A 56,754-nucleotide genomic window follows, 5' to 3' on the forward strand; every position below is an offset into this window, starting at 1 on the left:
TATGCTTTTCCATACAAGCCTTGATGCTGCCACAGCAGGTGCATCCGGTGTACAATTGCCGGCTAATTAACACCTGCAATACTCAAGGAGAGTGCATGTCTATCACGGCGAAGTCTGTCTACCGTGACACGGGAAACTTTTTCCGCAATCAGTTCATAACCTTTTTACTGATCGCGTTGCTATGTGCCTTTATCACGGTGGTGCTGGGCCATGCCTTCTCACCGAGTGAAGAACAGATTGCCAGCCTCAGCCAGGGCGACCACCTTGCGGGTAGCGTGGGGTTGTTTGAACTGGTGCAAAACATGACGCCTGAGCAGCAGCAAATTCTGCTGCGCGCTTCTGCCGCGTCCACGTTCTCAGGCCTGATTGGTAATGCAATTCTGGCGGGCGGCGTTTTGCTGATGATTCAGCTGGTATCGGCGGGTCACCGGGTCAGCGCCTTGCGGGCGATTGGTGCCAGCGCGCCGGTCTTACCTAAGCTGTTTATCCTGATCTTTTTAACCACCCTGCTGGTGCAGATGGGGATTATGCTGGTCGTGGTGCCGGGTGTGTTACTGGCTATCGTGCTCTCATTTGCGCCGGTGATGGTCGTGCAGGATAAAATGGGGATTTTTACCGCGATGCGCAGCAGCATCCGACTGGCATGGGCTAATATGCGTCTGGTGGCGCCCGCCGTGATCGGCTGGCTGCTCGCCAAAACGCTGCTGTTACTGTTTGCGCCGAATTTTGCGGTATTAACGCCCAATGTTGGCGCGGTAGTGGCGAATACGCTGAGCAATCTGATTTCAGCGGTACTGCTGGTCTATCTGTTCCGCCTGTATATGTTAATTCGTCAGTAATCCCGAGGCGGGGGGCATCGCTGTCTCCCGCCCCGCTCAGAAGATGGAATCACAGAATGAAGCAGTTTCTTGATTTTTTACCGCTCGCGGTTTTTTTCGCTGTCTATAAGTTGTACGACATTTTTGCTGCAACAAAAGCATTAATCGTTGTGACCGCCGTTGTGCTGATCTATAGCTGGATTCGCTATCGCAAAGTCGAAAAAATGGCGCTTATTACGTTCATCTTGGTGGCGGTGTTCGGTGGATTGACCATTGCCTTGCATGATGTTGAATTTATTAAGTGGAAGGTGACTGTTATTTATGCGTTGTTTGCAGCAGCATTACTGTTCAGTCAATGGTTCATGAAAAAGCCCCTTATCCAGAGCATGTTAGGTAAAGAACTAACGCTGCCGCAGGTAGTCTGGTCGCGTCTGAATACTGCCTGGGCAATCTTCTTTATTCTCTGTGGTCTCGCTAATATCTATATCGCCTTCTGGCTGCCGCAGGATATCTGGGTCAACTTTAAGGTCTTTGGTCTGACTGCGCTGACGCTTATCTTCACGCTGTTAAGCGGTGTATACATCTATCGTCATATGCCGCAGGACGACAACCACTGATTACTGACTGACCAGAACGTCAACGACAGGTGTTCTGGTCTATTCTCTCCGCTGTGAAATCATAGTAGCATCCCGCCTGAAGTCTTCCGTTACGAGTTAAAACAATGACAACAACTAACGCCCCTCAGGGCGAACTGGTTTTACGCACACTGGCAATGCCCGCTGACACCAATGCCAATGGCGATATTTTTGGCGGCTGGCTGATGTCGCAGATGGATATGGGCGGCGCAATTCTGGCAAAAGAGATCGCCCACGGGCGCGTGGTGACGGTGCGGGTGGACGGCATGACCTTCCTGCGCCCGGTTGCGGTAGGGGATGTGGTTTGCTGCTACGCGCGCTGCGTGAAACGCGGCAATACCTCCATTTCCATCAACATCGAAGTCTGGGTGAAGAAAGTCTCTTCTGAGCCGATTGGGCAGCGTTATAAGGCCACTGAAGCGCTGTTTATTTATGTCGCAGTGGACAGCGAGGGTAAACCTCGTCAACTTCCACAGGCCTGATCGACAGGCAAAAAAAAGCCTCCTTTCGGAGGCTTTTTTTATTCCATCTGCGCCCCGCCGTTCAGGCGGAAAACAATATTGACGATCAATCCGCTACCCGGCTTGCCTGGCTCATAGCGCCATCTGCGCATGGCAGATTTCACTTCGCGCTCAAACATATTAGAAGGCTGAGCGGACAAGATTTCCACGTTATCCACGCGCCCATCCGCGGTCACGTCGAATTTCACCCGTACGCGACCTTCAATACGTAAGGCCTGAGCTCGCGCCGGGTACTGGGGCTGGTTGCGGCTTACGGCACGCGGGCCCGCCGGTGCGGTAACCGTTGGCTTTGAAGTCGTTGCCGTATTGTTCATCACCGGACGTGAAGGCGCTGCATTTTCGACCGGCTGGGTCGCGCGCGGTTCAACCGGACGTTCCTCGCGTTTTGGACGCTCCTCGACCTTCTTCACCGGTTTTGGCTTCGGCTTAGGTTTTGGCTTCGGTTCAGGCTTGTGGATCACCACCGGGGCTTCCTTCGGTGGCGCCGGAACAGGCTCGGGTTCTGGCTCCGGTTCAGCCACCGGCTGTGGCGGCGGAGGGGCAACCTGCGGCGGTTCAAGATCCGCTGGCGAGACCATCGTCACCGAAATCGGCTGCGCGGGCGCTGGCATTTCAATAACCTGATGAACCGAGGTATACAGCAGACCCGCCACAACGGCACCGTGAATCACGACAGAAAGCAGCGTCGGCCAGGGAAAGCGGCGAGGTAAATCAAGGGTCATCGAAGTCATAGTCATCAACGTTAAAAAACCGAACACTGATTTTAAATGCAAATAGCAATCATATTCAATAAGACACTTTGTTCTGACGCAACTTTAGCGCATGAGAGGCCAAAAAAGGCGCATTCAGATCAGGGTATTAACATTGTTTTTATTTTACATTGCAGTCGTTTGCCCTTTCACATAACGTAACTGACACTTTTACCGGTTAAGGAGCTTCGCCGTGTTTTACGTGATTTACTCTGAAGATGTTGCTGATTCGCTCGAAAAACGCCAGGCTGTGCGCCCTGCGCATCTGGCACGTTTGCAGTTGCTTCAGGATGAAGGTCGATTACTGACCGCCGGCCCTATGCCTGCAGTAGACAGTAACGATCCGGGCGCCGCCGGTTTTGCCGGCTCCACGGTTATTGCTGAGTTTGAATCTCAGGAAGCCGCTCAGGCCTGGGCTGACGCAGATCCGTATGTTGCAGCAGGTGTGTATGCGAAGGTGACGGTTCGACCTTATAAGAAAGTGTTCTGATACCAAAGCGGCTCCGCAAGGAGCCTTTTTTATAGCGCCGGTTATGCGTCTTTATACCGGGTAAACTGCTGCTCTGTAATCAGGCTTCCCCACTGGTCGCCTTCCCACTCTTTTACCAGCGTAAACCCAAACGACTCGTACAGACGCCGGGCGGCGGTAAGCTTATTGAATGTCCAGAGGTGCACGGCAGAAAAACCGACACTGTCGCAGAACCGTATCGCTTCATTCAGCAGTTTTTTCCCCACGCCTTGTCCCCGGCAGCCATCATCAAGAATAAACCAGCGAAGATGGGCTTCACCCGGTGCCAGATCCTCGCCATCTATCGCCACTGACCCCACTATCCTGCCGTTCATCATCGCCAGCCAGATCTGGTTGCACGGCTTATCCAACCGTTCACTAAATTCTGCGAGTCCTGTCGCCACTTTGGCCTCAAAAAAGCGTCCAAAATGATGTTCACGAGCGTAATAACTCCCGTGCATTTCCGCTATACGGCCAATCATGCCGGGGATATACCCCTGCACTATCGTAAGCTCGTCAGGGTGCGTCTCGTTGCCCGACTCACGGCATGCCTGCAGCGCATTGGCATAAAGGGTGAGCCCCTCCGAAATGGTCTGCTGCTGGGCAGGAGCAAGACATTTTATTGCTGAGACCACGCGCTCATTGCTGAAGGTATTAATTTTACTGACCGTCTCATGCCCTTTCGTGGTCAGCCTGAGGCTCTTTGCTCTCGCGTCCTCAGTAGATATAACTTCCTCGAGTTCGCCCGCGGCAATCAGGCGAGCAAGCATCCGGCTGACGCTGGACTTTTCCAGGCCCAGCAGTTGCACCAGCTGACTCGCCGTCATCTGTTTGCGTAAGGCGATTTCGACCAGGGTATGGACGGCCGAAGGTGAGTAGCTCGTTGAGGCCAGGGTTGAACTCATAAAACCTAACTCGCGCACCATGAGGCGCGAGGAACGTCGAATAACGCTGACTACCGGGGTTTCGCTGTGCATATTCTGTCCTCATCATTTAGTTGTACTATACAACTAAATGATGAGGGATTGTCAAACAGAATAAAAAAGGCTCCCGCAGGAGCCTTTCATCAATCAATGCAGCGACGCTAACCTCGCCGCAAACCCAACAAACAGCAGCCCTATGAGCCCGTTCCCCAGCTTTGCCAGTTTCTTTTTCGTTTTGAGATAACGCGTGACAAACGCGCCTGAGAAGATCAGGAAGCTCATGTACATGAAGCTTATCAACTCAAGCGTCGTCGCGAGGATAAGGAAAGAGGTGCCGGTGCTCTGTGCGTTCACGTCAATAAACTGAACGAAGAACGATACGTAGAACAGAATCGCTTTTGGATTGGTCAGGCTCAATACCAGCGAACGTTTCATGATCATACTGGCAGGTTCGGGGCCGCTCTCATGCGCGTTTTTCTGACGGTTCACCACCGACCAGAGCATTTTGCCCCCCAGCCACAGCAGATAGAAGGCTCCGAGATAGCGCACGATGTTAAACAGCACCGGCGTGGTCTGGATTAATGCTGCGACACCCGCCCAGGCCAGAAACATCAGAACCGCATCACCGATAAACACGCCTGTGGCGGCGAGATACCCTTTTTTAACGCCGTGACCAATCCCGGTTTTCAGCACAAACAGGGTATTCGGCCCCGGTACCAGCACGATAAAAAATGCGCCAACAACATACGTCCAGAAATTCAGTACGCCAAACTCCGCAAACACTTCTTCTCCCTCCTTTTGCTCAACACAATAGGAATAGCGCTGCAACCACGCTACTCCCAAAAATCAGATCCTATAAAATCAGCGGGCACCATTACGGTGCCCTCATGGTACTCAGATATCCTGGACTGCGAACAGCAACGCGTTGCGATGCCGGGTCATTCCACATTTTCTGATGGCGTGAATACGCATATTGCGGCGGGATTGTGCTTCCAGCCAACGAGCCTTGCGACGACTCACCTGTCGCAACATGCGCCAGCGCCCTACTTCTGTTCTACTGCGCTTCATGTCTACAACTCTTTCTCTAACACTTTTTCTCTAAAAGAAAGGCCATTATAAACCCAACCCTGCGGCAAACCAGCGCTTTTACCTGGCGTTTTTATTTGCCAGATGAATCCTGATGCGTACACTCATAACAATACGCTTTCAAAAGGATTTTTTTACCTATGACAACCTTCTACACCGTGGTGAGTTGGCTGGTCATTTTGGGATACTGGCTGTTAATCGCAGGTGTGACATTACGCATCCTGATGAAGCGCAGAGCCGTTCCCTCTGCCATGGCCTGGCTTCTGATAATCTACATCCTCCCGCTGGTGGGAATTATTGCCTATCTCTCTTTCGGTGAGCTTCATCTGGGTAAACGCCGCGCAGAGCGGGCCCGTGCCATGTGGCCCTCCACCGCAAAGTGGCTTAACGACCTTAAAGCCTGCAAACATATCTTTGCCGAGGAGAACAGCAGCGTCGCCTCGTCACTGTTTAAGCTGTGCGAACGCCGTCAGGGGATTGGTGGTGTTAAAGGCAATCAGCTCCAGCTGCTGACCTCGTCCGACGACGTCATGCAGGCATTAATCCGCGATATCCAGCTGGCACGTCATAATATCGAGATGGTTTTTTATATCTGGCAGCCCGGCGGGATGGCTGATCAGGTCGCTGAATCGCTGATGGCCGCGGCGCGACGCGGCATTCACTGCCGTCTGATGCTTGACTCCGCAGGCAGCGTGGCATTTTTCCGTAGCCCCTGGGCGGGCATGATGCGCAATGCCGGTATCGAGGTGGTTGAGGCGCTGAAGGTTAACCTGCTGCGCGTGTTTCTGCGCCGGATGGATCTCCGTCAGCATCGCAAAATGATCATGATCGATAACTATATTGCCTACACCGGCAGCATGAACATGGTTGATCCGCGCTTCTTCAAGCAGGACTCGGGCGTGGGCCAGTGGGTGGATTTGATGGCGCGAATGGAGGGGCCGATTGCCACCTCGATGGGCATCGTTTACTCCTGCGACTGGGAGATAGAAACCGGCAAACGCATTCTGCCGCCACCGCCGGACGGCAATATTATACCGTTTGAAGAGGCCAGCGGTCACACCATTCATACCATTGCTTCCGGGCCGGGCTTCCCGGAGGATTTGATCCATCAGGCGCTGCTGACGGCGACGTACTCGGCGCGTGAATACCTGATCATGACGACGCCCTACTTTGTTCCCAGCGATGATCTCCTGCACGCGATCTGTACCGCGGCGCAGCGCGGCGTCGATGTGAGCATTATTTTGCCGCGCAAAAATGACTCCCTTCTGGTGGGCTGGGCCAGCCGGGCCTTCTTTAGCGAACTGCTGGCCGCAGGGGTGAAGATCTACCAGTTCGAAGGCGGATTGCTCCACACCAAAAGCGTGCTTGTCGACGGCGAGTTAAGCCTGGTGGGGACAGTGAACCTGGATATGCGCAGCCTGTGGCTCAACTTTGAAATCACGCTGGTTATTGATGATGCCGGCTTTGGCGGCGATCTCGCGGCGGTGCAGGATGATTATATCTCCCGCTCGCGGCTGCTGGATGCCAGACTGTGGGTAAAACGTCCGCTGTGGCAGAGAATTGCCGAACGACTGTTTTACTTCTTTAGTCCGTTGCTGTAAAACGTGCCCAACGATGTTAAACAGGTAGTCATCATGGAAATGGATCTGAACAATCGCCTGACCGAAGACGAAACGCTCGAGCAGGCCTATGACATTTTTCTCGAACTGGCGGTTGATAACCTCGATCCCGCAGACGTGATCCTCTTTAATCTGCAGTTCGAAGAGCGCGGCGGTGCCGAACTGTTCGACCCTTCAGAAGACTGGGCTGAACATGTGGATTTCGATCTGAATCCTGACTTCTTTGCCGAAGTGGTCATCGGGCTGGCCGATGAAGACGGTGGCGAGATTAACGATATTTTCGCCCGCGTCCTGCTCTGTCGAGAGAAAGACCACAAGCTGTGCCATATTCTCTGGCGCGAATAATAAAAAAGGCTGCGATTGCAGCCTTTTTTATTTACTCCGGCAACGCACTTCCGCAGCGGTTACAAAACCGCGCGTTAAGGTCATGTTCACCCTGGTGACATGCCGGACATTTGCGCTGCTGCTTGCGGCTCTGAAATGCGCTGCTCATGTGCGTGGTAATAAGCCCGGTCGGAATAGCAATGACCGAATAGCCAATCAAAATCAGCACTGAGGCCACAATGCGGCCCAGCGGCGTATGGGGCGTGATATCACCGTACCCCACGGTCGTCACGGTCACTATCGCCCAATAAACGGACGCATTGAGCGTCGAGAAACCATATTTCGGCCCCTCTATCAGATACATCAGCGCGCCAAAAACGATCATGACGATGGCAATAAACGAGTAGAAGAGAACAAGCTGATGACGGGCACTGACAATTGCGCTCCAGAACACGCGCAGTGAGGGCATAAAGCGCAGTAATTTCAGAATACGTAATACGCGAATAACGCGCATCGCTCGCCAGGCAAAGACATAGCTCAGGCTGATTTCCGGCCACAGCCACATGACGTAGAGCGGCAGAATGGTGGCTAAATCAATAAATCCCCAGAAGCTGAAAACATATCGGGCCGGGTTGGGCAAGGCAATTACTCTGAGCAAATATTCAGCGGTAAACACCAGGGTAATCGCCAGCTCAAGCCAGACAAAGACATGCCATTCGTCAAACGTCAGGTGGTATTGCGTCCCGGCGCCTGACTCAATAAAGATGACCACCACGCTGAGGAGCGCAAATAAACCGCAAAGACCTTCGAAGCGTCGCCCGGATACCGTTTCAGGATCGAATAAAACATGATAAAGCCGCCGACGGGCTGACGTGAATAAACGCGACACAGTGACCTCGCAAAATATAAGGGCTGACATCATGTCAGCCCTTGCGATTATAACGGGTCTACTTTCAGGCAGGAAACCGCATGTCGGAAACTGCCTTCCAGAACCGGTCGCGTTTTCGCACATTCCGGTCCGGCCATTGGGCAGCGCGTGCGGAAGACGCAGCCCGACGGCGGGTTAATCGGTGAAGGCAATTCCCCTTCCAGCAGCTGGATGGTCTTATTCTTTTCCAGATCGGGATCGGGGATCGGCACTGCCGACATCAGCGCTTTGGTGTACGGGTGCAGCGGATTGTGGTACACCTCGTCATAGGTGCCCAGCTCCACGGCGTGCCCCAGATACATCACCAGCACGCGGTCAGAGATGTGTTTCACCACGGCCAGGTCATGCGCGATGAAGATCAGCGACAGCCCCATTTCGCGCTGCAGCTTCTGCAGCAGGTTAACCACCTGCGCCTGAATGGAGACGTCGAGCGCGGAAACCGGCTCATCGCAGATAATCAGCTTCGGTTCGAGGATCAGGGCGCGCGCAATACCAATACGCTGACACTGACCGCCTGAGAACTCGTGCGGATAGCGGTTGATGAGGTTAGGCAACAGCCCGACTTTCAGCATCATCGCCTTAACGCGATCGCGCACTTCCTGACGGGACATCTTCGGATGATAGGTCCGCAGCGGCTCGGCAATAATCTCACCGATGGTCATACGCGGGTTTAACGACGCCAGCGGATCCTGGAAGATCATCTGGATATCGCTGCGCACCTCGCGCCACTCGTCGGGTTTCATGCCCAGCAGATCTTTACCCAGCCAGGCCACTTTGCCGTCGGTGGCTTTCACCAGACCGATAATGGCGCGCGCAAAGGTCGATTTGCCGCAACCGGACTCGCCCACCACGCCCAGGGTTTCCCCTTCATACAGGCGCAGCGTGACGCCGTCCACCGCTTTCAGGGTCTTCGACGGCTGCCAGAACCACTGTTTGCCGTCTTTGATGTCGAAATGCACCTTAAGGTCAGCAATCTCGAGCAGCACATTGCGTTTTTCATCTAATGCGTTCATACCAGCTCCTCCTGCGGCTTAAAGCAGGCGCGCAGACGGCCTGGTGCAAACTCTTCCAGCGGCGGTGCGCTGTTGCAGATTTCCATCGCGTGCGGACAGCGCGGCTGGAACGGACAGCCTTTCGGCAGGCGCAGCAGGTTTGGCGGGTTGCCCGGAATGGTGAGCAGGGATTCCCCTTCCGCATCGAGGCGCGGTACCGCGTTCAGCAGGCCAATCGAGTAAGGATGAGCAGGCTGATAGAACACGTCACGCGCTTTGCCGTATTCCATGGTACGACCGGCATACATCACCAGCACTTTGTCACAGATGCCCGCCACCACGCCCAGGTCGTGGGTGATCATGATAATCGCCGTGTTGAACTCACGCTTCAGCTCGTTCAGCAGGGTCATGATTTGTGCCTGAACGGTAACGTCCAGCGCGGTGGTCGGTTCGTCGGCAATCAGCAGTTTTGGTCGGCACAGCAGCGCCATCGCAATCATCACGCGCTGGCGCATACCGCCAGAGAACTCGTGTGGGAACATACGCATGCGCTTGCGCGCTTCCGGCATTTTCACCGCATCGAGCATTTTGACCGACTCTTCGAAGGCTTCCGCTTTACCCAGGCCTTTGTGCAGCATCAGAACTTCCATCAGCTGCTCGCCGACGCGCATGTACGGGTTCAGCGAGGTCATCGGATCCTGGAAAATCATCGAGATCTGCTCGGCGCGCAGCTTGTTCAACTCGTGCTCCGGCAGGTTGAGGATTTCGCGACCGTTGAATTTCGCGGAACCGCCAATCACACCGTTAGCGGCCAGCAGGCCCATTAGCGCAAAGGCGGTCTGGGATTTCCCGGATCCGGATTCACCCACGATGCCGAGCGTTTCGCCCGCTCGCAGGTTGAAGTTGAGATCGTTCACGGCGGTCACATCACCGTCCGGGGTCTTAAAGGTGACGCGAAGATCTTTTACGTCCAGCAGAAGGTCGCTCCGCTGCTGCGCCTGTGGCGCGGTTGCCGTTTCAATGATTGTCATGACGGCGCTCCTTAACGGTCTTTCGGGTCGAGGGCATCACGCAGGCCATCGCCGATAAAGTTAAAACAAAACAGGGTAACGACCAGGAAACCCGCCGGGTATAACAGCAGCCACGGTGACACTTCCATTGAGTTTGCACCGTCACTCAGCAGCGCGCCCCAGCTGCTCAGCGGCTCTTGCGTACCCAGACCGAGGAAGCTCAGGAAAGATTCAAACAGGATCATGCTTGGCACCAGCAGTGAGGCATAGACCACCACCACGCCCAGCACGTTAGGAACGATATGGCGAACCACGATATTCCCGGTAGAGACACCGCCGACCTGCGCGGCTTCGATAAACTCTTTGCGTTTGAGGCTCAGGGTCTGGCCGCGGACAATACGCGCCATATCCAGCCAGGAAACCATCCCGATGGCCACGAAGATCAGCAAAATATTCTGACCGAAGAAGGTCACCAGCAGGATGACGAAGAACATAAACGGGAAGGAGTTCAGGATTTCCAGCAGACGCATCATTACCGAGTCTATTTTGCCGCCAAGGTAGCCGGACAGTGAGCCGTAGAGCGTACCCACGATCACCGCCACCAGCGCGGCAGCAATACCGACCATCAGCGAGATACGGCCACCGATAGCGACACGCACCAGCAGATCGCGTCCTGAGGAGTCCGTGCCAAAATAGTGGCCTGATTCCATATCCGGCGCGCTGGACATCATGCCCCAGTCGGTGTCGAAATAGGTAAATTGCGACAGCATCGGCGCCAGGGTCACAAACAGCGCGATGATCACCAGAACAACCAGACTGGCAACCGCCGCACGGTTGTGCATGAAGCGACGGCGCGCGTCCTGCCAGAGGCTACGACCTTCTACTTCCAGTTTTTCACTGAAGTTTTCCAGCGCCTCGCTGTTTTTCTTACTCAACATCATGGCGTGCTCCAGTTAGTAACGGATTTTCGGGTCGATGACGGCGTACAGCACATCGACGATTGCGTTAAAGAGAATGGTCAGCGCACCGACGAGAATGGTCAGGCTCAGTACCAGCGAATAGTCGCGGTTGAGCGCGCCGTTAACGAACAGCTGACCAATGCCCGGCAGGCCGTAGATTGTTTCGATAACCATCGAGCCGGTGATGATCCCGACGAATGCCGGTCCCATGTAGGAGAGCACGGGCAACAGCGCCGGTTTGAGCGCGTGGCGGAAGATAATCCGACGCATCGGCAGCCCTTTAGCGCGCGCGGTACGAATGAAGTTTGAGTGCAGCACTTCGATCATTGAACCACGGGTAATACGCGCGATACTGGCGATGTACGCCAGAGATAATGCCACCATTGGCAAAATCATGAACTTCAATGCCCCGCCGTTCCAGCCGCCACCCGGCAGCCACTTCAGCGTGATGGCAAATATCATCACCAGTAATGGCGCAACAACGAAGCTGGGTATCACTACCCCGGTCATTGCCACCCCCATTACGGCATAATCCCATTTGGTATTTTGTCTGAGCGCGGCGATAACGCCTGCGGTGACCCCGAAAACGATGGCCAGAATGAATGCCGCAGCCCCCAACTTAGCCGAAACCGGGAAGCTGGACGCCACAAGGTCGTTAACGGAATAGTCTTTATATTTAAATGACGGTCCAAAATCACCGTGAGCCAGCTGCTTCAGATAATTGAAGTACTGGGTGGAGATAGGATCGTTTAAGTGGTATTTCGCTTCGATATTCGCCATGACTTCTGGCGGCAGCGTACGCTCACCGGTAAATGGACTTCCCGGCGCAAGGCGCATCATGAAGAAGGAAATCGTGATGAGAATAAATAGCGTTGGAATCGCTTCAAGACAGCGACGTAGGATAAATTTCAACATTGCCCGTACCTTCTGGCGTGTGCCTATATTATGTGACGTTGGTTAGACACCGTGGGGCGAGCACGCCCGCCCCACTCATTGCCATTAATGCTTGATAATATACAAGTTTTTAACGTAGATATTATCCATCGGGTCTTTACCGGTATATCCACCTACCCACGGTTTCACCAGACGGGCGTTAACGTAGTAGTAAACCGGAACGATCGCGGAATCTTTATCCAGCTGCTGCTCGGCCTTAGAGTACAGTTCTGTACGCTGTGCTTCGTCAGTGGTTTTCAGCGTGTCGGCGATCAGCTTGTCGAACGCCGGGCTCTTATAGTGCGCGGTGTTGTTCGAGCTGTCGCTCAGCATGGTATTCAGGAAGGAGGTCGGTTCGTTATAGTCCGCACACCAGCCAGCACGCGCCACGTCAAAGGTGCCCTGATGACGGCTGTCGAGGAAGGTTTTCCACTCCTGGTTCTCCAGCTTCACGTTCGCGCCCAGGTTTTTCTTCCAGATCGAAGCGACAGCGATAGCCAGTTTTTTGTGCAGATCGGAGGTGTTGTACAACAGGCTGAAGGTCAGCGGCTTATCTGCGGTATAGCCCGCTTCGGCCAGCAGTTTCTTCGCTTCTGCGTTACGCTGTTCCTGCGTCTGTTTGAACCAGTCTGGCTCGGTCAGTTTTGCACCATCGGTGTATGGAGGGGTATAGCTGTATGCCGGCAGATCGCCCTGGTTTTTCACTTTGTTTACGATGATATCGCGATCCAGAGCCAGCTTCAGCGCGGTACGTACACGTACGTCGGTGAACGGTGCTTTCTGGTTGTTGATTTCATAGTAGTAGGTGCACAGGTACGGATCGACGTGAACTTCTTTAGGGATCTCTTTCTTCAGTTTCTGGAACAATTCAATCGGCATGTTGTTATAGGTCATGTCGATTTCACCGCTGCGGTAGCGGTTAACGTCAGTCACTTCGGACGAAATTGGCAGGTAGGTCACCTGATTAATGACGGTTTTCGCGTTGTCCCAGTATTGCGGGTTACGCTCAAGCACCATACGCTCGTTGACCACCCAGTCTTTCAGCTTATAGGCACCGTTGGTCACGATATTGGCAGGCTGCGTCCATTTTTCACCAAATTTTTCCACGGCGGATTTTGGTACCGGGGAGACGGACGGGTGAACCAGCAGCTTATAGAAGTACGGAACAGGTTCGCTCAACGTCACTTCAAAGGTATTCGCATCGATCGCTTTTACGCCCAGGTCGGTAACAGGTTTTTTGCCCGCGATGATGTCATCAATATTGGCGATGTGGCCATATTGCAGGTAGCTCGCATACGGAGAGGCGGTTGTTGGGTTCGCCAGACGCTGCCAGCTATAAACGAAATCTTCGGCCGTGACCGGCGTACCGTCGGACCATTTCGCATCTTTACGCAGATGGAAGGTCCAGACTTTGAAATCTTTGTTTTCCCATTTTTCGGCTACACCCGGCGCCGGGTGGCCGTCTACGTCTGTCACCAGCAGGCCTTCGAACAGGTCGCGGTTAACGTTAGACTCAGGAACACCTTCAATTTTGTGCGGGTCAAGAGACTGAACTTCCGCACCGTTGTTACGCACCAGCGTCTGTTTCTCAGCCAGTTGAACACCTGCAGGAACGTCCGCAGCCATTGCAGCGTTGCCCGCGATTAGCGCAGTTAAAATCCCCGCCGCTACCAGATTTTTTTTTGTGATGATGGACATTGTGTTGGTACTCCACTCATTATAATGACTGGCCTTCGCCAGCTGTGTAATCCCCTGTTGGGGCCTGTACAGCGCAGGAGTTTTTTTTGCTGCTGTCAGGTTCTTCTTTTACTGCTTGCTATCACCGACTTTGTTATTACTGACCGCTCGTATGGCCGTCTTGCGTCGATTCTTTACAGGCCACCCTGTTTGAGACCTGCGTTGGATATCTGAGAAGAGAATCATATGAAAATAATTCTCATCTGCTTGTTTTATGCTGCAAAATATTAGGCCGGAAAGTATCAAATGGCGTAAACGTGCGCCAATACATTTTGCAAATTTGTTAAGCAATTCTCTTTTACGGTGAGTACCGCATCGTTGAGGGCAGCCCTGCCGGACATCGAACATCAATTAAAAAACATGACATTCAACAAGATAGAGAAATTTTTCTCTACAAGCGCGTCGCTGCGCTATCATCGAGTGACTTTGTACAAAAATTTAACAACTGGTTATTATTTAGCACATTCATCTAGGGGAATGTTGAAATTACTAATATCATTTCGGTTATCTCTCAGCAAGCCCCAGAGTATCATGTGAGTAAAATAACAGAGCGATCGAAGATTTTCTGCGCAGGCGGGTTTGAGTAGAATTAATAACTTGTTGAAATATAAGCAATGAACATTATTAGTAGAATTTATTATGATATGTGAGCATTTCAACTTTAGTTATAGGATTTACTGATAATGACGTAAAAAAACGGAGCCGTGGCTCCGTTCTTTCATATGCAATATCAGTGCAGCAAACCGGGGAAAATGCTTTTAATACCCGTAACGATAAATTCAATCCCTAACGCCATCAGCAGCAGGCCCATGATACGCGTTATGACGTTAATGCCCGTCTGACCCAGCAAGCGCACCAGCCAGGGTGCCATGCGGAACACGCCCCAACAGCAGAGCGCGAAAATGGCAATAGCCACTGAAAAACCAATCAGGTGCATCAGGCTATGATAGCGCGTCCCCCAGACAATGGTTGAACTGATGGCACCAGGACCGGCCATCAGCGGTAAGGCCAGCGGCACTACGCCAATGCTTTCGCGGATAGCGGTTTCTGACTTCTCTTGTTTATTCTGCTTATCCTCGCCCAGCTTACCGCTGATCATGGACATGGCGATGGTCACCACCAGGATCCCACCCGCAATGCGGAAAGAGTCGATCGAAATCCCGAAGAGCTGGAGAATGGCGTCACCCAGAAAAAGAGAGGTGAGCAATATGATCGCCACTGACAGGTTAGCGGTCAGGTTGGTCTTGTTCCTGGCCGCCGCCGTCTGGTAACTCGTCATACTAATGAAGACAGGAATGATCCCCACCGGGTTGACCAGGGCAAACAAACCAATAAAAAATTTAAAGTACGTTGGAAAATCAAAGAGCGTTTGGATCACGTTTTGCTCCGCTTATACACATGCCCTGGACTGACAATTCGTCATGAGAAATCGCGCTGAAGATACCCTTTTTATTAGCATACTTCACTCGAAATCTGTGCCAAAACGTTATCATTTCAGGATGTTAAACATATGTATAATCAATGATAGCGCCGCTTCCAATACTTACGTAATTATTTAACACTGGAAAAATCAGCGCGAAATAACCCTGCTGAAAGGTATCAGCTTGGGGGAAAATTGACACAGATCATGATTTCCGTACTCAGAAGTGAGTAATCTTGGTTACACCCCCAGGGAGGTCACCTGACAAAAGGGATGATGCTAAGGTAAGGCTCTTTTAGTAAATTAGTGTGCTGATGCAGAAAGTAACTCTTTGTTTTACTTTGTGTTACGCAAGTCGTATCGGCTCTGTCTATACTGTGTGACGTATCGAGCGCTGGTTTACTAAAAGAGTTTAAACATTATCAGGAGAGCATTATGGCTGTTACTAATATCGCTGAACTGAACGCCCTCGTCGAGCGCGTTAAAAAAGCCCAGCGTGAATATGCCAATTTCACCCAAGAACAGGTTGATAAAATCTTCCGCGCGGCCGCACTGGCTGCTGCAGATGCTCGAATCCCTCTCGCTAAAATGGCCGTTGCCGAATCCGGCATGGGTATCGTGGAAGATAAAGTGATTAAAAACCACTTCGCTTCCGAGTATATCTATAACGCCTATAAAGATGAGAAAACCTGTGGCGTGCTGTCCGAAGACGACACCTTCGGTACTATCACCATCGCTGAACCTATCGGCATCATCTGCGGTATTGTTCCGACCACTAACCCAACGTCTACCGCTATCTTCAAATCGCTGATTAGCCTGAAGACCCGTAACGCAATCATCTTCTCTCCACACCCACGTGCGAAAGACGCGACCAACAAAGCTGCGGATATTGTCCTGCAGGCGGCGATCGCTGCTGGCGCACCAAAAGATCTGATCGGCTGGATCGACCAACCTTCCGTTGAGCTCTCCAACGCCCTGATGCATCACCCGGACATTAACCTGATCCTGGCGACCGGTGGTCCTGGCATGGTTAAAGCGGCATACAGCTCCGGTAAACCAGCCATCGGTGTGGGCGCCGGTAACACCCCTGTTGTTATCGACGAAACCGCTGACATCAAACGTGCCGTTGCGTCTGTACTGATGTCTAAAACCTTCGATAACGGCGTGATCTGTGCATCTGAACAGTCTGTTGTTGTTGTTGACTCCGTGTACGACGCCGTTCGCGAACGTTTCGCCAGCCACGGCGGCTACCTGCTGCAGGGCAAAGAGTTGAAAGCAGTTCAGGACATCATCCTGAAAAATGGCGCGCTGAACGCCGCTATCGTGGGTCAGCCAGCGTACAAAATTGCTGAACTCGCAGGCTTTACCGTTCCGGCAACAACTAAAATCCTGATCGGTGAAGTGAAAGTTGTCGACGAAAGCGAGCCGTTTGCACATGAAAAACTGTCTCCAACGCTTGCAATGTACCGTGCGAAAGATTTCGAAGACGCGGTTGAAAAAGCCGAGAAGCTGGTTGCCATGGGTGGTATCGGTCACACCTCTTGTCTGTACACTGACCAGGATAACCAGCCAGAGCGTGTTGCTCACTTCGGTCAGATGATGAAAACTGCCCGTATTCTGATTAACACCCCTGCTTCTCAGGGTGGTATCGGTGACCTGTACAACTTCAAACTCGCACCTTCCCTGACTCTGGGTTGTGGTTCCTGGGGTGGTAACTCCATCTCTGAAAACGTTGGTCCAAAACACCTGATCAACAAGAAAACCGTTGCTAAGCGAGCTGAAAACATGTTGTGGCACAAACTTCCGAAATCTATCTACTTCCGCCGTGGCTCACTGCCAATCGCGCTGGATGAAGTGATTACTGATGGCCACAAACGTGCGCTCATCGTGACTGACCGTTTCCTGTTTAACAACGGCTACGCTGACCAGATCACCTCTGTGCTGAAAGCGGCTGGCGTTGAAACTGAAGTGTTCTTTGAAGTTGAAGCTGACCCTACCCTGAGCGTTGTGCGTAAAGGTGCTGAGCTGGCTAACTCCTTCAAACCAGATGTGATTATCGCACTGGGTGGTGGTTCCCCAATGGACGCCGCGAAAATCATGTGGGTCATGTACGAACATCCTGAAACCCACTTCGAAGAACTGGCGCTGCGCTTTATGGACATCCGTAAACGTATCTACAAGTTCCCGAAAATGGGCGTAAAAGCGAAGATGATCGCGGTCACCACCACTTCCGGTACCGGTTCAGAAGTCACGCCATTCGCGGTAGTAACGGACGATGCGACAGGTCAGAAATACCCACTGGCTGACTATGCCCTGACCCCAGACATGGCTATCGTCGATGCGAACCTGGTCATGGATATGCCGAAGTCACTGTGTGCGTTCGGTGGTCTGGATGCGGTAACTCACGCCCTGGAAGCTTACGTTTCTGTACTGGCGTCTGAGTTCTCTGACGGTCAGGCTCTGCAGGCTCTGAAACTGCTGAAGGAAAACCTGCCAGCGTCCTATAACGAAGGGTCTAAAAACCCGGTAGCACGTGAACGCGTTCACAGTGCAGCAACCATCGCCGGTATCGCGTTTGCGAACGCCTTCCTGGGTGTTTGCCACTCTATGGCGCACAAGCTGGGTTCACAGTTCCACATTCCTCACGGTCTGGCGAACGCCCTGTTGATCAGCAACGTTATTCGTTATAACGCTAATGACAACCCAACCAAGCAGACTGCTTTCAGCCAGTACGACCGTCCGCAAGCACGTCGTCGTTATGCTGAAATCGCAGACCACCTTGGTCTGAGCGCACCGGGCGACCGTACTGCTGCGAAGATTGAAAAACTGCTGGCATGGCTGGAAAGTCTGAAAGCTGAGCTGGGTATTCCTAAATCTATCCGTGAAGCGGGCGTACATGAAGCTGACTTCCTCGCTCATGTAGATAAGCTGTCTGAAGATGCATTCGATGACCAGTGTACAGGTGCCAACCCGCGCTACCCACTGATCTCCGAGCTGAAACAGATTCTGCTGGATACTTTCTACGGTCGTGAGTTCAAAGAAGGTGACGTTGCCGCTGTGAAAACAGAAGTTCCGGTCATCAAAGCTGACAAGAAAGCGAAGAAAAGCGCTTAATTGACAGCAAATGAAAAACCCGCCTTTATGGCGGGTTTTTTTATGTCTGAATAACAAAGCTGACGTTATTTTCTGTTGTCGTGCTGAATCGCCGTCAGCGAGCCTACAGACAGCGCTTCTTTATAATGCTTACGACAGACCGATACATAGCGTTCATTACCGCCTATAACCACCTGCTCACCATCTGCATAAGGTTTTCCTGCCTGGTCGAGACGAAGCACCATACTGGCTTTGCGACCGCAGAAGCAGATCGTTTTTAATTCGACGAGTTTATCCGACCAGGCGAGCAAATACTGACTCCCGGCAAAGAGCTCACCGCGAAAATCCGTCCGCAGCCCATAGCACAGAACAGGGATATCAAGCTCATCAACCACCTCGGAAAGCGCGTGAACCTGTTCACGCGTCAGAAACTGGCTCTCATCGACCAGGACACAGTGAATAGGCCGCTCAGCATGTTCCGTGCGAATGTCCTCAAACAGATCGGTTTTCGGGTTAAACAGCCTGGCAGGTGACGAGAGTCCTATTCTGGAGCTCACCTTCCCTGCGCCAAAGCGATCGTCAATCTCAGCCGTATAAACAACGGTACGCATCCCGCGCTCCTGGTAATTGTACGAGGATTGTAGCAGCGCGGTGGATTTACCGGCATTCATCGCCGAATAGTAGAAATACAGTTGTGCCATTGGCCGTAAAACCCTAATCAATGTGTAATATTCCCGATGAGTCATTGTACCATATTTTGTCAGGTCATCAGCGATACAGCGCACAGAGGATGTAGTTCAGCGCGGCGTTCAGAACCTTCTGTTTTCGAAAATAATCCGTTAAAACATGAAGTAAACGCATGCAGCCAGGCCAATATGTTATATGTTAAGCCCAACATAACACTTGTTTTTATAGTGGAATCACCGTTCATTAAAATTCACCATTTATTAACTATTTCAGCCTTAACATCACGGGGGGGTACTAATACAAAAGGCTGATATTTATCCGCCGCAACTATAATTCCTGCGGTAAATGTCACAAAAAAAAGAGGCAATCAACCGGACAAAGCAGGTTGATGTGATAACAAGCGAGACTGTCGGGTGATGAAATTTAAGTTAGCGTAATTAATAATAGTGAGACGATTTAGTATTTTTTGAATTCCTTACATTCCTGGCTATTGCACATATGAATTTATGGCTCTATTATTAGGTCAACAAACCACCCCCCCATTATAAGTTTGAGATTACTACAATGAGCGAAGCACTTAAAATTCTGAACAACATCCGTACTCTTCGTGCGCAGGCAAGAGAATGCACCCTCGAAACGCTTGAAGAAATGCTGGAAAAATTAGAAGTTGTAGTTAATGAACGTCGCGAAGAAGAAAGCGCTGCTGCTGCTGAAATCGAAGAGCGTACTCGTAAACTGCAGCAATATCGTGAAATGCTGATTGCTGATGGTATCGATCCAAATGAATTGCTGAACAGCATGGCTGCGGCTAAAACCGGTACCAAAGCCAAGCGTGCTGCTCGTCCTGCTAAATATAGCTACGTTGACGAGAACGGCGAAACTAAAACCTGGACTGGCCAGGGTCGTACTCCTGCTGTTATCAAGAAAGCCATGGATGAGCAAGGTAAACAGCTGGATGACTTCCTGATCAAGGATTAATCACGGCACATTCAGAGAAATCCCGCATATTGCGGGATTTTTTTTAACCTAAATTTGTCCCAAACATCCTCTTACACTCTGTCATAAAGCATTATTTAACAACTTTATCGACTGTACTTTCAGACAGGTTTTCGGGAGTGGTACAGGCATAAAAAAACCGGTGGGCAGCGCCTCACCGGTTTCGAACATTTACAACCGTGGCTTATTTCTTAATACCTACGCTCTCTTTGAGCCAGGTTTTAAATTCTTCGCCAAGGGTATTGTGGCGGATACCATATTCAACAAACGCCTGCATATAACCGAGCTTATTACCGCAGTCATGGCTCTTACCTTTCATATGGTAGGCCTCAACGGTCTCTTTCTCGATCAGCATATCGATGGCATCCGTCAGCTGGATCTCATCACCCGCTCCTGGAGGCGTTTTAGCCAGCAGAGGCCAGATTTCAGCACTCAGGACATAGCGACCTACAACAGCAAGGTTTGAAGGGGCTACATCGGCTTTAGGCTTCTCTACGACGCCAACCATTGGCACACTTTCACCCGGCTCAAGGTTAACGCCTTTACAGTCAACCACACCGTATGCCGTTACGTCTTCAACAGGCTCAACCATAATCTGGCTGCTGCCGGTTTCGTCGAAACGTTTGATCATTTCAGCCAGGTTATCCTGAGAAAGATCGGATTCGTATTCGTCCAGAATAACGTCAGGCAGAATTACCGCTACAGGCTCATCACCCACAACAGGATGCGCGCACATAACAGCGTGACCCAGACCTTTAGCCAGCCCCTGACGAACCTGCATAATGGTGACGTGTGGAGGGCAAATAGACTGAACTTCTTCTAACAGCTGACGCTTAACACGCTTTTCCAGCATGGCTTCAAGTTCAAAGCTTGTATCGAAATGGTTTTCGATAGAGTTTTTAGATGAATGCGTAACCAGCACAATTTCAGTGATGCCGGCTGCAATGCATTCATTAACGACATACTGGATTAATGGCTTATCAACCAGAGGCAACATCTCTTTAGGAATCGCCTTAGTTGCTGGTAACATCCTGGTCCCCAATCCCGCTACCGGGATAACGGCCTTTCTGACTTTCGAATTTAGGGCAGCCATTCAAATTCTCCTGAGCTGTTCAAGTTTTGAACTTTTATGCAATAAATAACGCGTTGAGTATATCAGCCTCGCCCCGCAGTCCGGGTCTGAAAAGAACGCGTTGCCGATCAATTAGGATAAATACGCATGAAACCGGGCAGCGATAGTAGCACTCCCCGCAAAACACAGGTAAAGCAATCTTAAAATTACGATCCAATTGCTTATTCCGTGGACAACATTAAGCGTAGCCGTCCCCCGGCGCCCCAAATTTGGCACTGCCAGGAGGAACAGCGGTGGCTAATTTGATTAAGATACGCCGTTCCCAATGTCCCAAGCGGCACACCGTTACTCACCTGAATATGGTGTTCACCGGTATTCAGTGATGCATTGAGACCGGCTGAAACGAGGATCAGATTCTTTAAACCGCTGTGGTAATAGCCGACCAGCAGCGGGAACTGTCCTGGCAAATTGGCCTGACGAAAAAGCTGGTTTACCTGTTTGAGTAAACTGCCTAACTCCGGCAACCGTTGTCCCTGATGGGATAACTGTTCCTGCAACAAGCCATTAAATAGCGCACGAAGAAGTAACGCGGCTAATACACCGTTATCCCCCGCCCGGGTGACATCCAGAGAATAAAACGCAAGGTCGGAATCTGACAGTGGTGCAATATCCAGCACCAGTCCAGGCTGATCAGCGGCCACCAGCTGGCGATAATTTACACGGCAGTGTGAAATAGTTTGCTGGACGGGCGGCTGGAGTTCTTGCAACAGCTTCGCCGCAGCAGGCGGATTACTCACCAGAGCGTCCCAGTCCTGGAAAAGACGCTCCTCTTCCTCTACCCGGGAATTAAACATATTCGGATAAAGGCACGCTAAGACCGTTTCCCGCAATCTATGCAAATCCTTGACTGGTTTGAGCAGAATATCCTGTACCCCAAGACGTAATGCTTTGGCGATATCCGCCATGTTCTCGGTGGCAGAGATCACCAGAATCGGCGTCTGATTACCTTCGTTACGCAGATGTTCAACCAGCTTCAGTCCATTCATGCGCGGCATCGCAATGTCGCAAATCATCAAATCGGGCGTAATGCTAATCATTTTTTCCAGGGCGTCGATGCCATCTTCAGCCAGTGACGTCATTGCGCCCAGCGAGGATAACCACGAATCCAGTAGCGATCGGAAAACGGGCTCGTCTTCAACAATCAAAATGTGTTTTCCGGCCAATGGCTGCGTCATGGTTCCTCCCCTGGCTGACAGTAACTAAATAGTGGCATGCGATCGGCACTATCGCCTGTCAGATTTTGCTGAAGTAGTCAAAAAAAGGTGCTTAACGTGCGGTCTGCACAAAAGGCAACAATTCGTCCATTTTCTTTTCGACGGCTAACGAGCCCGCTGCGATGGCGGCCTCAGCCCGATGGAAATCAAGGGTAGAGATTTGCGGACAGTACGGCTGAATAAGAATATCCGGAGGATCGCCTGCCATACGGTTACGTTTAAGGCGGTTCTCAAGTACCTGAATTGACGTGGTCATGATTTCTATCGCCGTCGGTGCGGTAACCGAGCGACGTGCGGCCATACGCCCGATTCTTCCGCGCAGGCGTTCATGCCAGGCCAGTTTCTCGCCCTCAACATCTTCGCTCTGGAGATTGACCGGCATGAGATCCTGCTGCATCAGGTGGGCGTCGTGCTGCAGGTCGACGGCAATCACGATATCCGCCCCCATTGCGCGCGTCAGAGAGATGGGAACCGGGTTAACGACGCCACCGTCGACAAGCCAGTAACCGTTGTGTGGGACAGGCGCCATGAGCCCCGGCATACTGCAGGAGGCACGCACGGCAAGATGGATATCCCCTTCGGTGAGCCAGAGCTCGCGTCCTGTACTGAGGTTCGTCGCGACGGCGCCGAAAGGCATCTGACAATCGGTGAAGTCTTCGAGAGGCATAACCTGGCGGAACTGGTTAAACACGCGCTCGCCGCGCAGCAGCCCACCACGCTGCCAGGAGAGGTCCATCAGACGCAGCACGTCCCAGTAGCTGAAGGAGCGCACCCACGTCTCGAGTTCAGGAAGCTTCCCGCACGCGTAAGCGGAGCCGACAAGCGATCCTATTGAACACCCTGCGACAATATCAATGTCAATGCCCATCTTGTTTAAGGCATTAATTACGCCGATGTGTGACCACCCCCGGGCTGCACCTGAGCCCAGCGCCAGTCCAATTTTAACCTTTCTCATTAGCCCTGTTTTACTTCCCCTGGATTCCTGACATAGCGTCAACGCAACAGCTCAGTTAACATAGTGCTACCCGAAGCGTTTAACGCCTTTATTTTTTGTTCCAGGAAGAGAATCGTGTCTCAACTCTGCCCCTGTGGTAGCGCTCTGGAGTATAGCCTATGTTGCCAGCGATATCTGTCTGACGATCAGGTTGCACCAGACCCGTCACACCTCATGCGTTCACGGTACACTGCTTTTGTGATCAAGGACGCAGACTACCTGATTAAAACCTGGCATCCATCCTGCCGCGCAGCCGATTTCAAACAGGACATCGAAGCCGGGTTCGCGAACACGCAGTGGCTCGGCCTTACCGTCTATGAATCCGCAACAGGCAGTCATGTTGACGAAGGTTACGTCAGCTTTGTTGCCCGTTTTAGCGAGAATAATAAACCGGGTGCCATTATCGAGCGTTCCCGGTTCTTAAAGGAAAGCGGGCAATGGTATTATATTGACGGAACGCGCCCACAGTTTGGTCGTAACGATCCCTGCCCGTGTGGTTCAGGTAAAAAATTTAAAAAGTGTTGCGGGCAGTAATGCCTGACAACCCAGACTTCGCAAATACAAACAGGATTTCCCGGCGATGCAATCATTACAACGTAAAGTTCTGCGCACCATCTGTCCCGATCAAAAAGGACTGATCGCACGAATTACCAACATTTGCTACAAGCATGAACTGAATATCGTGCAGAACAACGAGTTCGTTGACCACCGTACCGGTCGCTTCTTTATGCGTACCGAGCTGGAAGGTATTTTCAACGACACCACCCTGCTTGCCGATCTGGACAGCGCGCTTCCGGAAGGTTCCGTGCGCGAACTGACCCCAGCGGGTCGACGCCGCATCGTGATCCTGGTGACCAAAGAAGCACATTGTCTGGGCGACCTGCTGATGAAAGCCAACTACGGCGGTCTGGACGTTGAAATTGCTGCCGTTATTGGTAACCATGAGACGCTGCGCACGCTGGTCGAGCGTTTTGATATTCCGTTCGAGCTGGTGAGCCACGAAGGCCATACCCGTGAAGAACACGACGATCTGATGGCACAGGCCATTGAAGCGCATAACCCGGACTACGTGGTGCTGGCAAAATACATGCGCGTGTTAACGCCATCCTTCGTAGCGCGTTTCCCGAACAAGATCATCAACATTCACCACTCGTTCCTGCCAGCCTTTATTGGTGCGCGTCCTTACCACCAGGCGTACGAGCGCGGCGTGAAGATCATCGGTGCGACCGCGCACTACGTGAATGACAACCTGGATGAAGGTCCAATCATCATGCAGGACGTCATTCATGTGGATCACACTTACACTGCTGAGGACATGATGCGTGCGGGTCGTGACGTTGAGAAGAATGTGTTGAGTCGTGCGCTGTATCAGGTGCTGGCGCAGCGGGTCTTCGTGTACGGCAACAGGACCATCATTCTTTAATCTTTCGGAAAATGAATTGATTAGCTTTGCGCCTTTACGGATAAAAAGCAGGCAAACGACTTCATTTCCCTAAAGGAATGCTTTACAGGGGCGTCTCATTTGATATGATGCGCCCCGCTTCCAGCAGGAAGCAGGCCAGTAAAAAAGCATTACCCCGTGGTGGGGTTCCCGAGCGGCCAAAGGGAGCAGACTGTAAATCTGCCGTCATCGACTTCGAAGGTTCGAATCCTTCCCCCACCACCATCTCTCAGCACGACCTCAAAATTTGAATTACCCCTGGTGGGGTTCCCGAGCGGCCAAAGGGAGCAGACTGTAAATCTGCCGTCATCGACTTCGAAGGTTCGAATCCTTCCCCCACCACCATCACTTCCAAACGACGCTAAACCTTCTATTCACACCAGGCATCATGTATTTCCGTAACGGGGAAGGATGAGAAGCTTCGACTAAGGTTCGATTCGAGCGCAGCGAGAAAGCGTTGCCGCAGGCAACGACCCGAAGGGCGAGGCGCAACGCGCCGAGTAATCCTTCCCCCACCACCATCACTTCCAAACGACGCTAAACCTTCTATTCACACCAGGCATCATGTATTTCCGTAACGGGGAAGGATGAGAAGCTTCGACTAAGGTTCGATTCGAGCGCAGCGAGAAAGCGTTGCCGCAGGCAACGACCCGAAGGGCGAGGCGCAACGCGCCGAGTAATCCTTCCCCCACCACCATCACTTTCCCAACATAAAAAACCGAGTCCGCCTTCGTAGGCCGGGTAAGGCGCAGCCGCCACCCGGCGACAGAAACCTACATCGGCGGCAAACGGCGCTTCACCGGCGAACTCTTCACAATCGACGTATTACACTGGGCATGTTCTGCCAGGCCGTCAAGCAGCGCATCAAGCTGTTCGATTGACCGCACCACCAGCCTAATCACAAAGCAATCTTCCCCGGTGACTTTGTCGCTCTCAATACACTCCGGCATCGCCTGAATGTACTTATCCACCTTATGCAACAGCCCCGGCAAAGGCCGCACGCGCACCAGCGCCTGCAGCGTATACCCCAGCGCCGCCAGATTCACCCGTGCACCATAACCCTGAATCACACCGCGTTCTTCCAGCCTCTTCAGGCGTTCTGCCGTGCTGGGGGACGTCAGACCGATGCGGCCGCTGAGCACCTTCAACGACATGCGCGCATCCTCAACCAGACAGGCTAAAATTTGTCGGTCGATATCATCGATAAGGCATTCCATTCTTTTCACCTAATTTTAAAAAGTCATTTACCTTTTCAACCTTATATCACCCCTGTAAAACCCGACAGCGATTTTCGACAATAGCGTCATTAATCAGGAGGTGGATGATGCGTGATTTACATAAAGGCGTCTGGCAAATGAGCCTGGCGATGTTAATTTCCGGCTCTATCGGCGCGTTTGTTTTGCTCTCCGGTTTGCCGGTGACGGAAGTGGTGTTCTGGCGCTGTCTTATCGGGGCTATGGCGCTTTTTATTTTTATCCGGGTAAGTCAAAAACCCTTCAGTCCCCTCACCCGCACCACGCTGCTGCTGGCTATTCTCGGCGGCGTGGCATTAGTGGTGAACTGGCTGCTGCTCTTCGCCGCCTATGAGCGGATCTCTATTGGTCTTTCTACCGTGGTGTATAACACCCAGCCGTTTATGCTGGTCTTGATGGGGATGTTTTTAGGTGAACGCGTCAGCCTGGTGAAATGGGGCTGGCTGTTCCTCGCCTTTGGCGGCGTGGTGATACTGCTCTCCAGCGAGCTGACCGGCGCGCATGGCGGTGAATGGCTCGCCGGAATCGGTCTGGCGATGGCCGCGGCGTTCTTCTATGCGGTCACGGCCATGATTGCCCGCAAACTCAGATCCGTTGCGCCGCAGCATATTGCCTTTATCCAGGTACTGACGGGCGTCGTGATGCTTTTGCCGTTTGCCCATATGCCGTCATTTTCCGGTGATTTCCCCTGGCCGATCCTGCTCACGCTGGGCATTGTCCATACCGGCATTATGTACCAGCTGCTCTACAGCGCGATTCAGAAGCTGCCGACGCCCATTACCGGCTCCCTGTCGTTTATCTATCCGGTGGTGGCAATTGTTGTTGATAATCTGGTGTTCGGGCACGCGCTGAATCTGACGCAGCTGGCGGGCGGCGCGCTGATCCTGTTTGCTGCCGCGGGTAACAACCTGGGCTGGGGCGAAAAAAAACCCCGCGAGTGCGGGGTTGGTATCAAAACGGCAAATTAGCGCCGGGCGCGTACTATCTGGTATTTGCGCGTCAGGTACTCCACCGGCGCGCTCCAGATATGCACCAGGCGGGAGAACGGGAACAGCACAAACAGCGTCATCCCCAGCACCAGGTGAACGCGGAAGATAAACGCCACGCCGTCCAGGTGCGCGGAGGCTCCGCCGTGGAAGGTCACCACGGACTGCGCCCAGCCCACCAGCTTCATCATTTCGCTCCCGTCCATATGCTGCGCCGAGAATGGAATGGTCAACAGACCCAGCGCACACTGCACCATCAGCAGGGAGAGGATCAGGATGTCCGCTGCAGTCGTGGTCGCACGCACGCGCGGGCTAAACAGACGACGTTTCAGCAGCAGCAGGCCACCGACCAGAGTCATCACCCCGCAGGCACCGCCCGCGATCATCGCCATCTTCTGCTTCACCTCAATCGGTAGCCACGCTTCATACATCCAGTGCGGCGTCAGCATTCCCAGGAAGTGACCGGCAAAAATCCCCAGAATACCGATGTGGAACAGGTTAGAGCCCACATGCATTCCCTTACGATCCAGCATCTGGCTGGAGGCAGCACGCCAGGTGTACTGACCGTAGTCATAACGCAGCCAGCTTCCCACCAGGAACACGGTGCCCGCGATATACGGGTAAATGTCAAAGAAGAACATATTCAGGAAGTGCATTAGTGCCGTCCTCCGTTAGAGATATTCAAATATTGCGGGGCAACCGCGCCGGCAAAACGACGCTGGTGAGCGGAGATTTCAGACTCGCCGCAGTTCTGGTCAGCAAAGAATTTCACCTGCTCTTCTTCCCAGACCGCATCCAGCGCTTGTGGCGTATCATCGCGGGCTTCATCCGCAATTTTCTCCGCCACTTTTTCACGGTCGACCGCGGCGTTGGCCAGCTTCACCAGCAGATCGAACAGCACCGCATAGCGGCTCTCGCGCTGCTGAAGACGCGCGCCGAGCAGCGCCAGGATCGGCGCGATGTCCTGCAGACCGCCCAGCGCCTCTTCTTTCGGCAACTGCGCCAGGTACTCCAGATACAGCGGCAGATGATCCGGCAGCTCGCGGCTGTCGAGCTGCAGGCCGTGCTGTTCATACTGGGCCATCAGATCCACCATCGCCTGACCGCGGTCGCGAGATTCACCGTGCACGTGTTCAAACAGCAGCAGGGACGTTGCACGACCACGGTCAAACAGCTGGCTGTAGTCCGACTGTGCATCCAGAAGGTCGCGCGCAAGCAGGTCGCGGAGGAAAACACCCAGCTTCTGGGCATCGTCCTTATCCAGGTTTTCAGATGACGCGAGTGCATCAAAGAGTTCCTGCTGATGCTGCGCAAGCGCAGCATCCGGGTACTCGAGCAGACGCGAAACAATGACGAGTTCAATCATTGGTGCGGCTCCGTTTTGCTGGTCACATCCATGGCATCAATGCGGCGGCTGTTGAAGAGATTGAATTTGTTGTCTGACCCGTGGCAACCGTCGCCAAAGGTAAAGCCACAGCCATTTTTTTCCGGGAAGGCTTCGCGGGCCAGCTCACGGTGGCTGCTCGGCACCACGAAACGGTCTTCGTAGTTAGCGATCGCCAGATAGCGGTACATCTCCTGCGCCTGCGCTTCGGTCAGACCGACCTCTTCCAGCGCGCGGGTATCGGTTACGCCATCCACGGTTTCGGCACGCTTGAAGTGACGCATCGCCAGCATACGCTTCAGCGCCAGCAGGACCGGCTGGGTATCGCCTGCGGTCAGCAGGTTTGCCAGATACTGAACCGGGATACGCAGGCTCTCCACGTCCGGCAGAATGCCGTTGCTGCCCAGTTCACCCGCGTCAGCCGCAGACTGAATCGGCGACAGCGGCGGCACGTACCAGACCATCGGCAGAGTGCGGTATTCCGGGTGCAGCGGCAGCGCTAGCTTCCAGTCCATCGCCATTTTGTACACCGGCGACTGCTGCGCGGCGTCAATCACGCTCTGCGGGATGCCGTCTTTCAGCGCCTGCTCAATCACCTTCGGATCGTTCGGATCGAGGAACACGTCCAGCTGACGCTGATAGAGATCTTTCTCGTGCTCGGTGCTGGCTGCGTTTTCAATCGCGTCTGCGTCGTACAGCAGCACGCCGAGGTAGCGAATACGGCCTACGCAGCTTTCGGAGCAGACGGTTGGCATCCCGGCTTCAATACGCGGATAGCAGAAGATGCACTTCTCGGATTTGCCGCTCTTCCAGTTGAAGTAGATCTTTTTGTACGGGCAGCCGGTGATGCACATACGCCAGCCGCGGCACTTGTCCTGGTCGATCAGCACGATGCCGTCTTCTTCACGCTTGTAGATGGCGCCGCTCGGGCAGGTCGCCACGCACGCCGGGTTGAGGCAGTGCTCGCACAGGCGCGGCAGATACATCATGAAGGTATTTTCGAACTGGCCGTACATCGCCTTCTGCATGTTCTCGAAGTTCTGGTCTTTGGCGCGTTTCTCGAACTCGCCGCCCAGAATCTCTTCCCAGTTTGGACCGCTGGTAATTTTGTCCATGCGCTGGCCGGTGATCAGCGAGCGAGGACGGGCGATCGGCTGGTGTTTGCCTTCCGGCGCGTTGTGCAGGTTCTGGTAGTCGTAATCAAACGGCTCGTAGTAATCATCGATGCCCGGCAGATGCGGGTTAGCGAAGATTTTTCCCAGAAGCCAAGCGCGGTTACCCATGCGCGGCTGCAGCTTGCCGTTGATTTTACGGATCCAGCCGCCCTTCCACTTCTCCTGGTTTTCCCAGTCGGTCGGGAAGCCGGTGCCCGGCTTACTTTCCACGTTGTTGAACCAGGCGTATTCCATACCTTCACGGCTGGTCCAGACGTTTTTACAGGTGACCGAGCAGGTATGGCAGCCGATGCATTTATCCAGATTCAGCACCATGCCGACTTGTGAACGAATTTTCATTTTACGCTCTCCTGTACCTGGTCATTACCTTCGCCGTCTAACCAGTTAATATTCTTCATCTTACGTACCACCACGAACTCATCGCGGTTCGATCCTACGGTGCCGTAGTAGTTAAAGCCGTAGGCCAGCTGCGCATAGCCACCGATCATGTGGGTCGGCTTCGGCGTAATGCGGGTCACGGAGTTGTGGATCCCGCCGCGCTGCTCGGTGATCTCTGACCCCGGCAGGTTAACGATACGTTCCTGCGCGTGGTACATCATGGTCATCCCGGCCGGTACGCGCTGGCTCACCACCGCACGCGCCGTCAGGGCACCGTTACTGTTGAACACTTCGATCCAGTCGTTATCTTCAATACCCAGATCTTTGGCATCCGTTTCGCTCATCCAGACAATCGGACCGCCGCGCGACAGGGTCAGCATCAGCAGGTTATCGCTGTAGGTGGAGTGAATACCCCACTTCTGGTGCGGCGTCAGGAAGTTCAGCGCCTTCTCAGGGTTACCGTTCGATTTCGCCCCCATCACGGCTTTCACGGAGCGGGTGTCGATTGGCGGACGGTACACCAGCAGGCTTTCACCGAAGTCGCGCATCCACTGGTGATCCTGATACAGCGACTGGCGGCCTGACAGGGTGCGCCATGGGATCAGCTCGTGAACGTTGGTGTAGCCCGCGTTATAGGACACATGCTCATCTTCCAGGCCTGACCAGGTCGGGCTGGAGATAATCTTGCGCGGCTGGGCCTGAATATCGCGGAAGCGGATTTTCTCTTCCTCTTTATTCGTCGCCAGGTGGGTATGGTCGCGACCGGTGAACTCGCTCAGGGCCGCCCAGGCCTTCACCGCCACGTGGCCGTTGGTTTCCGGTGCCAGAGTCAGGATCATCTCTGCGGCATCAATCGCCGTGTTCAGCATTGGCTGGCCTTTGGCCGGGCCGTCCGCTTTGGTGTAGTTAAGCTTACGCAGCAGGTCCATCTCGCTCTGGGTGTTCCAGGCGATCCCTTTCCCGCCGTTACCGATTTTCTCCATCAGCGGGCCGATAGAGGTAAAGCGCTCGTAGGTTGCCGGGTAGTCGCGTTCAACCGGAATAATGTGCGGTGCGGTCACGCCCGGGATCAGGTCGCACTCGCCTTTTTTCCAGTCCTTCACGTTCAGTGGCTGCGCCAGTTCGGCGGCGGAGTCGTGCTGGATGGGCAGCGTCACCACGTCGGTCTCTTTGCCGAGGTGCCCCACGCAGACTTCGGAGAATGTCTTCGCGATGTCTTTGTAGATCTCCCAGTCGCTTTTCGATTCCCACGCCGGGTCAACGGCCGCAGACAGCGGATGAATAAACGGATGCATGTCCGAGGTATTCATGTCGTCTTTTTCGTACCAGGTGGCGGTAGGCAGCACGATGTCGGAGTAGAGGCAGGTGCTGGACAGGCGGAAGTCGAGGGTGACCACCAGATCCAGCTTGCCGTCGAGACCGTTGTCTTTCCACTCCACCTCTTCCGGCTTCACGCCGCCCTGCTTGCCGAGATCTTTCCCCTGGATACCGTTTTCGGTACCAAGCAGGTATTTCAGCATGTACTCGTGGCCTTTACCGGACGAGCCCAGCAGGTTGGAGCGCCAGATAAACAGGTTACGCGGATGGTTTTTACCGTTCTCCGGCTGTTCCGCCGCGAAGCGAATTGAGCCATCCTTCAGGGATTTCACGGTGTAATCCACCGGTGACATGCCTGCCTGCTTTGCCGCTTCCGCAATGCGCAGCGGGTTAGTGCCCAGCTGCGGCGCAGACGGCAGCCAGCCCATGCGCTCGGCGCGCACGTTGAAGTCAATCAGATGGCCGCTGTAGCGGGATTTATCCGCCATCGGCGATAGCAGCTCCTGCGCGGTGACCGTCTCGTAGCGCCACTGGCTGGAGTGGTTATAGAAGTAGGAAGTGCTGTTCATGTGGCGTGCCGGGCGCTGCCAGTCGAGGGCAAACGCCAGCGGCTGCCAGCCGGTCTGCGGACGCAGTTTTTCCTGGCCCACGTAGTGCGCCCAGCCGCCGCCGCTCTGGCCGACGCAGCCGCAGAAGATCAGCATGTTGATCAGGCCACGGTAGTTCATATCGAGGTGATACCAGTGGTTCAGACCCGCACCGACGATGATCATGGAGCGACCGTGGGTCTTGTCGGCGTTATCCGCAAACTCGCGGGCGATACGCACGATCTGCGCGCGTGGAACGCCGGTGATTTGCTCTGCCCATGCCGGGGTGTAGGCTTTCACATCGTCATAGCCGGTTGCGCAGTTTTCATCGCCCAGGCCGCGTTCCAGTCCGTAGTTCGCCATGGTCAGGTCATAGACGGTGGTGACCAGAGCGGTAGACCCGTCCGCCAGCTGCAGGCGTTTCACCGGCAGCTTGTGCATCAGTACGTTTTTCAGTTCAACCTTGTTGAAGTGCTCGGAACCTTCGCCGCCGAAGTACGGGAAGCCCACCTCGGCGATCTCGTCCTGGCTACCCAGCATGCTCAGGCGCAGCTCCGTCTCTTCGCCGGTCGTGCCGTTACGCTGCTCAAGGTTCCACTTGCCCTTCTCGCCCCAGCGGAAGCCGATAGAGCCGTTTGGCGCCACCAGCTCGCCGTTGCTGTTATACGCAACGGTTTTCCACTCAGGATTATTTTCCTGGCCCAGCGAATCCACCAGATCGGCAGCGCGCAGCGTACGGCCAGCGGCATAGTAGCCCTCACGCTCTTCCAGCATGACCAGCATCGGCATGTCGGTATAGCGGCGGACGTAGTCGGTGAAGTACTGGCTTGGTTTATCCAGGTGGAACTCGCGCAGCATGACGTGACCCATCGCCATCGCCATCGCCGCATCGGTACCCTGTTTCGGCGCCAGCCACAGATCGCACAGCTTGGCGATTTCGGCATAGTCCGGGGTCACCGCCACCGTTTTGGTGCCTTTGTAACGGACTTCGGTAAAGAAGTGCGCGTCCGGCGTACGGGTCTGAGGAACGTTAGAGCCCCAGGCGATGATGTAGCTGGAGTTGTACCAGTCCGCGGATTCCGGCACGTCGGTCTGCTCGCCCCAGGTCTGCGGAGACGCGGGCGGCAGGTCGCAGTACCAGTCGTAGAAACTCAGGCAGGTACCGCCGATTAAAGAGAGATAGCGCGCGCCGGAGGCATAAGAGACCATCGACATCGCCGGGATCGGCGAGAAGCCCGCCACGCGGTCAGGACCGTAGGTTTTGACGGTGTAGACGTTGGAAGCGGCAATCAGCTCGTTCACTTCTTTCCATGAGGAGCGAACGAAACCTCCGCGACCGCGGGCCTGCTTGAAGCTTTTTGCTTTGTCAGCGTCTTCAATGATGGAGGCCCAGGCATCCACCGGATCGCTGTGCTGCACTTTCGCTTCACGCCAAATTTTCATCAGGCGCTTGCGCATCAGGGGGTATTTCAGACGGTTCGCGCTGTAGAGATACCAGGAGTAGCTGGCGCCACGCGGGCAGCCGCGCGGTTCGTGGTTCGGCATATCCGGGCGGGTGCGAGGATAGTCGGTCTGCTGCATTTCCCAGGTCACCAGACCGTTTTTAACGAAAATCTTCCAGCTACATGAGCCAGTGCAGTTCACGCCGTGGGTCGAACGGACGACTTTGTCATGCTGCCAGCGCTGGCGGTAACCGTCTTCCCAGTCCCGGTTGGTATCCAGAACCTGGCCGTGCCCATCGGCAAACGTTTCACCCTTCTGCTTGAAGTAGCGAAACCGGTCCAAAAATTTGCTCATCGGGTATCTCCTGTGTGGAGCCTGTGGCTCTCTAAATCGACATTGCTGATTTGCAGCGAAGGTAACGCCCTGAAAGAGGGGGAGAATTGATAACGATCAAGACGAGGAGGGACTTTCAGGCGAGGGGTTATACCGAATACCACCAAAGCGGTATCTTATAAAAATCCATATATATATGAAATATATGGGTATTTTTATTTTATCGTACAAAAAGCAGGTCAAAATTTAACATCTCAGGTATTAAGGGGTAGACCCACCTGCAAAGCGATGGCGTTCACAGTGTCACCGCAGGCGTCTGCCGTAAAAGCCGTAAGTATGTTGTAACTATTATTCAGGCTAAAAAAAACGCGGCCCGAAGGCCGCGTAAACGGATAATCACACTTACTTATTTTTCTTAGTATTTCGGCCATATACCAGCCACGTAATCACTACGCAGGCGATATAGAAGACGAGGAAGACTTTCATGGCACCGGCCGGTGAGCCGGTCAGGTCCAGAGAGATACCGAACGCTTTCGGGATAAAGAAGCCGCCAATCGCCCCGATGGCAGAGATAAAGCCCAGCGCAGCGGCCGTATCCGTCGCCGCTTCGCGCATCGCCTGCTCTTCGCTCCCGCCCTGCGCCTTCACGCGATCCATGGTCAGCTTACGGAAGATCACGGAGATCATCTGGAAGGTAGACGCACTCCCCAGCCCGGCCGTCAGAAACAGCACCATAAACACGCCGAAGAAGGCGATGAAGTTACCGCCCTGTCCGTCGACGGGCAGCGTGAGGAACAGCAGCGCGCAGAAGATTGCCATCACGACGAAGTTAACCAGCGTCACGCGGGTGCCGCCGAGACGGTCAGACACCATGCCGCCCAGCGAACGCGCCAGGGCGCCAATAAACGGCCCGAAGAAGGCAAAATGCAGGATCTGAATCTCCGGGAACTGCGTTTTCGACAGCATTGCGAAGCCCGCAGAGAAGCCGATAAACGAGCCGAAAGTGGCCAGATACAGCAGCGCCATCACCCAGAGGTGTCCACGCTTCAGCACCGGCAGCTGTTCGCTCAGCGACGCCTTCGACGCGGACAGGTCATTCATAAAGAACCAGGCTGCGAGGGTGAAGACCACCAGGAAAGGTACCCAGATCCAGGCTGCGTTTTGCAGATAGAGGGAAGAACCATCCGCCTGCTCAACGCCACCGCCGCCAAAGGCTGCAAAAATGGAGACCGAGATCGCCAGCGGGGCAATCAGCTGCATCACGCTCACGCCCATGTTACCCAGACCGCCGTTAATGCCCAGCGCGCCGCCCTGCTTCGCTTTCGGGAAGAAGAAGCTGATGTTCGCCATGCTGGAGGCGAAGTTCGCGCCCGCAAAACCGCACAGCAGGGAGATAATCACGAACACGCTGAACGGCGTAGAGGTATCCTGCACCGCGAAGCCGAGCCACACGCAAGGGACGATCATGATGCCCGTGCTGAACGCCGTCCAGCGACGACCGCCAAACACCGGCACCATAAACGCGTAAGGCACACGCAGTAGCGCGCCTGACAGCGACGGCAGCGCGGTCAGCATGAACAGCTGATCGGTGGTAAACGTAAAACCCACTTTCGGCAGGTTGACCGCCACCGCGCTAAACAACATCCATACGCAAAATGCTAATAACAAACACGGCACGGAAATCCATAGATTCCGGCTTGCTACACGATGGCCGCGCTGTTGCCAGAACGCCGGATCCTCTGGACGCCAGTCTGTAATAACGGCACCATTTTCCCTTTCGGGAGCGGATGAGTGACTCATAGACACCTCTGATTCTCGAATGATGCTGCAAACATTAGGGTTTTAGGGCGGCGGTAAGTTGATATAAATCAAAGGAAAAGTGGGAGGATTTGCGGCGCAAAATAAGGCCTCACCCTTAGTGAGTAGGCTAATTCGGTAAAAAAGACGTGGTTTTTCACGGCACTGACGGTTCCTGGCTACCCCCACCTCCTTCCCTCTACTCCGTTGGCAATTTAGGGGTAATCCTTTATTGGTATGGGTATACTCCAGGGTATGCACCAGAATAGCGCCATTCCTGCAAGCAGGCCACGTCAGGAGCACGCCACCTCTATGTTAAAAAGATGTTTATCTCCGCTGACGCTCGTGAATCAGCTAGCCCTTATCGTTTTGCTGTCCACCGCTATCGGCGTGACCGGCATGGCGATCTCTGGCTGGCTGGTGCAGGGAGTACAGGGTAATGCGCATGCCATCAATGAGGCAGGCTCGCTACGCATGCAGAGTTATCGCCTGCTGGCATCGGTTCCCCTGACGCAGGACGCTCGGCCCCTGATTGATGAAATGGAGCGCACGGTCTTCAGCCCCGAACTGGAAAACGCCGCCATCCGCGCCGGTCAGCAGTCCCAGCTTAACGCCCTTCAGGGCTACTGGCACGCCCAGCTGGAGCCCGGGCTGAAGCAGGCGCGCAGCACAGAAACCGTTGCGCAGGACGTGGCGGGATTCGTCTCGCGCATTGATGCGCTGGTCTCCTCTTTTGACCAAACCACCGAACTCCGCATCGACCGGGTAGTGATGGTGCACCGCGCGATGGCGCTGTTTATGGGTCTGCTGCTGATTTTCACCATCGTCTGGCTCCGCGCGCGGCTGCTGAACCCGTGGAAACAGCTGCTGGCAATGGCCCGCGCGGTCACCGCACGCGATTTTACCCAGCGCACGCACATCAGCGGGCGCAACGAGATGGCCATGCTCGGCCAGGCGCTCAACACCATGTCGGCAGAGCTCTCCGAGAGCTACGCGGTGCTGGAGCAGCGCGTTCAGGAAAAAACGGCCGGACTGGAGCAGAAAAACGAGATCCTCTCCTTCCTGTGGCAGGCTAACCGTCGTCTGCACATGCAGGTGCCGCTATGCGAACGCCTCTCGCCGGTGCTGAACGGCCTGCAAAATCTGACCCTGCTGCACGACCTTGAGCTGCGGGTCTACGATGTGGAAGACGAAGATAACCATCAGGAATTTACCTGTCAGTCAGATATGTCCTGCGATGACAAAGGCTGCCATCTTTGCCCTCGCGGCCTGCCGCCGCTGACGTCCGGCGGCACCACCCTGAAGTGGCGCCTGACCGACAGCCACACCCAGTACGGTATTCTGCTGGCAACGCTGCCAGCCGGGCGTCACCTGAGCCACGACCAGCAGCAGCTGGTTGATACGCTGGTCGAACAGCTAACGGCCACGCTGGCGCTCGACAGGCATCAGGAAAAGCAGCAGCAGCTGATCGTCATGGAAGAGCGCGCGACTATTGCCCGCGAGCTTCACGACTCTATCGCCCAGTCGCTCTCCTGTATGAAAATGCAGGTGAGCTGCCTGCAGATGCAGGATGCGGAGATGCCGGAAAGCAATAAGCAGCTGCTCAGCCAGATCCGCAACGAGCTGAACACCTCCTGGATACAGCTTCGCGAGCTGCTGACCACCTTCCGCCTGCAGCTGACCGAGCCGGGCCTGCGCCCGGCGCTGGAATCCAGCTGTCTCGAATTTAGCGCCCGGCTGGGGTTCCCGGTGAAGCTGGATTACCAGTTGCCGCCGCGGTTTGTCCCCTCCCATCAGGCCATACATTTACTGCAGATCGCCCGCGAAGCGCTGAGCAACGTGCTTAAACACGCTGACGCGACGGCGGTCACGGTCACCGTCAGCCAGCACGATAATCAGGTCAAACTGACGGTTCACGATAACGGCCGCGGCGTGCCGGAAAATGCCGAACGCACTAACCATTATGGTTTAATCATTATGCGAGACCGCGCCCAAAGCCTGCGCGGTGATTGCCAGGTTCGCCGGAGAGAGACGGGCGGCACGGAAGTTGTCGTCACCTTTATTCCCGAGAAACCGCTCACAACTGCTCAAGGAGAAACCCATGACTAATCAGGAACCGGCATCCATCCTGTTGATCGACGACCATCCGATGCTGCGTACTGGCGTGAAACAGCTGGTCAGCATGGCACCCGATATCACCGTGGTGGGCGAAGCCAGCAACGGTGAACAGGGCATTGAGCTTGCCGAATCTCTCGATCCCGATCTGATCCTGCTCGATCTGAATATGCCCGGCATGAACGGTCTGGAGACCCTCGACAAGCTGCGGGAAAAATCGCTTTCCGGCCGCATCGTCGTCTTTAGCGTCTCGAACCATGAGGAGGATGTGGTCACGGCGCTGAAGCGCGGGGCGGATGGCTATCTGCTGAAGGATATGGAGCCGGAAGACTTGCTTAAGGCGCTACAGCAGGCGGCGGCGGGCGAAATGGTGCTCAGCGAAGCCTTAACGCCGGTCCTGGCCGCCAGCCTGCGCGCCAACCGCGCCACCTCTGACCGTGACGTCAGCCAGTTAACCCCGCGCGAGCGCGATATTCTCAAGCTTATCGCCCAGGGGCTGCCGAACAAAATGATCGCCCGCCGTCTGGACATCACCGAAAGCACGGTCAAAGTGCACGTGAAGCATATGCTGAAGAAAATGAAGCTAAAATCCCGCGTTGAAGCCGCCGTGTGGGTGCATCAGGAACGCATTTTTTAAGGACTACTCATCCGGCAGCAGCTTCCAGCGCGGATCGTCGTCAGGCAATGCGACCAGCGGCTGCACCACGGCAAGCGTGATCTCATTGGACGAGACGCGCTGGCCTTTCTCATCTTCCACTACCGCCGACAGGTGCCAGCGGTTTGTCGCCCCTTCCCGGTCATCCCAGGCAGGGATAATCACGCTCCAGCCGTCGGTGCTGTTGCTTTTCGCCGGCGACGTCAGGCTCAGTGCCTGCGTATCCCCCTGCCAGTGGATCTGACGGATGCCGTGCGTGCTGCGAACCTGAAGCTTCAGCATCACGGTCTCGCCCCCTTTCAGATCCCACGGCGGCGTGGCCAGCCAGACGGACAGCGTTTTACGCTGGCGGAACTCCATAACCGGCAGGCTGGTGCGCTCCGGTGAGTCGTAGCGGCTGCCGCGCAGGGAGCGCGTGGCGGCGACCTCATCGGCGGATAGCTGCTTAGCCAGCGGCACGCCAAAGCGATAGTTGAGCTTCAGCCCGAGGTTATTCTGGCTCTCGCCGCTTTCGCCCTGCTTGTGTCCGGCGGTCAGCGTCACCAACGGAACAGGGGTATAGTTAAGCCCCAGATTCACCGCCACAGGATTGTGATAGCCGGTTCCGCTGTTGAAGAGGTCGACGTTATCGCCAAAATATTGCTCGAAGCTAACGCTGGTATTCAGATGATGGAACCATGGCAGCCAGGCTTTAGCGGTGACGTCATATCCACGCGCCATGCGCTGCTCCTGGACGTCGGAGCGCTCGCGCCATCCTGCCAGGGGCTGATAATAGTTCGCTGACAGGCGCAGATTTTCCCCCCACGCTTCCGCCCCCAACCCGGCACGCTGCAGATTTTCATCCAGAAGATTATCGTAAAAAGTGTTATAACCCAGCAGCCATTTCCCGGCGACCCAGCGCTGACCGATTCCAGCGTTACTGACCAGGCCATCCGTCTGCTGGGTCAGGCCAAGCTGGCTCCAGCTCAGGTAGCGGTTAGTATCGTTCCACGGGATAAACCAGCTCCCACTGCTGCCGTTAAATTTGCCATCGTTATCCACCAGCAGGTTCACGCTGGCGTTTCCCCAGGGCGACAGCCAGGACTCAATCTGCTGGTTCACTTCCCCGCTTACCGCGTCGCGCACCTGACCAAAGGCAAACTGACGCGCCTGCTCGCCGGTCGTCAGGCCATTGTCGGTCATGCTGGCTTCACCAAAGGCTTTCGCCATTTCGGCCAGATGCTTCTCCCCCTCGCCCGTAGGCGCCGCCAGGCCGAGGTCGGGCAGACTGTCCCCGTTATTATCAAAGGGGTGCTGTGCCTGATGCATAAAGGAATTCGGCGCACCGTAAACGGCTCCGACCGACAAAAGGGAGAGTAATAGCAGAGAACGAATGCGAGACGATACAGCCATCAACGTCGGGTTTAGCGCCTGGATTTTTGTAAAAGACGTCTTACCTTAACGCTATTAAGAAAGAATTGCAGCCTTACGGGAAATTTCAGGAATATCCTGAAGTTTATTGACGGCTGCAGGCAGCGTAAACTCGGTAAACCCTATATTATTCGTGCCTTTATAAGAACAGGAGTCAACATGCAAAAGATTGTTATCGTCGCCAACGGTGCGGCCTACGGGAGTGAATCCCTTTTTAACAGCCTGCGCCTGGCCATTGCGCTGCGTGAAAAAGAGAGCGACCTGGCGTTACGCCTCTTTTTAATGTCCGACGCGGTCACCGCCGGGCTGAAGGGACAAAAACCGGCCGAGGGTTATAACATTCAGCAGATGCTGGAGATCCTGACCGCGCAAAACGTGCCGGTGAAATTGTGCAAGACCTGCACCGACGGGCGCGGCATTACCGAACTGCCGCTGATTGATGGCGTAGAAATTGGTACGCTGGTTGAACTGGCCGAGTGGACGCTGTCCGCAGATAAAGTATTAACTTTTTAATAATAAACCCGTAAAAATATTATTTTCTTATGGACGCGGTTTCAGCATCAAGTTTACCTGCTGGGTTGCCGATAGGCATGGAAACAACACAGCAGGTATTTCACTTATGTTCAGATCGATTCGTGCACGCATCATCGCGGCGACGGCAGGCTGTCTGGTCGTCGCCCTTCTCCTCAACACCGTTATTAACTTCCAGGTCACACGCCAGGATAACCAGCAGTCACAGCGCGATATCCTGACCAGCACCAGCGCCAGCCATAACATGGCGATTGCCGACTGGGTAAAAAGCAAGATGACGGCGATCGCCTCCGCGCAGACCGTCGCACTGAGTGACGATCCGGTTCCGGTGTTTAAACAGCTTGCACAGGCGGGTGGATTCACCAACGTTTATGTCGGCTACGCCAGCAAAACGGCGAAATTCTCTGAACCGGCGGGCGTTCCGGCGGATTATGACCCGACCATTCGCCCGTGGTATCAGCAGGTGGTCAGTACGGACGGTCCGGTTGTCACCGCGCCCTACGTTGACGCGGGGACCGGTAAACTGGTGGTGACCTTCGCCGTGCCGGTGAAAGAGAATGGCACACTGAAAGCGGTGGTGGCGGGCGATGTGGCCATGGACAGCGTGGTGGCGAACGTACGCGGGATCCATCCAACCCCGGCCAGCAGCGGGTTGCTTCTGAACAGTGACGGCAGCGTTATTGCCGCTAACGATCCGGCTCTGACGCTTAAACCGTTTGCTGAGACCATCAAAGGCATCGATTTTGCTGCGCTGAAAAGCGGTAACCCGGTTGACGGCACGCTGAACGACGTCGAAAAAACCTTCGTGGCGACAGCCGTGCCGGGCACAAACTGGCTGCTAGTCGTCGCCCTCGACAACGGTGACGCCACCTCCGGCATGCGTTCCCTGCTTAAAGCATCGGCGATTTCGCTTGTGATCCTGGCACTGCTGAGCGCGGCCATTGTTCACCTCCTGATTGCCCGCCTGCTGAAGCGTCTGTCCGACATTCGCGACGCGATGCACAACATTGCCAACGGGACTAACGATCTGTCGCAGCGTCTGCCGGACAGCGGCGAGGACGAGGTGGCGCAGATTGCGCAGGCCTTTAATGCCTTCAGCGATAAGCTGTCGGTGGTGATGGTGCAGCTCCGTGATGCCAGTGAATCGGTGAAAAACGCCGCCCAGGAGATTGCGGCGGGTAACCAGGATCTCTCCGGACGTACCGAGCAGGCGGCATCCAGCCTGCGCGAGACGGCCAGCGCCGTGGAGCAGATCACCGCCTCCGTGACCCAATCGAACGAGTCGGCGGCAGAAGCGAACGATCAGGCGAGCAAGGCCTCAGCGGCCGCGGCGCGCGGCGGCGAGGTGGTATCCCAGGCGATCAGCACCATGCAATCCATCGAAGTCGCGTCGGCTAAAATTGGCGATATCACCAGCGTGATTGACGGCATTGCTTTCCAGACCAACATTCTGGCGCTGAACGCCTCCGTCGAGGCGGCCCGTGCCGGGGAGCAGGGTCGCGGGTTTGCCGTGGTGGCAGGCGAAGTGCGTAACCTGGCGAGCCGTAGCGCCCAGGCGGCGAAAGAGATCAAATCGCTGATCGATTCCACCACCGACAGCGTGGCCACCGGCTCCCGCTACGTGCATCTGGCCGGGGAAAGCATGGACGAGATCCGCTCCAGCATCGGCAGCGTCTCCGGCATCATGCGCGAAATCTCCATCGCCACCAGCGAGCAGATGAAAGGCATTCATGAGATCAATCATGCGGTGACCCATCTCGACAGGATGGTCCAGCAGAACGCCGAGCTGGTGGTGGAATCCGCCGCCGCTGCGGGTGCCCTGCAGAGCCAGGCTGGGGACCTTGCTGAAACCGCCGGCCATTTCCGCATTTAATTTTATTCCGGCGCGGGTTTACCGGGTAAAACCCGCGCCAGCTGAATGCTTTCAGGAATTTTGTCATTTTTGTTTAAACGTTATGCCATTTTTTGATCAAAATCATCATCCCTCGCCCCCCGCTTTGGTGTTATGCAATGAGTAATTTGTGAACAATATCACGCTCGGGATGGGCAAAATCGACGGGGTAAAAAAATGGCACTGGTAAAAACAAGTTTGAAACTGTTTGGCGGGGATACGGTAGTGGTGCGTTGCTCAGAGCGCTGTCGTATTCACCTGATGAGTGCGAAAGCACATAAACAATCCCAGGCGGATATTCTCACCGTGCAGGATGATAAAGCGTGGCTTACCGTGCCGTATACCGGCACGTGGGATGTGCTGATCGACAGCCACAGCCAGTCGCTGGAGCATTCCGTCAGCTACGTGGCTGCATAATAATAAACGCCCGGCGAGCCGGGCGTATCATCAGGCAAAGCCCGGTCGCAGCGTGCCGTTGAGCGGGTTCCCTTCCAGCAGCGCCTTCACCTTTACCACCAGCTCATTCAGACAATCGTCTTTCATGCCGAGGCGGGTCAGCTCCTGATCCAGGGAGAAGAGATATTGTGCATTGGTCCCCAGCGGTCCGCTGGCGGCAGCAATCAACGGGGCTATGACCTGCGTGCGAGTGTCCGCTTCATACAGCGGATGACGCGGGTCCATAATAAACACCAGCGCATTGACGGTGCGTCCGTCGTCCAGCTCCAGCTTGCACCAGCTCGGCATATAGCAGCCGGTGATCATCTCACGCTTCCAGAGCAGCGTAAGCTCCTCTTCCAGCGAGGCATCAGGAAGGCGATACGCCACGCCCGTGGTGCGCCCGCCCTCTTTCAGTGCAAGCATACGTCCCGGCTGGCACGCGCTGCCGCGTCCGGCCGTCAGACGCAGGCAAAATGCGCGATGCCAGCCAGGCAGCGTTCCCGTTGCCGATTCGACAAATTCCAGAGCCGGGTTCCACATCAGGGAACCGTAGCCAAAAATCCATACCGGGCCATCATCCGGGCGGCAGGCAAGCGTGGCAGCAAGTGACGCCGCACGTTGTTCAGCTGACCAGAGAAGCGATTCCTCAATAGCACCAAATGCCGTCTTACAATCTGCCTTCATTAAGAAATCACGCGTTAACACTTTACACCTCCGCCACTGCATGCTTCCTTGCGACATCTGTAATTCGCCTTCCCGGCATTATGTGCTGGTCATTTTGCCAGCAGTTAAATAACGATAAGCAATTAGCGGACCAGTTGCAATACAACGGCAGTTCAACCGCCTGAAAAGTCAAAATGAAGGCAGCGAATTATTTCACGGCTATTTCTTTTTATGCCATTTATCGTCGTCTCCTTTTTCATATTCATGTTTTACGGCGGCCCAGGCGACTTTGTGCGCTGTCTCTTCACGGCTGGCATCATCCCGGCGATCGTCCTTATCTTTGTATTGATCCCAGGCGCTGTTAAACGCCTCTTTGTAGATATCCTGCGCGTGAGCGGGCAGCACGTTTTGCACGTTGTCTGGTAATTCGCGTTTCGTTTTATATGGCATCACTCACCTCTCTTTTGCTTAAAGAGATAAGTGTGGACGACGATATGGCAGCGTGCCACCCGGCCTTAATTTATGGTTTCAAACTAAATGTAATTTATTGTTATTTAATAAGTATTATATGAAAACCATCAATTACAGGAGTCAGGTATTAAATTTATGACAAAGGGTAAAATTAAGTAAAAAATAAAGGGTATTTAACAGAGATCTGTTAGTTTAATGACCTCAAAAATCTATCTATAATTACAAGCACCTGCATTGATGGAGAAGCTCATGACAGCAACACACGAGGCGGTAAAGACCCGCCACAAGGAGACGTCACTCATTTTCCCGGTTCTGGCACTGGCTGTGCTGCTCTTCTGGGGAAGCAGTCAGTCACTGCCAGTGGTGGTTGGTATCAATATTCTTGCCCTGGTCGGCATCTTAACCAGCGCGTTTAGCGTCGTTCGCCATGCGGACGTCCTGGCCCACCGTCTGGGCGAGCCGTACGGATCGTTAATTCTCAGCCTTTCCGTCGTGATTCTCGAAGTCAGCCTGATTTCCGCGCTCATGGCGACCGGCGATGCCGCGCCGACGCTGATGCGCGACACGCTCTACTCTATCATTATGATTGTGACGGGCGGCCTGGTGGGCTTCTCTCTGCTGCTGGGCGGGCGCAAGTTCGCGACCCAGTATATGAACCTGTTCGGCATTAAACAGTATCTGATTGCCCTCTTCCCGCTGGCCATTATCGTGCTGGTCTTCCCGATGGCGCTGCCGGGCGCGAATTTCTCTACCGGTCAGGCACTGCTGGTCGCACTGATTTCCGCCGCCATGTACGGCGTGTTCCTGCTGATTCAGACCAAAACGCACCAGAGCCTGTTTGTGTATGAGCATGAAGACGACAGCGACGACGATGACCCGCACCACGGTAAGCCGTCGGCCCACAGCAGCGCGTGGCATACGGTTTGGCTGATCGTGCATCTGATTGCGGTGATTGCCGTCACCAAGATGAACGCCAACCCGCTGGAAACGCTGTTAACCGAGCTGAACGCGCCGGTAGCGTTTACCGGCTTCCTGGTGGCGCTGCTGATCCTGTCTCCTGAAGGGCTGGGTGCGCTGAAAGCCGTCTTAAACAATCAGGTGCAGCGCGCAATGAACCTGTTCTTCGGTTCCGTGCTGGCGACCATTTCACTTACCGTTCCGGTGGTGACGCTGATTGCCTTTATGACGGGCAACGAGCTGCAGTTTGCGCTGGGTGCGCCGGAAATGATTGTGATGGTGGCCTCGTTGCTGCTGTGCCAGATTTCGTTCTCCACCGGGCGTACCAACGTGCTGAACGGCGCGGCGCATATGGCGTTGTTTATTGCGTACTTAATGACGATTTTTGCGTAAGATTGATCCGGTGCGGCCTGATGCCCTCACCCCAACCCTCTCCCACAGGGAGAGGGAGAAAACATAAAAAAACCCGCCGAAGCGGGTTTTTTTATTAGTTGCTGGTATCCAGCTCGTCGAAGCTCTTCACCAGATCGTCAATCGCTTTGATCTGTTTCAGGAACGGCTCCAGCTTATCCAGCGGCAGCGCAGATGGGCCGTCGCATTTCGCATTAGCCGGATCCGGGTGCGCTTCAATAAACAGACCTGCCAGGCCGGTCGCCATACCGGCACGCGCCAGCTCGGTCACCTGGGCACGACGGCCACCGGATGCGGCACCGAACGGGTCGCGGCACTGCAGAGCGTGCGTCACGTCGAAAATCACCGGAGACTGGCCGGAGACATTTTTCATCACGCTGAAGCCCAGCATGTCGACAACCAGGTTGTCGTAACCGAAGTTAGCACCACGGTCACACAGGATCACCTGATCGTTACCGCCTTCGATAAACTTATCAACGATGTTACCCATCTGACCTGGGCTCACGAACTGCGGTTTTTTCACGTTAATCACGGCACCGGTTTTCGCCATCGCCGCCACCAGATCAGTCTGGCGAGCCAGGAATGCCGGGAGCTGGATCACATCAACCACGTCTGCCACCGGCTGCGCCTGAGAGGCTTCATGCACGTCGGTGATCACTTTCACGCCAAAGGTCTGCTTCAGCTCCTGGAAAATCTTCATCCCTTCTTCCAGGCCCGGGCCACGGTACGAGTTGATGGAGGAGCGGTTGGCTTTGTCAAAAGAGGCTTTAAACACGTACGGGATGCCCAGCTTCTGGGTCACGGTCACGTAGTGTTCGCAGATACGCATGGCGAGATCGCGGGATTCCAGCACGTTCATGCCGCCAAACAGGACGAACGGCAGGTCGTTTGCTACCTTGATATCACCAATGCTAACCACTTTTTGTTTCATAGGATCGCCTTATTCAGGTGTGAATCGGAATTAAGATTAATGCAGTGTAATTTGCTTGTGCGAGATCGCGTTGATCTGCGCACGAATCATTTCGCTAATAGGATCTTCCGGACACTGCTCGACGAAATAATTCAAATCATTCAGCGCCACGTGCTCACAGTCGAGCTGGGCATAGATCAGCCCGCGATCGCGAATTTCGTACGGGTCTTCCGGGTTGAACTGCAGCAGTACTTCACTGGCGCGCAAGGCCAGCTCCATCTGACGCTCTTCCATTAATGCAGACTTCAGCGTATCCAGCAGCTTGCGAATGACCTCTGCGTTGTCCGCCTCGTCGAGATCTTCGTTGAAGAGTTCGGCCACCGGGCTGATATTGCCTTTCAGCCACACGTCCAGCGTATGTTCATCCAACGTGTCGCCGTTGAAGGGATTAATGAGCCACATTTCGCCGTCCAGCCACTCTGCACGCAGGATCATCTGCGTCGGGAAAATGACCGGGACCAGCGGAATATCCAGACGCTGTGCGACCCATAGTAAAATAGACCCCAGCGCCACGGCGCTGCCCTGACGATTTTTTAAGACCTGGTCCAGCCATAATGCGTCAGACAGGCGATATACGCCCCGCGTGTCGCAGAAACCCCATTCGCCGTAGAAAAGCTCCAGCAGCTTCTCTAGTTGCCAGTCTTGCGGGCGAGCCTGATTAATCTCTTCACGCGCCAGGCTGACCAGATTCTCCAGCTCATCATAGACAAACTGCGACGTAAAATCGTCGCGAATCATCTCTGAAATCAGGATCATGCCATCGCAAAGCGGCACTTTATTAAATTCGAAATCGGCTAAGGACCTCATGACTTACCCCAGTAACGCCTGAGCGAACAATGACGCTCAGGCGCGATAAAACTCAAAACGATGTAGATGATAACGCCAAACTGCCTTTCAGTCAGCCTTACGCCTTTATCAGTAAATGGCAGATACCCGGAACTCAAGACCACCGCCCCAGCGTCAGGCGTTCGTTGCCGCCGTAGTCGCGGCAGGTTTCGACAGCGTCATAACCTGCTTGCGTAAACAGTGCGCGCACGGCTTCTCCCTGCGTCCAGCCATGCTCCACGAGCAGCCAGCCGCCGGGAAGTAAATGTTCCCGTGACGTTGTCACAATGTGATCAAGATCGGCTAATCCCGTGTTGGCAGCCACGAGCGCCGTCAGCGGTTCGAAGCGAACATCTCCCTGCGCAAGGTGCGGGTCATGTTCATCGATGTAAGGAGGATTGCTGACAATCATCGCAAATATGCGATTCTCCAGCGCGGAAAACCAGCTGCTTTGCAGCACCGTCACGTTGCGGACCCCGAGACGTTCCACGTTACGCTGCGCCAGCGTCACCGCGTCGGGCATGACATCCACCGCCGTCACCGTACAGTCGGGCCGCTCGGTGGCGAGCGCCAGCGCGATAGCACCTGTTCCCGTCCCGAGATCGAGAATACTGCAGGCCGCCGCCGGTAAACGCGCCAGCGCCTGCTCCACCAGACATTCGGTGTCCGGACGCGGGATTAGCGTCGCCGCCGAGACGTACAGGGGTAACGACCAGAACTCACGTTCACCGACAAGGTGCGCCACCGGCTCGCCGGTTTTACGACGGGCAAGCAGCGCAGCGAGCTGCGCTTCCTGCTCCGCGGTCAGTTCGGTTTCACCAAAAGCCAGCAGATACGTCCGGGCTTTACCCGTCACATGCTCAAGCAAAATTTCGGCATCGCGTTTCGGGCTTTCGCTTTCGGAAAGCTCACCTGCCGCCTCACGTAACCAGCGCTGAAAATCCATTATTCCTGCTCGGACAGCGCCGCCAGCTGGTCGGCCTGGTATTCCTGCACGATAGGCTCAATCAGCATGTCCAGCTTCCCTTCCATCACCTCGTCCAGACGGTACAGCGTCAGGTTGATGCGGTGGTCGGTTACACGGCCCTGCGGGAAGTTGTAGGTGCGGTTACGGTCGCTACGATCGCCGCTCCCCAGCAGGTTACGACGCGTAGACGCTTCCGCCTGCTGGCGTTTCGCCATTTCGGCCGCGTGGATACGCGCGCCCAGCACGGACAGCGCTTTGGCTTTGTTTTTGTGCTGTGAACGCTCGTCCTGACATTCGACGACAATGCCGGTTGGCAGGTGGGTAATACGGATGGCGGAGTCGGTGGTGTTAACGTGCTGACCACCCGCGCCAGAGGAGCGGAAAGTATCAATACGCAGGTCCGCCGGATTGATGTCCGGCAGTTCCGCTTCCGGCAGCTCCGGCATCACCGCCACCGTACAGGCGGAGGTGTGAATACGGCCCTGAGATTCGGTGGCCGGTACGCGCTGCACGCGGTGACCGCCGGATTCAAACTTGAGACGACCGTACACGCCGTCGCCGCTAATCTTGGCGATAACCTCTTTGTAGCCACCATGTTCGCCTTCGTTGGCGCTCATGATCTCCACGCGCCAACGACGCGACTCGGCGTAGCGGCTGTACATGCGGAACAGATCCCCGGCAAACAGTGCCGCTTCGTCACCGCCGGTCCCGGCGCGGACTTCCACGAACGCGTTACGCTCGTCGTCTGGATCTTTTGGCAGCAGAAGCACCTGAAGCTGCTGCTCCATCTCTTCAGAACGCGCTTTCGCATCCTGCAACTCTTCCTGCGCCATCTCGCGCATTTCAGGATCGTCGAGCATCATCTGCGCGGTTTCGATATCTTCCTGAACCTGTCGCCAGTCGGTAAAGCATTTAGAAACATCACTTAACTGCGCGTATTCACGTGAGAGCGCGCGAAAACGCTCCTGGTCCGCAATGGTCCCGGCATCGCCGAGCAGCGCCTGGACTTCTTCATGGCGCTCGTGCAGAGCTTCCAGTTTAGCGACGATAGAAGGCTTCATAGGCGTAAGTGCACCTTGTCTTAGAAAATGGGTATAGGGCGCTATTCCAGCCCGAGGCTGTTGCGCAGAATAGTCAGGCGTTCATCATCCCCGTCACGGGCAGCCTGCTGAAGAGATTTGGTTGGTGCATGGATCAGGCGGTTGGTCAGTTTCCACGCCAGGTCCTGCATAATTGCATGTGCGTCGCCGCCCTGTTCAAGGGCCGCTAACGCTTTGGCTGTCAGGTCGTCACGCACCTGCTCCGCCTGTCCGCGATACTCGCGGATGGTCTCGCTGACGCTTTGCGCGCGCAGCCAGGCCATAAACTCACTGGTTTCCTGCTCAACAATGGTTTCCGCCTGCACCGCCGCCGCTTTACGCTGGGCGAGGTTGTGCGAAATGATGCTTTGCAGGTCATCCACGCTGTAGAGGTAGGCGTTAGGCAGCTTGCCCACTTCCGGCTCAACATCGCGCGGGACGGCAATATCCACCAGCAGCATCGGCTGATTACGACGGGACTTCAGCGCACGCTCCACCATCCCTTTTCCGATAATCGGCAGCGGGCTGGCGGTCGAGCTGATAATAATGTCCGCCTCTTTCAGACGTTCATCGATGTCGCTCAGGGCAACCACCTCTGCGCCCACTTCATCCGCCAGCACCTGCGCGCGTTCGCGGGTGCGGTTAGCGATAATCATCTTTTTCACTTTATGCTCGCGCAGATGGCGCGCCACAAGTTCGATGGTTTCGCCCGCGCCCACCAGCATCACGGTGACGGTGGAGAGGGATTCAAAGATTTGGCGCGCAAGGGTGCAGGCCGCGAAAGCAACGGAAACCGCACTGGCACCAATGTCGGTTTCGGTTCGCACACGCTTCGCCACGGAGAACGACTTCTGGAACATGCGCTCCAGCTCGCTGGCCTTCAGATGCCCTTTTTGCGAATCCGCAAACGCTTTTTTCACCTGCCCCAGGATCTGCGGTTCGCCGAGCACCAGCGAATCCAGCCCGCTGGCGACGCGCATCAGATGGCTGACCGCATCGTTGTCCTGATGCCAGTACAGACTATTGCGCAGTTCGTCTTCGTTGAGATTGTGGTAATCGCATAGCCAGCGGATAAGCGCTTCATGCAGGTTGTCCTGCTCTTCCACGCTTAAATAGAGCTCGGTACGGTTGCACGTCGAGAGCACCACGCCACCCTGCACCATCGGCTGTGCAAGCAGGCTGTCCAGCGCAAGGTCGAGCGTATCTGGCGAAAACGTTACGCGTTCTCGCAGCGAAACCGGGGCTGTTTTGTGGTTGATGCCGAGTGCTAATAGGGTCATGTTGAGCGGGAGTAGTACCAGCGTTAATAAGGTTAGCAGAACGCATCATACAGGATGCGCGAGATCAATAAAAGAGACAGCCCCCTTTCGGAGTAATAGCTTATACCCGTCATACTTCAAGCTGCATGCGCGTTGGCTGCGCTCTTTCACCCCAATCACATAGTTATCTATGCTCATGGGGATTCACTCTCTTGCCGCCTTCATGCAGCTTGAATTATTTAGGGTAGATACAACGCTTTGAGATAATTTGAACGTAGACGGTAGCCCCCTTCGACGCTAGCATTAACAGTTATAACTGCAACGTATCTCAAGGATTTGTCCTTATTATGACCCGACTGATTCGCCTGCTGCCGCTGGCAGCACTGGTTCTGACCGCGTGTACCGTCACCCAGCCAAAAGGCCCGGGCAAAAGCCCTGATTCACCGCAGTGGCGTCAGCACCAGCAGGACGTCCGTAATTTGAACCAGTACCAGACCCGCGGCGCGTTCGCTTATCTCTCTGACGAACAAAAAGTTTATGCCCGCTTCTTCTGGCAGCAGACGGGTCAGGACCACTATCGCCTGCTGCTGCTGAACCCGCTGGGCAGCACCGAGCTGGAGCTTATCGCGAAACCGGGCGAAGCGCAGATCACCGATAACAAAGGCCAGCACTACACCGCGACCGATGCCGAAGAGATGATTGGCAAGCTGACCGGGATGCCTATCCCGCTCAACAGCCTGCGCCAGTGGATCCTCGGCCTGCCGGGTGACGCCACCGACTACACCCTGGACGATCAGTATCGTCTGAGCCAGGTGAACTACACCCAAAACGGTAAAACCTGGAAAGTGGTGTACAGCGCCTATGACAGTAAGAGTAAACCGTCGCTGCCATCGAATATGGAGCTGACCCAGGGCAGCCAGCGTATCAAGCTGAAAATGGACAACTGGATCGTTAAATGATGACCCAATGGCCCTCTCCGGCAAAGCTGAACCTGTTCTTATACATCACCGGCCAGCGCGCTGACGGTTATCACACCCTGCAGACGCTGTTTCAGTTTATTGACTATGGCGACACGATCTCCATTGAACTGCGCCAGGACGGGCAGATTTGCCTGCTAACGCCGGTCGAGGGCGTGGCACATGAAGACAACCTGATCGTGCGCGCCGCGCGTCTGCTGATGAAAGCCGCAGCGGAATCGGGCCGCCTGCCTGCGGGAAGCGGTGCGGATATCCGTATCGAGAAGCGCCTGCCGATGGGCGGCGGTCTGGGCGGCGGCTCATCTAACGCCGCGACCGTGCTGGTTGCGCTGAACCACCTCTGGGGCTGCGGGCTGTCGACGGACGAACTGGCAACTCTGGGCTTGACGCTGGGGGCGGATGTCCCGGTGTTTGTGCGCGGTCATGCGGCCTTTGCTGAGGGCGTGGGTGAAATCCTCTCCCCGGCTGAACCGCCTGAGAAGTGGTATCTGGTTGCTCACCCTGGCGTGAGCATTCCGACCCCGGTCATCTTTAAAGATCCTGACCTGAAAAGGAATACCCCGGTTCGGTCAATAGAAACGTTATTAAATTGTGAATTCAGCAACGATTGCGAGGATATCGCAAGAAAACGTTTTCGCGAGGTTGATGCGGTGCTTTCCTGGCTGTTAGAATACGCGCCGTCGCGCCTGACTGGTACAGGGGCCTGTGTCTTTGCTGAATTTGACACCGAATCCGCCGCTCGTCAGGTGCTTGAGCAAGCGCCGGTTTGGCTGCATGGTTTTGTAGCGCGTGGGATGAACATTTCCCCCCTACAGCAGGCCATTCTGGCGCAGACTGAGTTTCGGTGACAACGTCACCCTGTTCCAGACGTTGCATCGCGCTCTTTAATACACCGCCTGGATAGCCTTCGCCTGGCCCGCACAGTTTGCGGCGAACGCTATCCACCACTGGACGCATGCCTGAGGTTCTTCTCGTGCCTGATATGAAGCTTTTTGCTGGTAACGCCACCCCGGAACTAGCACAACGTATTGCCAACCGCCTGTACACTTCCCTCGGCGACGCCGCCGTAGGTCGCTTTAGCGACGGCGAAGTCAGCGTACAAATTAACGAAAATGTACGCGGTGGTGATATTTTCATCATCCAGTCCACCTGTGCTCCAACGAACGACAACCTGATGGAACTGGTTGTTATGGTCGACGCCCTGCGTCGCGCTTCCGCAGGCCGTATCACTGCTGTAATCCCTTACTTCGGCTATGCCCGCCAGGACCGTCGCGTCCGTTCCGCGCGTGTGCCAATTACCGCTAAAGTTGTCGCTGACTTCCTGTCCAGCGTAGGCGTTGACCGCGTACTGACCGTTGACCTGCACGCAGAGCAGATCCAGGGCTTCTTCGACGTCCCGGTTGATAACGTATTCGGCAGCCCAATTCTGCTGGAAGACATGCTGCAGCTGAACCTGGATAACCCAATCGTAGTTTCTCCGGACATCGGCGGCGTGGTACGTGCTCGCGCTATCGCTAAGCTGCTGAACGATACCGACATGGCGATCATCGACAAACGTCGTCCGCGCGCTAACGTTTCTCAGGTGATGCACATCATCGGTGACGTGGCTGGCCGCGACTGCGTGCTGGTCGACGACATGATCGATACCGGCGGTACGCTGTGTAAAGCGGCTGAAGCGCTGAAAGAGCGTGGTGCTAAGCGCGTATTCGCTTACGCGACCCACCCGATCTTCTCCGGCAATGCCGTAAACAACCTGCGCAACTCCGTTATTGACGAAGTTGTGGTATGCGATACCATCCCACTGAGCGACGAGATCAAGGCACTGCCAAACGTGCGTACCCTGACCCTGTCCGGGATGCTGGCCGAAGCGATTCGTCGTATCAGCAACGAAGAATCTATCTCAGCAATGTTCGAACACTAATCGAACACGGCCGAAAAACCCGCTGCGGCGGGTTTTTTTGTCTCTGAGTTTTATTTGTATGATTAATGCCTCCTTCACCTGCCATTCACATGACAGATGATGCGCATACGGATGATAGATAATTGTGAAAAACGTAACCTCCTCACATGTTCTGCCCTTTCGCGCCCTCATCGACGCCTGCTGGAAAGAGAAGTACACCTCCTCACGCTTTGTGCGTGACCTGATTGCCGGGATCACCGTAGGCATTATTGCCATCCCGCTGGCGATGGCGCTGGCGATTGGCAGCGGCGTTGCGCCGCAGTACGGTCTGTACACCTCGGCCGTTGCCGGGATAGTCATTGCCCTGACGGGCGGCTCTCGCTTTAGCGTCTCCGGCCCGACCGCCGCCTTTGTGGTGATCCTCTACCCCGTTTCGCAACAGTTTGGTCTGGCAGGCCTGCTGGTCGCCACCCTGATGTCCGGGGTCTTTTTAATTCTGTTTGGCCTGGCCCGCTTTGGGCGGCTGATCGAGTACATCCCCCTTTCCGTGACGCTGGGGTTCACTTCGGGGATTGGGATCACCATCGGAACCATGCAGATTAAGGATTTCCTCGGCCTGCAGATGCCCCACGTACCGGAACACTACCTGCAAAAAGTGGGGGCCCTGTTTATGGCGCTGCCGACGGCCAACCTGGGCGATGCCGCCATTGGGATTGTGACGCTGGGCACGCTGATCGTCTGGCCTCGTCTGGGGATCCGTCTGCCGGGCCACCTGCCCGCGCTGCTGCTGGGCTGCGCGGTGATGGCCATCGTCAATATGTTCGGTGGTCACGTCGCGACTATCGGCTCGCAGTTCCACTATGTTCTGGCGGACGGTTCACAGGGTAGCGGCATTCCGCAGCTGTTGCCGCAGCTGGTGCTGCCGTGGGACATGCCCGGCTCCAGCTTCACCCTAAGCTGGGATTCCCTGCGCGCCCTGCTTCCCGCCGCGTTCTCTATGGCGATGCTGGGGGCGATTGAATCCCTACTCTGTGCCGTGGTGCTCGACGGCATGACCGGCACCAAGCACAAAGCCAACAGCGAGCTGGTCGGCCAGGGATTAGGCAACCTTGTCGCGCCGTTCTTCGGCGGTATTACCGCAACGGCAGCCATCGCCCGTTCAGCTGCAAACGTGCGCGCGGGGGCAACCTCACCCGTTTCGGCGGTTATCCACTCCGTGCTGGTGATCCTCGCCCTGCTGATCCTCGCCCCGCTGCTCTCCTGGCTACCGCTTTCCGCCATGGCCGCCCTGCTGCTGATGGTGGCCTGGAACATGAGTGAGGCGCATAAGGTGGTGAACCTTCTGCGTCGCGCACCGAAAGACGACATCATCGTGATGCTGATCTGCATGTCGCTGACCGTGCTGTTCGATATGGTTATCGCCATCAGCGTCGGGATCGTGCTGGCTTCTCTGCTGTTTATGCGCCGCATTGCGCAGATGACGCGCCTTTCCCCGGTTAACGTGGAGGTGCCTGACGATGTGCTGGTGCTGCGCGTGATTGGCCCGCTGTTTTTCGCCGCGGCGGAAGGTCTGTTCAGCGATCTGGAATCCCGCATCGCGGGTAAACGGATTGTGGTGCTGAAATGGGATGCCGTACCGGTGCTGGATGCAGGCGGCCTGGATGCCTTCCAGCGCTTTGTTGCACGTCTGCCGGAAGGCTGTGAACTGCGGGTGAGTAACCTGGAGTTTCAGCCACTGCGCACCATGGCGAGGGCGGGCGTGCAGCCGATCCCTGGCCGCCTTGCCTTTTATCCTAACCGTGAAGCCGCATTAGCGGATCTGTGAGCCACCTGGTGCAGAGAAACGTCTTTGCATCATCACCCCGATCGCCTGCTGGAGCCAAGCAAGCACGGCAGGCGTCATCCAGGTTCCCTTCATCAGATGCGGCTCCTGCTGCATGGCCGTGCGAAACTTATGCTGAGTCTCCGGGCTGGTGCCCGCGTAAGACTGGAACAATGTCAGCCAGTTTTCAGCCAGCTTTTGCGCATCGTCAGAGGCGGGGTCGATATTTTCCCGCAGCGCCTGATGCAGTTTTGCCACCAGCGGCGGCCACTCCATCATGCGGTCAAAGTAGTGTGCCCGGGTAAAGGCCATCTCTTCGGCAGTGAGATACTTCTCCCATATGTTGAGCTTTGATTCCGCAAACGCGCGCGTGATGTAATCCGTCATCTCCGGCGTGATACCGGTCTGCACCTGCATCTGCGGTTCAACGCTATGCATTTCATTCAGCCGGGTGAGAAATTCCGGCTTGCCCGCCGTATCCTGCTCCAGGCGTTCCATCCAGCGCGTCGCCAGGTCCATGGCCCGCGGGTCCGTAACGGGTATGTGCTGTTTCAACAGCGTGTTTGCCTCTGCAACCAGCCCTGACCAGATAGCCGCCAGCGCATCCTTCTGCACCGCAAACGGGAGCTGCTGTAACTCTTCTTTGCTAAACCAGCGATCGTACATATTCATTAACTCCAGAGTCTGTAGCCAGGATTCCAGATCCGGCGTCGCATCGTCGAGAAGCCCGGTCCGCAGCTCCACCAGCCGGTCGCGCAGCGTATGTATGCTGCGCAGCTGTTTATCCAGCAGCGTGATTTGCGCATCGAGTAACTCGGTCAACGACAGCGACTCCTGTTCCAGGAAATCCCTGATTTCAGCAAGTTCCAGCCCCGCTTTTGCCAGCGCCTGAATCATGTGCAGACGCTGGACATCAGCCAGGTTGTAAAGCCGATAACCTGCCGCGCTTCTGGCAGAAGGCAGCAACAACCCTGTTTGCTCATAGTGGTGCAATGTCCGCACGGTGATCCCGGCACGTTTCGCCAGCTCACCCACCTGAATCAACATAACTGCTCCTTTTCTTTGCCAGTGGCATCACTCTGGAGCCTTACGTTACGTGAGGGTCAACCTTTGATGCAAAAAAAACGACTCCCTCAGGAGCCGTTTCAGTGTTCTTTATCATAGCACTAGCTGTGCTTATGCTGGTCGCGACGACAGCGTTTATCGTAGTGGCGCACCCACCAGTATTTGTCACACACTTCCTCATGGCCACTCACGCGTGCTCCCGCCAGCCACAACACTGCACCAATGAAGATGCTCAATATCGCGCCATGCGCAAAGTATTGCGGAAGATCAAGCTGCGGCAGCTGGTTTAAAATTGAATAACCCACGCCGGCTACCATCACGAACAGCCCCAACCCCATCAGCACGTTACCGAGTAACGAAGCGTTTTTGCGTTTCATGTGTCACCTCCGGAACTTTGGGTTGTCAGGGGAAAAGCCCCTAATCCTTGTGTGTAAAGTATAGACAACGCCCCTTTTATGAGTTGCGTGAATGATCACAATTACAGATAACTCCCAAACAAAAGTTTACAAATAACACTTTGAACAGCTTGAAATTCTAATTGTTCAAATCAGAAATTATTCGTATTTCGCTTCGACGATCGCAGAATTTTGTCAAGCGGCGCGCCAGACAGTAAACTACGCGCCAGATCTGGAACCCATTAGGAATTGAATCGTGACGATTAAACTGATTGTCGGCCTCGCCAACCCGGGCGCAGAATATGCGGCTACCCGCCACAATGCCGGGGCATGGTATGTCGATCTGCTGGCCGAGCGGTTACGTGCTCCCCTGCGTGAAGAACCTAAATTCTTCGGATATACCTCACGTATCAACCTTGCTGGCGCGGATGTTCGTTTACTGGTGCCTACCACCTTTATGAACCTGAGCGGTAAAGCCGTGGCGGCAATGGCAACGTTTTATCGCATCAACCCGGATGAAATTCTGGTGGCTCACGATGAGCTGGATCTCCCGCCTGGCGTAGCAAAATTCAAACTGGGCG

At 54.9% G+C, this 56,754-nt stretch carries 54 protein-coding genes, 2 tRNA genes, 2 other RNA genes and 1 pseudogene (2 of these 59 cut by a window edge); 27 read left to right on the forward strand and 32 right to left on the reverse strand.

What is annotated here, in order from left to right; all coding sequences use genetic code 11:
• The 4 genes from ACMGG5_RS19245 to yciA all read left to right on the forward strand — a co-directional run.
• Nucleotides 1–70, forward strand: the end of a protein-coding gene (locus ACMGG5_RS19245; protein WP_021240310.1) for a YkgJ family cysteine cluster protein. It extends 335 nt beyond the left edge of the window; only the last 70 of its 405 coding nucleotides appear in the window; its start codon lies off the left edge, out of view; the stop codon is at nt 68–70.
• A gap of 25 nt (nt 71–95) precedes the next feature.
• On the forward strand, nt 96–839 hold the full coding sequence (locus ACMGG5_RS19250; RefSeq protein WP_032647593.1) for a YciC family protein: 744 nt from the start codon (nt 96–98) through the stop codon (nt 837–839).
• Nucleotides 840–895: 56 nt separating this feature from the next.
• Complete coding sequence (locus ACMGG5_RS19255; protein ID WP_028018783.1) at nt 896–1,435, forward strand: septation protein A; 540 nt, start codon at nt 896–898, stop codon at nt 1,433–1,435.
• A 104-nt stretch (nt 1,436–1,539) separates the two neighbouring features.
• Nucleotides 1,540–1,935: an acyl-CoA thioester hydrolase YciA gene (gene yciA, locus ACMGG5_RS19260; protein ID WP_008502796.1), complete on the forward strand. Its 396-nt coding sequence runs from the start codon at nt 1,540–1,542 to the stop codon at nt 1,933–1,935.
• Nucleotides 1,936–1,973: 38 nt separating this feature from the next.
• Here yciA and tonB read toward each other — a convergent pair whose 3' ends face one another.
• The gene (gene tonB, locus ACMGG5_RS19265; protein ID WP_024907102.1) at nt 1,974–2,696 is read right to left on the reverse strand and encodes a TonB system transport protein TonB; all 723 of its coding nucleotides are present in this window, start codon (nt 2,694–2,696) and stop codon (nt 1,974–1,976) included.
• A gap of 220 nt (nt 2,697–2,916) precedes the next feature.
• On the opposite strand from tonB, the gene ACMGG5_RS19270 reads away from it, so the two are divergent.
• On the forward strand, nt 2,917–3,213 hold the full coding sequence (locus ACMGG5_RS19270) for a YciI family protein (RefSeq protein WP_024907101.1): 297 nt from the start codon (nt 2,917–2,919) through the stop codon (nt 3,211–3,213).
• A 41-nt stretch (nt 3,214–3,254) separates the two neighbouring features.
• Here the strand turns inward: ACMGG5_RS19270 and ACMGG5_RS19275 are convergent, their stop codons facing one another.
• The 3 genes from ACMGG5_RS19275 to ACMGG5_RS19285 form a co-directional block, all read right to left on the reverse strand.
• On the reverse strand, nt 3,255–4,208 hold the full coding sequence (locus tag ACMGG5_RS19275) for a bifunctional helix-turn-helix transcriptional regulator/GNAT family N-acetyltransferase (protein ID WP_420278371.1): 954 nt from the start codon (nt 4,206–4,208) through the stop codon (nt 3,255–3,257).
• A 93-nt stretch (nt 4,209–4,301) separates the two neighbouring features.
• Complete coding sequence (gene leuE / locus ACMGG5_RS19280) at nt 4,302–4,937, reverse strand: leucine efflux protein LeuE (protein ID WP_023312092.1); 636 nt, start codon at nt 4,935–4,937, stop codon at nt 4,302–4,304.
• A gap of 111 nt (nt 4,938–5,048) precedes the next feature.
• On the reverse strand, nt 5,049–5,222 hold the full coding sequence (locus tag ACMGG5_RS19285; protein ID WP_021240326.1) for a YciY family protein: 174 nt from the start codon (nt 5,220–5,222) through the stop codon (nt 5,049–5,051).
• A 158-nt stretch (nt 5,223–5,380) separates the two neighbouring features.
• Between ACMGG5_RS19285 and cls the strand changes: the two genes are divergently transcribed.
• Complete coding sequence (cls, locus tag ACMGG5_RS19290) at nt 5,381–6,841, forward strand: cardiolipin synthase (RefSeq protein ID WP_420278372.1); 1,461 nt, start codon at nt 5,381–5,383, stop codon at nt 6,839–6,841.
• Nucleotides 6,842–6,874: 33 nt separating this feature from the next.
• On the forward strand, nt 6,875–7,204 hold the full coding sequence (locus ACMGG5_RS19295) for an HI1450 family dsDNA-mimic protein (protein ID WP_006810881.1): 330 nt from the start codon (nt 6,875–6,877) through the stop codon (nt 7,202–7,204).
• Nucleotides 7,205–7,235: 31 nt separating this feature from the next.
• Here ACMGG5_RS19295 and ACMGG5_RS19300 read toward each other — a convergent pair whose 3' ends face one another.
• The 7 genes from ACMGG5_RS19300 to ACMGG5_RS19330 form a co-directional block, all read right to left on the reverse strand.
• Nucleotides 7,236–8,105, reverse strand: a complete 870-nt coding sequence (locus ACMGG5_RS19300; RefSeq protein ID WP_420278373.1) for an ion transporter — start codon at nt 8,103–8,105, stop codon at nt 7,236–7,238.
• Between the two features lie 14 nt (nt 8,106–8,119).
• Entirely contained in the window at nt 8,120–9,124 is a 1,005-nt protein-coding gene (gene oppF / locus ACMGG5_RS19305) for a murein tripeptide/oligopeptide ABC transporter ATP-binding protein OppF (protein ID WP_048990744.1), read from the reverse strand.
• Entirely contained in the window at nt 9,121–10,134 is a 1,014-nt protein-coding gene (locus ACMGG5_RS19310) for an ABC transporter ATP-binding protein (protein WP_045404931.1), read from the reverse strand. The genes oppF and ACMGG5_RS19310 overlap by 4 nt, the downstream gene beginning before the upstream one ends.
• An 11-nt stretch (nt 10,135–10,145) precedes the next feature.
• A complete protein-coding gene (gene oppC / locus ACMGG5_RS19315; RefSeq protein ID WP_023312096.1) occupies nt 10,146–11,054 on the reverse strand; it encodes an oligopeptide ABC transporter permease OppC in 909 nt (302 codons plus the stop codon).
• 12 nt (nt 11,055–11,066) lie between these two features.
• Nucleotides 11,067–11,987: an oligopeptide ABC transporter permease OppB gene (gene oppB / locus ACMGG5_RS19320; protein WP_008502786.1), complete on the reverse strand. Its 921-nt coding sequence runs from the start codon at nt 11,985–11,987 to the stop codon at nt 11,067–11,069.
• 84 nt (nt 11,988–12,071) lie between these two features.
• The gene (gene oppA / locus ACMGG5_RS19325; protein WP_025756555.1) at nt 12,072–13,703 is read right to left on the reverse strand and encodes an oligopeptide ABC transporter substrate-binding protein OppA; all 1,632 of its coding nucleotides are present in this window, start codon (nt 13,701–13,703) and stop codon (nt 12,072–12,074) included.
• A 769-nt stretch (nt 13,704–14,472) separates the two neighbouring features.
• Nucleotides 14,473–15,120: a YchE family NAAT transporter gene (locus ACMGG5_RS19330; RefSeq protein WP_021240330.1), complete on the reverse strand. Its 648-nt coding sequence runs from the start codon at nt 15,118–15,120 to the stop codon at nt 14,473–14,475.
• A gap of 477 nt (nt 15,121–15,597) precedes the next feature.
• Between ACMGG5_RS19330 and adhE the strand changes: the two genes are divergently transcribed.
• Nucleotides 15,598–18,276 (forward strand): bifunctional acetaldehyde-CoA/alcohol dehydrogenase, encoded by a 2,679-nt coding sequence (gene adhE, locus ACMGG5_RS19335; RefSeq protein ID WP_420278374.1) that lies wholly within the window; start codon nt 15,598–15,600, stop codon nt 18,274–18,276.
• Nucleotides 18,277–18,341: 65 nt separating this feature from the next.
• On the opposite strand, the gene tdk is transcribed toward adhE, so the two are convergent.
• Complete coding sequence (tdk, locus tag ACMGG5_RS19340) at nt 18,342–18,956, reverse strand: thymidine kinase (RefSeq protein ID WP_024907093.1); 615 nt, start codon at nt 18,954–18,956, stop codon at nt 18,342–18,344.
• A gap of 550 nt (nt 18,957–19,506) precedes the next feature.
• Between tdk and hns the strand changes: the two genes are divergently transcribed.
• Complete coding sequence (hns, locus tag ACMGG5_RS19345; protein WP_008502781.1) at nt 19,507–19,920, forward strand: histone-like nucleoid-structuring protein H-NS; 414 nt, start codon at nt 19,507–19,509, stop codon at nt 19,918–19,920.
• 202 nt (nt 19,921–20,122) lie between these two features.
• On the opposite strand, the gene galU is transcribed toward hns, so the two are convergent.
• The 3 genes from galU to rssA all read right to left on the reverse strand — a co-directional run bounded on the left by galU (nt 20,123) and on the right by rssA (nt 23,239).
• Nucleotides 20,123–21,031 carry a UTP--glucose-1-phosphate uridylyltransferase GalU gene (galU, locus tag ACMGG5_RS19350; RefSeq protein WP_008502780.1) on the reverse strand — a complete coding sequence of 303 codons (909 nt, stop codon included), beginning with the start codon at nt 21,029–21,031 and terminating at the stop codon, nt 20,123–20,125.
• A 200-nt stretch (nt 21,032–21,231) separates the two neighbouring features.
• A complete protein-coding gene (gene rssB, locus ACMGG5_RS19355) occupies nt 21,232–22,245 on the reverse strand; it encodes a two-component system response regulator RssB (protein WP_032647605.1) in 1,014 nt (337 codons plus the stop codon).
• A 91-nt stretch (nt 22,246–22,336) separates the two neighbouring features.
• A complete protein-coding gene (rssA, locus tag ACMGG5_RS19360; protein WP_032647607.1) occupies nt 22,337–23,239 on the reverse strand; it encodes a patatin-like phospholipase RssA in 903 nt (300 codons plus the stop codon).
• 114 nt (nt 23,240–23,353) lie between these two features.
• Between rssA and ACMGG5_RS19365 the strand changes: the two genes are divergently transcribed.
• From ACMGG5_RS19365 to ACMGG5_RS19390, 6 genes are all read left to right on the forward strand, one after another.
• Entirely contained in the window at nt 23,354–23,812 is a 459-nt protein-coding gene (locus ACMGG5_RS19365) for a YchJ family protein (protein ID WP_370883557.1), read from the forward strand.
• Between the two features lie 46 nt (nt 23,813–23,858).
• Nucleotides 23,859–24,701, forward strand: a complete 843-nt coding sequence (gene purU / locus ACMGG5_RS19370) for a formyltetrahydrofolate deformylase (protein WP_023312104.1) — start codon at nt 23,859–23,861, stop codon at nt 24,699–24,701.
• Between the two features lie 158 nt (nt 24,702–24,859).
• Nucleotides 24,860–24,944 (forward strand) — tRNA-Tyr (locus tag ACMGG5_RS19375).
• Between the two features lie 35 nt (nt 24,945–24,979).
• Nucleotides 24,980–25,064: transfer RNA gene (locus tag ACMGG5_RS19380), tRNA-Tyr, on the forward strand.
• A 45-nt stretch (nt 25,065–25,109) separates the two neighbouring features.
• Nucleotides 25,110–25,240, forward strand: a non-coding RNA gene (locus ACMGG5_RS19385) — RtT sRNA.
• 45 nt (nt 25,241–25,285) lie between these two features.
• A non-coding RNA gene (locus tag ACMGG5_RS19390) (RtT sRNA) lies at nt 25,286–25,416 on the forward strand.
• Between the two features lie 76 nt (nt 25,417–25,492).
• Here the strand turns inward: ACMGG5_RS19390 and ACMGG5_RS19395 are convergent.
• On the reverse strand, nt 25,493–25,936 hold the full coding sequence (locus ACMGG5_RS19395) for an Lrp/AsnC family transcriptional regulator (protein WP_024907089.1): 444 nt from the start codon (nt 25,934–25,936) through the stop codon (nt 25,493–25,495).
• Nucleotides 25,937–26,043: 107 nt separating this feature from the next.
• Between ACMGG5_RS19395 and ACMGG5_RS19400 the strand changes: the two genes are divergently transcribed.
• A complete protein-coding gene (locus ACMGG5_RS19400; protein WP_420278375.1) occupies nt 26,044–26,940 on the forward strand; it encodes a DMT family transporter in 897 nt (298 codons plus the stop codon).
• Here ACMGG5_RS19400 and narI read toward each other — a convergent pair.
• The 5 genes from narI to ACMGG5_RS19425 all read right to left on the reverse strand — a co-directional run bounded on the left by narI (nt 26,937) and on the right by ACMGG5_RS19425 (nt 35,375).
• Nucleotides 26,937–27,614, reverse strand: coding sequence for a respiratory nitrate reductase subunit gamma (gene narI / locus ACMGG5_RS19405; protein ID WP_023312107.1), 678 nt, complete (start codon nt 27,612–27,614; stop codon nt 26,937–26,939). The two genes, ACMGG5_RS19400 and narI, sit on opposite strands and share 4 nt — an antisense overlap.
• On the reverse strand, nt 27,614–28,324 hold the full coding sequence (gene narJ / locus ACMGG5_RS19410) for a nitrate reductase molybdenum cofactor assembly chaperone (protein ID WP_061714964.1): 711 nt from the start codon (nt 28,322–28,324) through the stop codon (nt 27,614–27,616). The genes narI and narJ overlap by 1 nt, the downstream gene beginning before the upstream one ends.
• Entirely contained in the window at nt 28,321–29,856 is a 1,536-nt protein-coding gene (gene narH, locus ACMGG5_RS19415; RefSeq protein ID WP_420278376.1) for a nitrate reductase subunit beta, read from the reverse strand. The genes narJ and narH overlap by 4 nt, the downstream gene beginning before the upstream one ends.
• Complete coding sequence (locus ACMGG5_RS19420; RefSeq protein ID WP_420278377.1) at nt 29,853–33,596, reverse strand: nitrate reductase subunit alpha; 3,744 nt, start codon at nt 33,594–33,596, stop codon at nt 29,853–29,855. Before ACMGG5_RS19420 ends, narH begins: the two co-directional genes overlap by 4 nt.
• Before the next feature lie 381 nt (nt 33,597–33,977).
• On the reverse strand, nt 33,978–35,375 hold the full coding sequence (locus tag ACMGG5_RS19425) for a NarK family nitrate/nitrite MFS transporter (protein ID WP_032656681.1): 1,398 nt from the start codon (nt 35,373–35,375) through the stop codon (nt 33,978–33,980).
• Nucleotides 35,376–35,684: 309 nt separating this feature from the next.
• On the opposite strand from ACMGG5_RS19425, the gene narX reads away from it, so the two are divergent.
• Nucleotides 35,685–37,481, forward strand: coding sequence for a nitrate/nitrite two-component system sensor histidine kinase NarX (gene narX / locus ACMGG5_RS19430; protein ID WP_420278378.1), 1,797 nt, complete (start codon nt 35,685–35,687; stop codon nt 37,479–37,481).
• Nucleotides 37,474–38,124 carry a two-component system response regulator NarL gene (gene narL / locus ACMGG5_RS19435; protein ID WP_008499531.1) on the forward strand — a complete coding sequence of 217 codons (651 nt, stop codon included), beginning with the start codon at nt 37,474–37,476 and terminating at the stop codon, nt 38,122–38,124. The genes narX and narL overlap by 8 nt, the downstream gene beginning before the upstream one ends.
• A 3-nt stretch (nt 38,125–38,127) precedes the next feature.
• Here narL and ACMGG5_RS19440 read toward each other — a convergent pair whose 3' ends face one another.
• Nucleotides 38,128–39,534 carry a YchO/YchP family invasin gene (locus tag ACMGG5_RS19440; RefSeq protein WP_420278379.1) on the reverse strand — a complete coding sequence of 469 codons (1,407 nt, stop codon included), beginning with the start codon at nt 39,532–39,534 and terminating at the stop codon, nt 38,128–38,130.
• Nucleotides 39,535–39,711: 177 nt separating this feature from the next.
• Here ACMGG5_RS19440 and ACMGG5_RS19445 point away from each other — a divergent pair, with 177 nt between their 5' ends.
• The 3 genes from ACMGG5_RS19445 to ACMGG5_RS19455 all read left to right on the forward strand — a co-directional run bounded on the left by ACMGG5_RS19445 (nt 39,712) and on the right by ACMGG5_RS19455 (nt 42,391).
• A complete protein-coding gene (locus tag ACMGG5_RS19445) occupies nt 39,712–40,065 on the forward strand; it encodes a DsrE/DsrF/TusD sulfur relay family protein (protein WP_420278380.1) in 354 nt (117 codons plus the stop codon).
• A 106-nt stretch (nt 40,066–40,171) separates the two neighbouring features.
• Complete coding sequence (locus ACMGG5_RS19450; RefSeq protein ID WP_420278381.1) at nt 40,172–41,956, forward strand: methyl-accepting chemotaxis protein; 1,785 nt, start codon at nt 40,172–40,174, stop codon at nt 41,954–41,956.
• 195 nt (nt 41,957–42,151) lie between these two features.
• The gene (locus ACMGG5_RS19455) at nt 42,152–42,391 is read left to right on the forward strand and encodes a DUF1883 domain-containing protein (RefSeq protein WP_024907074.1); all 240 of its coding nucleotides are present in this window, start codon (nt 42,152–42,154) and stop codon (nt 42,389–42,391) included.
• A gap of 30 nt (nt 42,392–42,421) precedes the next feature.
• On the opposite strand, the gene ACMGG5_RS19460 is transcribed toward ACMGG5_RS19455, so the two are convergent.
• Nucleotides 42,422–43,117 (reverse strand): gamma-glutamylcyclotransferase, encoded by a 696-nt coding sequence (locus ACMGG5_RS19460; RefSeq protein WP_032647627.1) that lies wholly within the window; start codon nt 43,115–43,117, stop codon nt 42,422–42,424.
• Between the two features lie 177 nt (nt 43,118–43,294).
• Nucleotides 43,295–43,525 carry a putative cation transport regulator ChaB gene (gene chaB / locus ACMGG5_RS19465; RefSeq protein ID WP_008499518.1) on the reverse strand — a complete coding sequence of 77 codons (231 nt, stop codon included), beginning with the start codon at nt 43,523–43,525 and terminating at the stop codon, nt 43,295–43,297.
• Nucleotides 43,526–43,795: 270 nt separating this feature from the next.
• On the opposite strand from chaB, the gene chaA reads away from it, so the two are divergent.
• The gene (chaA, locus tag ACMGG5_RS19470) at nt 43,796–44,896 is read left to right on the forward strand and encodes a sodium-potassium/proton antiporter ChaA (protein ID WP_024907071.1); all 1,101 of its coding nucleotides are present in this window, start codon (nt 43,796–43,798) and stop codon (nt 44,894–44,896) included.
• Nucleotides 44,897–44,990: 94 nt separating this feature from the next.
• Here chaA and kdsA read toward each other — a convergent pair whose 3' ends face one another.
• From kdsA to hemA, 6 genes and pseudogenes are all read right to left on the reverse strand, one after another.
• A complete protein-coding gene (gene kdsA / locus ACMGG5_RS19475) occupies nt 44,991–45,845 on the reverse strand; it encodes a 3-deoxy-8-phosphooctulonate synthase (protein ID WP_023335996.1) in 855 nt (284 codons plus the stop codon).
• Between the two features lie 36 nt (nt 45,846–45,881).
• A complete protein-coding gene (gene sirB1 / locus ACMGG5_RS19480; RefSeq protein ID WP_032647631.1) occupies nt 45,882–46,691 on the reverse strand; it encodes an invasion regulator SirB1 in 810 nt (269 codons plus the stop codon).
• Nucleotides 46,692–46,732: 41 nt separating this feature from the next.
• Nucleotides 46,733–46,816: pseudogene (locus ACMGG5_RS19485) on the reverse strand (siroheme synthase); the annotation flags it as partial.
• A gap of 8 nt (nt 46,817–46,824) precedes the next feature.
• Nucleotides 46,825–47,655, reverse strand: a complete 831-nt coding sequence (gene prmC / locus ACMGG5_RS19490) for a peptide chain release factor N(5)-glutamine methyltransferase (RefSeq protein WP_024907068.1) — start codon at nt 47,653–47,655, stop codon at nt 46,825–46,827.
• Nucleotides 47,655–48,737 (reverse strand): peptide chain release factor 1, encoded by a 1,083-nt coding sequence (gene prfA, locus ACMGG5_RS19495; protein WP_021240360.1) that lies wholly within the window; start codon nt 48,735–48,737, stop codon nt 47,655–47,657. Before prfA ends, prmC begins: the two co-directional genes overlap by 1 nt.
• A 41-nt stretch (nt 48,738–48,778) precedes the next feature.
• Nucleotides 48,779–50,035: a glutamyl-tRNA reductase gene (gene hemA / locus ACMGG5_RS19500; protein WP_024907067.1), complete on the reverse strand. Its 1,257-nt coding sequence runs from the start codon at nt 50,033–50,035 to the stop codon at nt 48,779–48,781.
• A gap of 326 nt (nt 50,036–50,361) precedes the next feature.
• Between hemA and lolB the strand changes: the two genes are divergently transcribed.
• From lolB to dauA, 4 genes are all read left to right on the forward strand, one after another.
• Nucleotides 50,362–50,973 carry a lipoprotein insertase outer membrane protein LolB gene (gene lolB, locus ACMGG5_RS19505; protein WP_024907066.1) on the forward strand — a complete coding sequence of 204 codons (612 nt, stop codon included), beginning with the start codon at nt 50,362–50,364 and terminating at the stop codon, nt 50,971–50,973.
• On the forward strand, nt 50,970–51,839 hold the full coding sequence (gene ispE, locus ACMGG5_RS19510) for a 4-(cytidine 5'-diphospho)-2-C-methyl-D-erythritol kinase (RefSeq protein ID WP_420278382.1): 870 nt from the start codon (nt 50,970–50,972) through the stop codon (nt 51,837–51,839). Before lolB ends, ispE begins: the two co-directional genes overlap by 4 nt.
• Nucleotides 51,840–51,964: 125 nt before the next feature.
• Nucleotides 51,965–52,912: a ribose-phosphate diphosphokinase gene (gene prs / locus ACMGG5_RS19515; protein WP_003856663.1), complete on the forward strand. Its 948-nt coding sequence runs from the start codon at nt 51,965–51,967 to the stop codon at nt 52,910–52,912.
• Between the two features lie 124 nt (nt 52,913–53,036).
• Nucleotides 53,037–54,716 carry a C4-dicarboxylic acid transporter DauA gene (gene dauA, locus ACMGG5_RS19520; RefSeq protein WP_024907064.1) on the forward strand — a complete coding sequence of 560 codons (1,680 nt, stop codon included), beginning with the start codon at nt 53,037–53,039 and terminating at the stop codon, nt 54,714–54,716.
• Here dauA and ACMGG5_RS19525 read toward each other — a convergent pair.
• Both ACMGG5_RS19525 and ychH read right to left on the reverse strand, forming a co-directional pair.
• A complete protein-coding gene (locus tag ACMGG5_RS19525; RefSeq protein WP_048990645.1) occupies nt 54,702–55,760 on the reverse strand; it encodes a MerR family transcriptional regulator in 1,059 nt (352 codons plus the stop codon). The genes dauA and ACMGG5_RS19525 overlap by 15 nt on opposite strands.
• Before the next feature lie 119 nt (nt 55,761–55,879).
• Complete coding sequence (ychH, locus tag ACMGG5_RS19530; protein ID WP_024907062.1) at nt 55,880–56,155, reverse strand: stress-induced protein YchH; 276 nt, start codon at nt 56,153–56,155, stop codon at nt 55,880–55,882.
• Between the two features lie 274 nt (nt 56,156–56,429).
• Between ychH and pth the strand changes: the two genes are divergently transcribed.
• Nucleotides 56,430–56,754 carry the 5' portion of an aminoacyl-tRNA hydrolase gene (gene pth, locus ACMGG5_RS19535; protein ID WP_023336005.1) on the forward strand. Its footprint extends 260 nt past the window's final position, so 325 of the gene's 585 nt are visible here — the first part of the coding sequence; it begins with the start codon at nt 56,430–56,432; its stop codon lies off the right edge, out of view.

Source organism: Enterobacter sp. BNK-34 (assembly GCF_048684445.1).
GTDB lineage: Bacteria > Pseudomonadota > Gammaproteobacteria > Enterobacterales > Enterobacteriaceae > Enterobacter > Enterobacter pseudoroggenkampii.

Coding starts and splice junctions, on each gene's coding strand:
- sirB1 (WP_032647631.1), bottom strand. CDS start 46,691: ATGAGGTCCTTAGCCGATTTCGAATTTAATAAAGTGCCGCTTTGCGAT.
- narX (WP_420278378.1), top strand. CDS start 35,685: ATGTTAAAAAGATGTTTATCTCCGCTGACGCTCGTGAATCAGCTAGCC.
- narJ (WP_061714964.1), bottom strand. CDS start 28,324: ATGATTGAACTCGTCATTGTTTCGCGTCTGCTCGAGTACCCGGATGCT.
- ACMGG5_RS19250 (WP_032647593.1), top strand. CDS start 96: ATGTCTATCACGGCGAAGTCTGTCTACCGTGACACGGGAAACTTTTTC.
- narH (WP_420278376.1), bottom strand. CDS start 29,856: ATGAAAATTCGTTCACAAGTCGGCATGGTGCTGAATCTGGATAAATGC.
- galU (WP_008502780.1), bottom strand. CDS start 21,031: ATGGCTGCCCTAAATTCGAAAGTCAGAAAGGCCGTTATCCCGGTAGCG.
- ACMGG5_RS19295 (WP_006810881.1), top strand. CDS start 6,875: ATGGAAATGGATCTGAACAATCGCCTGACCGAAGACGAAACGCTCGAG.
- ACMGG5_RS19395 (WP_024907089.1), bottom strand. CDS start 25,936: ATGGAATGCCTTATCGATGATATCGACCGACAAATTTTAGCCTGTCTG.
- hns (WP_008502781.1), top strand. CDS start 19,507: ATGAGCGAAGCACTTAAAATTCTGAACAACATCCGTACTCTTCGTGCG.
- tonB (WP_024907102.1), bottom strand. CDS start 2,696: ATGACCCTTGATTTACCTCGCCGCTTTCCCTGGCCGACGCTGCTTTCT.
- rssB (WP_032647605.1), bottom strand. CDS start 22,245: ATGACGCAGCCATTGGCCGGAAAACACATTTTGATTGTTGAAGACGAG.
- hemA (WP_024907067.1), bottom strand. CDS start 50,035: ATGACCCTATTAGCACTCGGCATCAACCACAAAACAGCCCCGGTTTCG.
- ychH (WP_024907062.1), bottom strand. CDS start 56,155: ATGAAACGCAAAAACGCTTCGTTACTCGGTAACGTGCTGATGGGGTTG.
- ACMGG5_RS19255 (WP_028018783.1), top strand. CDS start 896: ATGAAGCAGTTTCTTGATTTTTTACCGCTCGCGGTTTTTTTCGCTGTC.
- ACMGG5_RS19440 (WP_420278379.1), bottom strand. CDS start 39,534: ATGGCTGTATCGTCTCGCATTCGTTCTCTGCTATTACTCTCCCTTTTG.
- rssA (WP_032647607.1), bottom strand. CDS start 23,239: ATGAGAAAGGTTAAAATTGGACTGGCGCTGGGCTCAGGTGCAGCCCGG.
- ACMGG5_RS19450 (WP_420278381.1), top strand. CDS start 40,172: ATGTTCAGATCGATTCGTGCACGCATCATCGCGGCGACGGCAGGCTGT.
- kdsA (WP_023335996.1), bottom strand. CDS start 45,845: ATGAAACAAAAAGTGGTTAGCATTGGTGATATCAAGGTAGCAAACGAC.
- oppA (WP_025756555.1), bottom strand. CDS start 13,703: ATGTCCATCATCACAAAAAAAAATCTGGTAGCGGCGGGGATTTTAACT.
- ACMGG5_RS19310 (WP_045404931.1), bottom strand. CDS start 10,134: ATGACAATCATTGAAACGGCAACCGCGCCACAGGCGCAGCAGCGGAGC.
- chaB (WP_008499518.1), bottom strand. CDS start 43,525: ATGCCATATAAAACGAAACGCGAATTACCAGACAACGTGCAAAACGTG.
- oppC (WP_023312096.1), bottom strand. CDS start 11,054: ATGATGTTGAGTAAGAAAAACAGCGAGGCGCTGGAAAACTTCAGTGAA.
- ACMGG5_RS19300 (WP_420278373.1), bottom strand. CDS start 8,105: ATGATGTCAGCCCTTATATTTTGCGAGGTCACTGTGTCGCGTTTATTC.
- tdk (WP_024907093.1), bottom strand. CDS start 18,956: ATGGCACAACTGTATTTCTACTATTCGGCGATGAATGCCGGTAAATCC.
- cls (WP_420278372.1), top strand. CDS start 5,381: ATGACAACCTTCTACACCGTGGTGAGTTGGCTGGTCATTTTGGGATAC.
- ACMGG5_RS19425 (WP_032656681.1), bottom strand. CDS start 35,375: ATGAGTCACTCATCCGCTCCCGAAAGGGAAAATGGTGCCGTTATTACA.
- oppB (WP_008502786.1), bottom strand. CDS start 11,987: ATGTTGAAATTTATCCTACGTCGCTGTCTTGAAGCGATTCCAACGCTA.
- ACMGG5_RS19285 (WP_021240326.1), bottom strand. CDS start 5,222: ATGAAGCGCAGTAGAACAGAAGTAGGGCGCTGGCGCATGTTGCGACAG.
- narL (WP_008499531.1), top strand. CDS start 37,474: ATGACTAATCAGGAACCGGCATCCATCCTGTTGATCGACGACCATCCG.
- ACMGG5_RS19445 (WP_420278380.1), top strand. CDS start 39,712: ATGCAAAAGATTGTTATCGTCGCCAACGGTGCGGCCTACGGGAGTGAA.
- ACMGG5_RS19400 (WP_420278375.1), top strand. CDS start 26,044: ATGCGTGATTTACATAAAGGCGTCTGGCAAATGAGCCTGGCGATGTTA.
- prmC (WP_024907068.1), bottom strand. CDS start 47,655: ATGGATTTTCAGCGCTGGTTACGTGAGGCGGCAGGTGAGCTTTCCGAA.
- ACMGG5_RS19420 (WP_420278377.1), bottom strand. CDS start 33,596: ATGAGCAAATTTTTGGACCGGTTTCGCTACTTCAAGCAGAAGGGTGAA.
- adhE (WP_420278374.1), top strand. CDS start 15,598: ATGGCTGTTACTAATATCGCTGAACTGAACGCCCTCGTCGAGCGCGTT.
- prfA (WP_021240360.1), bottom strand. CDS start 48,737: ATGAAGCCTTCTATCGTCGCTAAACTGGAAGCTCTGCACGAGCGCCAT.
- yciA (WP_008502796.1), top strand. CDS start 1,540: ATGACAACAACTAACGCCCCTCAGGGCGAACTGGTTTTACGCACACTG.
- lolB (WP_024907066.1), top strand. CDS start 50,362: ATGACCCGACTGATTCGCCTGCTGCCGCTGGCAGCACTGGTTCTGACC.
- chaA (WP_024907071.1), top strand. CDS start 43,796: ATGACAGCAACACACGAGGCGGTAAAGACCCGCCACAAGGAGACGTCA.
- ACMGG5_RS19275 (WP_420278371.1), bottom strand. CDS start 4,208: ATGCACAGCGAAACCCCGGTAGTCAGCGTTATTCGACGTTCCTCGCGC.
- oppF (WP_048990744.1), bottom strand. CDS start 9,124: ATGAACGCATTAGATGAAAAACGCAATGTGCTGCTCGAGATTGCTGAC.
- ACMGG5_RS19455 (WP_024907074.1), top strand. CDS start 42,152: ATGGCACTGGTAAAAACAAGTTTGAAACTGTTTGGCGGGGATACGGTA.
- ACMGG5_RS19525 (WP_048990645.1), bottom strand. CDS start 55,760: ATGTTGATTCAGGTGGGTGAGCTGGCGAAACGTGCCGGGATCACCGTG.
- purU (WP_023312104.1), top strand. CDS start 23,859: ATGCAATCATTACAACGTAAAGTTCTGCGCACCATCTGTCCCGATCAA.
- narI (WP_023312107.1), bottom strand. CDS start 27,614: ATGCACTTCCTGAATATGTTCTTCTTTGACATTTACCCGTATATCGCG.
- ispE (WP_420278382.1), top strand. CDS start 50,970: ATGATGACCCAATGGCCCTCTCCGGCAAAGCTGAACCTGTTCTTATAC.